We start from the raw sequence: 55653 nt of genomic DNA on the forward strand, positions 1-55653 counted from the left end.
GCATAAGTCAGCGTGGGCGCCCCCGGAACCACACCGGCCCAGCCACCAAACCGCCGCCTCCACAAACACCTCAGAACGCCCGCCAGACACACGGGGCGAACCGTCATGCCCGGGGCATGCACTTGACACGACCTATAGCCAGCTAGGGCCGGCGGGACCGCTGCCCCCTAAAGGTGGCCCGGGCGCCGGGCACCGGATGCCCCGCCGTGGGCTACCGGGCCGGCGACAGCCGGTAGCCCACGCCGCGGACGGTCTGGAGCCAGCGCGGCTGCACCGGGTCCTCGCCGAGTTTCCTCCGGAGGTTGCCGATATGCACCTCGACAGCGCGTTCGTCGGATTCGCTGATGTAGGCATCCGCCCGGTAATAATCGCCCCGGACCACGCGCACCAGCTCGGTCTTGGACCGCACGGCGCCGGCGCCCTTCAGGAGCGCCTGGAGGAGGTCGAACTCGCTGCGGGTCAGGCTGACCGCCACGCCGTCGACACTCACCGACCGGGTCTCGGGGTTCAGGTCCAAGCCGTTGTGGTGCAACACCGGACTCGGGGACGCTGCCGGGGCGGCAGCGGCCCCGGGATCCGTCCCGGATATTTCCGCGGCGCGGAGGTCCTGCCGGGGCCGGCGCATCATGGCGCCCACACGGGCGCGCAACTCCCGGGGCCGGAAAGGCTTCGCCAGGAAGTCATCAGCACCGGTATGAAACGCCGTCAGCGTATCCAGTTCGTCGGTCCGCGCCGTCAGCATGACCACGTACGCGTCGCTGAACTGCCGGATCCGGCGCAGCACCTCGAACCCGTCGATATCGGGAAGCCCGACATCCAGGGTGACCACGCTTGCCTCCCGTGCCCTGACGACGTCGACCCCTTCACGCCCGCCGGCCGCCGAATGGACTTCGAACCCTGCCTGGCTCAATACGGCTTCGACAAGGTTCCGAACATCTTCGTCGTCTTCTACTACGACGGCGACTCCCAAGTCGGTCATGGCCCCCCTCATGTGTCACGCTACGCTGCCGTTCGCGGATGCGGCGGCAGCAATGATCCCGCCGGCCCCCACCGGCAATGTCAGAATACCCACCCTAGGGGGCAAATTCGCGGCGGCCCGGTAACAGAAATGGCAAAACTTCGATTTATGTCAAATTTGCGTGACACAAGGTGTAAAACTGGAGCAACGGGAAGGGGGCACGGCGTCTTTGCTTAGACAGCGGCTGATCCGCGGTGTGGATCGATACGGCAAGGCTTTGCGGCCGCGCGGGCGGGTCCTCGTGTGCCAGTTGCCGCTGGCCGTGATGCTGGTCGGAATCGTCCTTGCTGCCCCGGCCGCCTGGCCCGGCCTTCCGGACAGCATCCTGTGCCGGTACGCCTTTGGCCTGCAGGCCGCGCTCCTTGCGGCCTGCGTACTGGTCCCCTGGCAGCGTTTTGGGCCGTTGGCGCCGCTCGTCATCCCCGTCCTGGACCTGGTCGCGATTGGGCTGCTCCGGGACGGCACCACCGCCGGGCTGCCGGATCCCGGTGTGCTCTCCGTCCTGCCCGTGGTGTGGATTTCGGCGTCCAGGCTCTCCGCCCCCGCGAGCCTTTCACTGAGCTTCTCGGTGCCCCTGCTGGCCGCCCTGCCCTGGCTCCTGGCGGACCGGTCGGCGCCGCTTGCAGCCCGCACGGCCGAAGCCTTGCTGGTGCCCCTGATGATGTTCGCGGTCTCCCTGGCCATGCGTTTCGCGCGGGCGCGCCTGCGGCACGAGCAGTGGCGCATCAAGTCCAAGGAAGCCGAGCTGGAGGTCCTGCTCGCGGACAGCAGGGAGCGCGAACGGCTCCTGAACACCATTCTTGACACCGTCGACGTCGGGATCGTGGCAGTGGACGCCAACGGCCGCCGGCTGCTGACGAACACGTGGCAGGCCGAACTGGAGGAATCCGCGGCCGCGGCGCCCCGGCTGACGGCCGAACCGGGGGGGCAAGTACGGCCGGAGGAAGAGGGCCAGCTCCTGCTGACCGGGCAGGACCGAAGCACCCCGCTGCCGCTGGAGCGCCGTCCCATCCGCCGGGCGCTGGCCGGCGAGTCCTTTGCCGACTACCTTGTCTGCTTCGGTGAGACGGAGGCCAGCCGCGTGGTCTCGACGGGAGCCCGGCCCCTGAAGGACGACGCCGGCGACTTCCGCGGCGCCGTGGTGGTCTTCAACGAGGTCACCGGTCTGGTGGACGCCCTGGCTGCGAAGGACGAGGTCGTTTCCACCGTCTCCCACGAATTCCGCACGCCGCTGACGTCCATCATCGGCAACCTGGACCTGGTGCTCGCCGACACCGAGGGCCTGGACAGCCCGGTGGTCCGCCGCGTCGAAGTGGCGCAGCGCAACGCGGAGCGGCTGCTGGCCCTGGTCTCGGACCTTCTCATGTCCGCCAGCGCCGCCGTCCACCTCCATCCCCGCCGGACCGACCTGGCCGGGCTCGTGGAGGCGAGCCTGGGCTCGGCCCAGGCCCACGCCCAGGCGTCCCGTGTCTGCCTCGCCATGGACGTCCGGGGGCCGCTCTGGGCCCACGTGGACCCGCTCCGGATCAGCCAGGCCCTGGACAACCTCGTTTCCAACGCGATCAAGTACTCACCGGACGGCGGATCGGTGCGGGTCTCCGCCAGCGCCGGCGACGGCCTGGTCCGCCTGCATGTCGCGGACACCGGGATGGGCATGACCGCCGCCGACGCCGGGCGGGTCTTCACCCGTTTCTTCCGCAGCCCGGCCGTCCGGGACGGATCGATTCCGGGCGCCGGCCTGGGGCTGTCCATTACCAAGGCCATCGTGGAGGGGCACGGCGGCTCCATCTCGTGCCGCACCAGTCCGGGAAACGGCAGCACCTTCACCCTCGAGCTGCCCGCGTAGTCGCAGTTTAGGCCCGCAGGGCCCGGGTCAGTTCGGCGCGGGCCAGCATGCCGCCGTCAGTCGGGTAGGCCACTTCCTCGAGCACCAGCGGGTGCGGGGCTGCCAGCACGGAGCGGGCGTCGCGCTGCCGGGCGAGGAGCCGCTCGTAAAGCCATTCCGGGGCCTCTTCGCCCTCCCCCACGTACAGCGCCGAGCCCACCAGGGACCGGACCATGTTGTGGCAGAACGCGTCGGCCTGGACGGTGGCGACAATGACCCCGTCGGTGCCGCGCGCGAATTCGAAGCGCTGCAGCTCCCGGATGGTCGTGGCGCCCTCGCGGGGCTTGCAGTATGAGCGGAAATCCTGCAGGCCCAGCAGCGGTGCGGCGCCCTCGTTGAGCAGCCCGACATCCAGCGGAGCCTTGTGCCACAGGGTCGAGGCGCGTCCCAGCGGGTCCCACAGCGCGGGGCCGTCCGCGATCCGGTAGGAATAGCGGCGCCAGAGGGCGGAGAACCGGGCATCGAAGCCCTCGGGCGCCACGCTCACCCGGTGCACCTCGATGGCCCCGCTGAGGTCGCCCAGCCCCCGGCTCAGGGCGCCGCGGATGCGGCGGAGCAGGGCGACGGCGGGGTCCAGTTCGGCGCCCCGGTTCAGGCCCAGCCACTCCGCCTCGCTGAGGTCCACGTGGACCACCTGGCCGCGGGCGTGCACCCCGGCGTCGGTACGCCCGGCGACCGTGACCCGGACGGGGCGGCGGATCAGCAGCGCGAGGGCCTCCTCCAGGACGCCCTGGACGGTGCGCAGGCCCGGCTGCACGGCCCACCCGCTGAACGGGCCGCCGTCGTACGCCACATCAAGCCTGATACGCAAAAACCCGCCGCCCCCCATGACGGGGGCAGCGGGTTTGAGCTCGTTCATAGACTTAAGTCTATAAGAAAGATTTAGCGAATTACTTCGCGTCCTTCTTGGACTCAGCGGCTGCTTCCTCAGCGGCCGGAGCCTCTTCGGCAGCGGCTTCGGTCTCAGCGACCTCAGCCTCTTCGGTCTCAGCAGCCTCTTCGGTCTCGGCAACCGGAGCTGCTTCGGCCTTCTCGGCGTCCTTCTTGTCTGCGTCCTTCTTGTCAGCGTCGCGCTGGGCAGCAGAGGTAGCCTCGGCTACAACGGCCTGCTTCGCGGAAACCGGCTCGAGAACCAGTTCGATGACAGCCATGGGAGCGTTGTCGCCCTTGCGGTTGCCGATCTTGGTGATGCGGGTGTAGCCGCCATCGCGGTTCTCCACTGCCTGTGCAATGTCGGTGAACAGCTCGTGGACGACGCCCTTGTTGCTGATCAGGCCGAGTACACGACGGCGGGATGCGAGGTCGCCACGCTTGGCGAAAGTCACCAGGCGCTCGGCGTACGGCTTCAGGCGCTTGGCCTTGGTCACCGTGGTGGTGATCCGCTTGTGCTCGAAAAGTGCGGCGGACAGGTTCGCGAGCATAAGACGCTCGTGAGCCGCTCCGCCTCCGAGGCGCGGACCCTTAGCGGGGGTAGGCATTATAGTTTCTCCTCATATGGAAGCCGTTGGGCTGCGCACGCCAGGGTGCGTCCAGCCAGCCGGCCAAGATCTGTTGGTTAGAGCTCGTCGTCGCTGAACGCGGCGTCGTCCTCTTCGATGGCTGCGGCACGCGCTGCGAGATCGAAACCGGGAGGGGAGTCCTTGAGGGACAGGCCCAGTTCGACCAGCTTGGCCTTGACCTCATCGATGGACTTCGCGCCGAAGTTGCGGATGTCCATGAGGTCAGCCTCGGAGCGGGCAACGAGTTCACCCACGGTGTGGATGCCCTCACGCTTGAGGCAGTTGTAGGAACGGACCGTCAGGTCCAGATCCTCGATCGGCAGTGCCATGTCGGCTGCCAGGGCAGCGTCCGTCGGCGACGGACCGATCTCGATACCTTCAGCTGCGGTGTTCAGCTCGCGGGCCAGACCGAACAGTTCCACCAGGGTGGTACCTGCCGAAGCAACGGCGTCGCGCGGGGCGATTGCCTGCTTGGTCTCGACGTCGACAATGAGCTTGTCGAAGTCAGTGCGCTGCTCAACACGGGTAGCTTCCACGCGGAAAGTAACCTTCAGGACCGGCGAGTAGATCGAGTCGACCGGGATGCGGCCGATCTCGGAGTCGCCGGACTTGTTCTGAGCTGCCGAAACGTAGCCGCGACCGCGCTCGATGGTCAGTTCGAGTTCGAACTTGCCCTTCGAGTTCAGCGTGGCAATGTGCAGATCCGGGTTGTGGAATTCGACGCCGGCCGGCGGAGCGATGTCCGCGGCGGTGACGACTCCCGGGCCCTGCTTGCGCAGGTAAGCAACAACCGGCTCGTCGTGCTCGGAGGAAACCGACAGGTTCTTGATGTTCAGGATGATCTCGGTGACATCTTCCTTGACACCCGGAACCGTGGTGAACTCGTGCAGCACGCCATCGATCCGGATGCTCGTTACAGAGGCACCGGGGATGGAGGAGAGCAGGGTACGGCGGAGGGAGTTTCCGAGGGTGTAACCAAAGCCCGGCTCCAGCGGTTCGATGATGAACCGTGAGCGGTTTTCGGAGACGACCTCTTCGGAGAGGGTGGGGCGCTGTGCAATGAGCACTTAGGTTTCCTTTCGGCGAGCATCCGCTATATGACGCAACACAGGTGGTGGAAAGATCGGTCTGAAGACTTAACGCGGCCGGGCCTGCCCGGACCGGTGAGGGTCCGGGCAAGCTCCTGGCGCTGGAAAGCCTTAGACGCGGCGGCGCTTCGGCGGACGGCAGCCGTTGTGGGCGCTGGGGGTGACGTCCTGGATGGAGCCAACCTCGAGGCCAGCGGCCTGCAGCGAGCGGATGGCGGTTTCGCGTCCGGAACCCGGTCCCTTGACGAACACGTCAACCTTGCGCATGCCGTGCTCCTGTGCACGCTTTGCGGCGGCTTCGGCGGCCATCTGGGCAGCGAACGGGGTGGACTTACGCGAGCCCTTGAAGCCAACCTCACCGGACGAAGCCCAGGAGATGACAGCACCGTTCGGGTCCGTGATGGACACGATGGTGTTGTTAAAGGTGCTCTTGATGTGCGCCTGGCCAAGCGCGATATTCTTCTTGTCCTTCTTACGCGGCTTGCGAACCGCGCCACGAGTCTTCGGGGGCATTTTTTCTCCTACAGAAAGTTATCGGGGGAAGCCGAGTTAATCCCTCAGGGATTAACGGGCCTTCTTCTTGCCGGCGACGGTACGCTTCGGACCCTTGCGGGTACGGGCGTTGGTCTTCGTACGCTGACCGCGTACGGGCAGGCCCTTGCGGTGACGCAGGCCTTCGTAGCTGCCGATTTCAACCTTGCGGCGGATATCAGCGGCCACTTCGCGGCGAAGGTCACCCTCAACCTTGTAGTTGCCTTCAATGTAGTCACGCAGCTCAACCAGCTGTGCGTCCGTCAGGTCCTTGACCCGAACGTCAGCGCTGATGCCGGTAGCAGCCAGGGTTTCGTGTGCACGGGTCTTGCCCACGCCGTAGATGTAAGTAAGCGCAATTTCCAGCCGCTTTTCGCGGGGAATGTCTACGCCAGCGAGACGAGCCATATTGGCAGTACTCCTTGTATAAACCGGAGGTCGTAGGCAGTACACCCGCACTTACAGTGCGGCCCCAGCCTCCGACCGGGGGTTAGCTGTCCGGGCTCAATACGTCCCAGTTCAGCTTGTGCTGCCTTTATTTACTTGCGTGGGTTAGCAACCCAGGGTTTCCCGTGAAGGAAATTAGCCCTGGCGCTGCTTGTGGCGCGGGTTCTCGCAGATCACCATGACCCGGCCATTACGGCGGATCACTTTGCACTTTTCGCAGATCTGCTTGACGCTCGGCTTGACCTTCATGGCGTTCCTTTGCGTGTTGCAGTTGGTCAGCTGGACCGGCCCTCGGCTGTCGCCCTGGCCGCCCAGTGTTTACTTGTAGCGGTAGACGATACGACCACGTGTCAGGTCGTAAGGGCTCAGCTCCACCACTACGCGGTCCTCGGGGAGGATCCTGATGTAGTGCTGGCGCATCTTTCCAGAGATGTGTGCCAGAACGATGTGCTTGTTGGTGAGCTCAACGCGAAACATCGCGTTGGGCAGCGCCTCGGTCACAACGCCCTCGATCTCAATGACCCCGTCCTTCTTGGCCATACCCTCCGCTAACTGTTGTTGCCGCAGCCTCCCGGTTTGCACCGGTCATGACCGCGGACGTTTTTGATTGATTGGTTGGTGCCACCCGACCCCAAAAGGGCACAACGGGGCAGACAACCAACAGACAACACTACGCCATCACGGCCCGATTGTTAAATCCAAAGTTAAATCCGCCCATCGTAGCGCACTCAGCGTCCGTACGCACCTAGCGTCCCGGCCGCCGTCGTTACTGCTTCCGCCCGCGAGATCCCGTCGAGGATGGCCAGCCGGACGACGTCGGCGGCCGCGCTCTGCAGGGTAATGAGGCTGATCTGCCGGGCCGTCGGGGTGCTGCGGTCAAGCGCGACGGCGCCCGTCGCCAGGGCGAACACGGTGTCGCCGTCGGCGAGGGTGTGGGTTGGATTCAGAGCCCGGGCCAGTCCGGCGTGCGCCGCGGAGGCAGTGCGTTTGCAGTCCGCCTTGTCCAGGACAGCGTCCGTGGCGACGACGACGAGTGTCGTGTTGGGGGGCGGGGGCTCCTTTGCATCCGGATCCGTGCCGCCGTTGCCGGCTTCCGCCTCACCTTCCGAGCCAGCGGCCGAAACCCTCGGCGTGCTCGCTCGTTCCTCGCTTAGACGCACGCTGCCGGGTTCCGTCCACTGGCTCGATGTGCCAAATGGAAGTCCCAGCGCGTTGACTACCGCCAGGGCCGCTACAACGACCCCATTGTCTAAAGTGAGGGAGGCTGTGCCCACTCCCCCTTTGTACTGTCCCCGGCCGATTGCTGCTCCTGTGCCGGCGCCGACGTTGCCGCGCTCGACGTCGTGCCCTTCCGGCTGCCCGGCGGCGGCGGCCGTCGCCGCGTAGCCCATCGCCTCGCCGGGGCGGGCGGAGAAATCGCCGCCGCGGCCCAGGTCGAAGATCGCGGCCGCCGGCACTATCGGCACAAGCCCGCCGGGGACCGGGAAGCCGCGGCCGTTCTCCTCGCACCAGCGCTGGGCGCCGTGCGCCGCGGCGAGGCCAAAGGCGCTCCCCCCGGTCAGGACCACGGCGTCCACGGTTTGGGACAGCGTGGTGGGATCCAGCGCGTCAGTCTCGTGCGTCGCGGGCCCGCCGCCCCGGACGTCGACCGAGCCCACTGTGCCAGGCGGCGGGAGGACCACCGTGACCCCACTCAGCCAGCCGTCGCCTGACTTCTGGACATGGCCTACCCGGATCCCGGCGACGTCGGTGATGGCTCCCGTTGCTCCCATGGCTCCATTGTGCGCCCCGGCTGAGCTGCGACACGCAAAATCCCTGGCGCCGCCGGTATTCCGTCGCCAGGGATTTTGCGCGTCGCCAGAAAACTTGCGTGTCGCCGCGTGCTTCGGGCTTAGGGGATCGGGACGGGCACGACGCCGAGCGGCGCCAGTTTCGCCGCTCCCCCGTCCGGTGCCGAGAGGACCCAGATCCCCTTCTCGTGCACGGCGACCGAGTGCTCCCACTGGCAGGAGCGCTTGCCGTCCGTGGTGACAACGGTCCAGTCGTCGTCGAGGATTGCGGTGTCGATGCTGCCGCGGACCAGCATGGGCTCGATTGCGAGGCACAGCCCCGGGCGGATCTTCGGCCCGCGATGGCCGGTGCGGTAGTTCAGCACGTCCGGCGCCATGTGCATCTCGGAGCCGATTCCGTGGCCCACATAGTCCTCCAGGATGCCCAGCGGTTTGCCCGGCACGGAGGAGACGTAGTCGTCCACCGCGTTGCCGATATCGCCCACGAATTTTCCGGTGGCCAGGGCTGCGATGCCACGCCACATGGCTTCCTCGGTAACCTCGGAGAGGCGAACGTCCTCGGGATCGGCGGTGCCGACAACCACGGTCCGCGCCGAATCGGAGTGCCAGCCGTCCACGATCGCGCCGCCATCGATCGAGATGATGTCGCCGTCCTGGAGCACCCGGCCGCCGGGGATGCCGTGCACCACCTCTTCGTTCACCGAGGTGCAGATCGTGGCCGGGAACCCGTGGTAGCCGAGGAAGTTGGACTTGGCGCCGGCGTCCTGGAGCACGGCGGCGAAGACCTCGTCCAGCCGGGCCGTGGTGACGCCGGGGGCCGCGGCGGCCACTGCCGCATCCAGTGCCCGGCTCAGGACCAGCCCGGCCTCGTGCATCGTGCGCATCTGGGCGTTGGTCTTGTATTCAATGCGTGCCTGGCCGAATGCCATCGCTACCTCAGTGTTTTCTCTCGCGGTCCGGGCGCGCTAGAACCCGGGCCTCCACCATGGGTCATCAACCCAAGTCTTCAAGCTCTATTCTCCCGCACCGGCTCAGCGGTTCGGAACCGGCCGCTGCGGGGCCGCCCACGCCGAAGGGCGCGTCCCGTACACGGTGGTACGGAACGCGCCCTTCGGGAGTGCGTCAGTCGCACTGCAAGCGTGGATCAGTGGGTGTGGATCAGGCGGCCTGGGCCGACTTGATCGCTTCCATGACGCGCTCGGTGACTTCGTCGATGCCGCCGATGCCGTCCACCTGGGTCAGGATGCCGCGCTCGGCATACTTGGCCACCACGGGTTCGGTCTGCTCGTGGTACAGGTCCAGCCGGTGACGGATAACGCCTTCGTTGTCGTCGCTGCGGCCAGTTTCCTTGGCACGGCCCAGGAGGCGGGTGACCAGCTCCTCGTCGTCAGCGGTGAGCTGGAGCACGACGTCGAGCTTCTGGTCGGCGCCGGCGAGGATGTCTTCGAGGTAGTCCACCTGCGCGGTCGTGCGCGGGTACCCGTCGAGCAGGAAGCCTGCCTCCACGTCGTCCTCGCTGAGGCGGTCGCGCACCATTTTGTTGGTGACGCTGTCCGGGACGAAGTCGCCGGCGTCCATGTACTTCTTGGCTTCGACGCCGAGCGGAGTCTCACCCTTGACGTTGGCGCGGAAGATGTCTCCGGTGGAGATCGCAACGACGCCGAGGCGTTCGGAAATGCGTTCCGCCTGCGTTCCCTTGCCGGACCCGGGAGGTCCGATAATCAACATTCTCGTCATCGCAAAAGCCCTTCGTAGTGACGTTGCTGTAGTTGCGCATCAATCTGCTTCACGGTCTCCAGACCGACGCCCACCATGATCAGGATCGAGGTGCCGCCGAACGGGAAGTTCTGGTTCGCGTTGATCAGGACCAGTGCAACCAGCGGGATCAGTGCCACGAAGCCAAGGTAGAAGGCGCCGGGCAGGGTGATCCGGGATAGGACGTACTGAAGATAGTCCGCGGTCGGTTTGCCGGCGCGGATGCCCGGAATGAAGCCACCGTACTTCTTCATGTTGTCCGAGACCTCTTCAGGGTTGAAAGTAATCGCAACATAGAAGTAGGTGAAAAACACAATCATGGCGAAATACAGTGCCATATAGATCGGGTGGTCGCCCTTGGTCAGGTTGTTGTTGATCCACTCAACCCAGGGCTGCACCGGCTCGCCGGCCTTGGGCTGGTTGAACTGTGAGATCAGCCCCGGCAGGTACAGCATGGACGAGGCGAAGATGACGGGCACGACGCCGGCCATGTTCACCTTGATGGGGATGTAGGTGCTCGTTCCGCCGACCGTGCGGCGGCCGATCATCCGCTTGGCGTACTGCACCGGGATCCGGCGCTGGGACTGCTCCACGAAGACCACGAGGGCCACGGTGAGCAGGCCGATGATCAGGACCAGGAAGAAGGTGCCGGGGCCCTGGGCCTTCCAGATCGCACCGAGCGAGCCGGGGAAGCCCGCGGCGATGGACGTGAAGATGAGCAGGGACATGCCGTTGCCGACGCCCTTCTCCGTCACGAGCTCGCCCATCCACATGATCAGGCCGGTGCCGGCCGTGAGCGTGATGATAATCAGGACCGTCGTGACAATGCTGTCGTCCGGGATGATGGGCAGCTGGCAGTTAGGCAACAGCTGGCCGGAGCGTGCCAGCGACACCAGTGTCGTGGCATTGAGCAGGCCGAGTGCGATCGTGAGGTAACGGGTGTACTGGGTCAGCTTGGACTGGCCCGAGGCGCCCTCTTCGTAGAGCTGCTGGAAGCGGGGAATGACCACCCGGAGCAGCTGGACGATGATACTGGCGGTGATGTACGGCATGATGCCGAGGGCAAAGATGGACACCTGCAGCAATGCACCGCCGCTGAACAGGTTGACGAGCTGGTAGATCCCGCCCGAGGTCTGACCGTTCTGCAAGCATTGCTGGACATTCTGGTAGCTCACACCAGGCGAGGGGATGAAGGCACCCAAGCGGAAGATTGTGATGATTCCCAGCGTGAACAACAACTTGCGTCGCAGATCAGGCGTGCGAAAGGCCCGGCCAAATGCGCTAAGCAAGCGTCCTCCTGAGTAATAAGTAAAGTCGTGTGAGACAGGTCAAATAAACCCAACAACCGAGTCTAACGGGTGGATGCGCCCGGCGAACAATCGGCGGGGCCTGGAAAATGAAAAAAACTCCCGGCACCGGGGGCGTGAGCCCCTGGTACCGGGAGTTTCAACAACGGGCAATTGCCCCGCCGCCTCGTTAGAGGGCGGTGGTGCTTCCGCCTGCTGCAGCAATCTTGTCAGCAGCGCTGGCCGAGAATGCGTGGACGGTGACGTCAACCTTGACGGTGATGTCGCCGGTGCCCAGCACCTTGACGGGCTGGTTCTTGCGAACGGCACCCTTTTCGACCAGGTTCTCCACGGTGACAGCGCCACCTTCCGGGAACAGCTCGTTGAGCTTGTCCAGGTTTACAACCTGGTACTCAACCCGGAACGGGTTCTTGAAGCCGCGCAGCTTCGGCAGGCGCATGTGCAGCGGCAGCTGGCCGCCGGCAAAGCCAGCCTTGATCTGGTAGCGGGCCTTCGTACCCTTGGTACCGCGGCCAGCGGTCTTACCCTTGGAACCTTCACCACGACCAACACGGGTCTTGGCGGTCTTGGCACCCGGGGCGGGACGCAGGTGGTGAACCTTCAGTGCGTTCTGCTTCTCAGCGGCGCCCTGTGCCTTTTCGGCGGTGTTCTTCTCTGCCATTTACTTCGCCTCCTCTACCTTTACCAGGTGCGGAACCGTGTTGAGCATCCCGACGGTCACGGCGTCGGCGGTGCGGACAACGGTGTGTCCGATCCGCTTCAGGCCGAGGGACCGCAGGGTGTCGCGCTGGTTCTGCTTGCCGCCAATGGCGGACTTGATCTGAGTGATCTCCAACTTTGCGTCGGAGACAAGCACGTTCTTAGCCATGACTCAGACACCTGCCTTCTGGTTCAGGAGCGCCTTGACCATTGCCGGCGGAGCGATCTCGTCGAGCGGGAGGCCGCGGCGTGCTGCCACTGCTGCCGGCTCTTCGAGGCGCTTCAGCGCGTCAACGGTCGCGTGAACGATGTTGATGGCGTTGGAAGAACCGAGCGACTTGGAGAGGATGTCGTGGATGCCCACGCACTCCAGTACTGCACGGACCGGGCCACCGGCGATAACACCGGTACCGGCGGAAGCCGGGCGCAGCATGACGACGCCTGCGGCGGCCTCACCCTGAACGCGGTGCGGGATGGTGCTGCCGATGCGGGGAACGCGGAAGAAGGACTTCTTGGCCTCTTCAACGCCCTTCGCGATAGCGGCAGGAACTTCCTTTGCCTTGCCGTAGCCAACGCCGACCATGCCGTTGCCGTCACCGACGACGACGAGGGCGGTGAAGCTGAAGCGACGACCACCCTTGACGACCTTGGAAACGCGGTTGATGGTTACGACGCGCTCTACGAACTGGCTCTTCTCGGCCTCGCGGCCGCCGTCACGGCCACCACGGCCGCCACGGTCGCCACGGCCCTGGCCGCGGTCGCCACGCTCGCCACGACGAGCGCCACCACGGCGGTCGTCAGTGGTAGCAGGCGCAGCGGTCTCAGTTGCCGGAGCAGCTACAGCTTCAGTCACCTGAATGTCCTTTTCGTTATTTTCGGTCACAGTGCCAGCCCACCTTCACGTGCGCCGTCAGCGACGGCGGCGATCCGGCCGTGGTACTTGTTACCACCGCGGTCGAAGACAACTGCTTCGATACCGGCAGCCTTGGCACGCTCGGCGACCAGTTCGCCAACGCGCTTGGCCTTGGCGGTCTTGTCACCGTCGAATGCACGAAGGTCGGCTTCCAGTGTGGAGGCGCTTGCCACGGTCAGGCCCTTGGTGTCATCGACAACCTGGACGAATACGTGACGTGCGGAACGGTTGACGACCAGACGCGGGCGTACAGCCGTACCGGAGATGCGCTTGCGGATACGAAGCTGGCGGCGGCTGCGCTGGGCAGACTTGCTCTTGTTCGTACGCTTCTTGTTAATTGCGATCGCCATGGTTACTTACCAGCCTTTCCGACCTTGCGGCGGATGACTTCGCCTGCGTAACGGATGCCCTTGCCCTTGTAGGGGTCCGGCTTCCGCAGCTTGCGAATGTTGGCAGCAACCTCGCCGACCTGCTGCTTGGAGATACCTGAAACAGAGAGCTTGGTCGGGGTCTCAACTGCAAAGGTGATGCCGTTCGGTGCCGAGACGTTAACCGGGTGGCTGTAGCCCAGAGCGAACTCAAGGTCAGAACCCTTGGCCTGGACGCGGTAACCGGTACCGACAATCTCAAGCTTCTTCTCGTAGCCTGCGGTGACACCCTGGATCATGTTGGCGATCAGGGTGCGGGTCAGGCCGTGCAGCGAACGTGAGGCGCGCTCGTCGTTCGGGCGGGCGACAGTCAGGGTGCCATCTTCCAGGGAAACCTCGATCGGGCTGGCCACAGTGTGGCTCAGCTCGCCTTTGGAACCCTTGACGCTGACGACAGAGCCGTCAACCTTGACCTCAACGCCGGCAGGAACGGTGATGGGGAGACGTCCAATACGTGACATTATTCTCTTCCTTTCCCGTTACCAGACGTAAGCGAGGACTTCGCCGCCCACGCCCTTCTTGCCGGCCTGCTTGTCAGTCAAGAGGCCGGAAGAGGTGGACAGGATTGCGACACCCAGGCCACCGAGCACGTGCGGCAGGTTGGTGGACTTTGCGTAAACGCGCAGTCCCGGCTTGGAAATACGACGAACGCCAGCGATTGAACGCTCGCGGTTCGGACCGAACTTGAGCTCGAGGGTCAGCTTCTTGCCAACCTCAGCGTCTTCTTCTTTCCAGGAGGCGATGTAACCTTCAGCCTTCAGGATGTCGGCAACGCGTGCCTTGAGCTTGCTGTACGGCATGGTCACGGAGTCGTGGTATGCCGAGTTAGCGTTGCGCAGACGCGTAAGCATGTCTGCGACGGGATCTGTCATTGTCATGTGGGCTCTTGCCCTTCCTCATAACGGTTTCCGCCGTGCCGATTGTCCCGAACAGAATTCGGAAAAGAGCGCGGGCGGACCTTTTACGTAGCTAGATTAGTCTTCGGTCTTGAACGGGAAGCCAAGCGCCTTCAGCAGCGCGCGGCCTTCGTCGTCGGTCTTGGCAGTGGTCACGACGGTGATGTCCATACCGCGAACGCGGTCAATGGAATCCTGGTCGATCTCGTGGAACATAACCTGCTCGGTCAGACCGAAGGTGTAGTTGCCGTTGCCATCGAACTGCTTGCCGCTGAGGCCACGGAAGTCGCGGATACGCGGCAGGGCCAGCGTGACCAGACGGTCCAGGAATTCCCACATGCGGTCCCCACGCAGAGTTGCGTGTGCACCGATCGGCATGCCTTCGCGCAGCTTGAACTGTGCGATCGACTTGCGGGCCTTGGTTACCTGCGGCTTCTGGCCGGTGATCAGGGTCAGATCGCGGACAGCGCCGTCGATCAGCTTGGAGTCCTTAGCGGCATCTCCAACACCCATGTTCACAACGACCTTCACCAGGCGGGGAACCTGGTTGACGTTCTGGTACTTGAATTCCTCAGTCAGCGTGTTCTTGATGGAATCGGCGTACTTGGTCTTCAGACGAGGAACGATCTTGCTTGCCGGAGTCTCGAGAGTCTCAGTCATTAGATGTCCTTCCCTGAGCTCTTGGCCACGCGGACGCGCACTTCACGCTTCACGCCATCGCGCTCAACGGTCTCGGTGCGGAAACCGACGCGGGTGGGCTTCTTGGTGGACGGGTCAACCAGAGCCACGTTGGAGATGTGGATCGAAGCCTCGACGACCTCGATGCCACCGGTCTTGGTGCCGCGCTGCGACTGACCGACCTTGGTGTGCTTGGTTACGCGGTTGATGCCTTCAACCAACACTCGGTTGGTCTCCGGGTAGACGCGCAGAACCTTGCCCTGCTTACCCTTGTCGCCGCCGCGCTCAGCCTTGGCGCCAGTGATGACCTGAACGAGGTCACCCTTTTTGATCTTAGCCATGGACTAGAGCACCTCCGGAGCCAGAGAAACGATCTTCATGAACTTCTTGTCGCGAAGTTCACGACCAACCGGTCCGAAGATACGGGTACCGCGGGGGTCACCGTCGTTCTTCAGGATGACGGCTGCGTTCTCGTCAAACTTGATGTAGGAACCATCCGCACGGCGGCGTTCCTTCTTGGTACGGACGATGACAGCCTTGACGACGTCGCCCTTCTTTACGTTGCCGCCCGGAATTGCGTCCTTGACGGTAGCGACGATTACGTCGCCAATGCCTGCGTAGCGACGGCCAGATCCACCGAGAACGCGAATGGTAAGGATTTCCTTAGCACCCGTGTTGTCGGCGACCTTGAGTCGCGACTCCTGCTGAATCACTATTTACTCCTTGCGTCGCGCTGGTTCTCAGACCGAAAATCTTCCTACGGAATGAGCCTTGCGGAACGGTTGATCGGGGTGTCTCTTGACCTGCCTGGATTTTGCCAGACCAGGCCTAAACGCCCGTGCCAAAAACATTTGCTTCCCAGGCGGTTCCCGACGAGTCGGGGCGCAAGGGGGCACTATGCCGTGGCACGATTGTTTACGAGGTTGATGACGGCGCGCAAAAGGCGCCATACAAACTCAAAATCTTAGCACGTTTTGGGCGTATCCCCATATCACAGCCATGGCGCCTGCACACCCCCGGCCCGCGCAGCTGCCGACGCCCGGCAAACGGCTGCGGCCGGGCGCAGGCGGCAGGCTGCGGCTGCTGCCGGCAACGCGGAAGCCCCCGCTCCCCCAAAGGGGAACGAGGGCTTCTGCTCTATCACCAGGCACCAGGTGCAGGTGTTACTTGGCCTTCTCGAGGATCTCGACCAGACGCCACCGCTTGGTAGCGGAGAGCGGGCGGGTCTCGGCGAGGAGCACGAGGTCGCCGATGCCGGCGCTGTTCTCTTCGTCGTGAGCCTTGATCTTGGCGTTGCGGCGGATGACCTTGCCGTAGAGGGCGTGCTTCACGCGGTCTTCGACCTGGACAGTGATGGTCTTTTCCATCTTGTCCGAGACGACGTAGCCGCGCTTCGTCTTACGGTAACCGCGCTCGTCAGCCTTGGCTGCGTCGGAAACAGTTTCCGTCACGTTCTCGTCCTTTTCACTCACTTGGCATCCTCCTCGGATTCAACCGTTTCAGCCTTTTCGGCCTTCTTGGTTGCAGCCTTCTTGGACTTCTTCTCTTCCTTGGCTTCCACAACCGGCGCGGCAACCTCGGCACGAATGCCGAGCTCGCGCTCACGGAGAACGGTGTAGATGCGGGCGATGTCCTTCTTTACCGCGCGCAGACGACCGTGGTTCTCCAGCTGACCGGTGGCGGACTGGAAACGCAGGTTGAACAGCTCTTCCTTGGCCTTGCGGAGTTCTTCAACGAGACGCTCGTTGTCGAAACCGTCCAGCTGTGCGGATGCAAGTTCCTTGGATCCTACTGCCATTTCTACTCACCACCTTCGCGACGCACAATGCGTGCCTTCAACGGCAGCTTGTGGATTGCCAGGCGCAGGGCCTCGCGAGCTACCTCTTCACTGACACCGGAGAGTTCGAAGAGAACCCGGCCCGGCTTGACGTTTGAGACCCACCATTCCGGAGAACCCTTACCGGAACCCATGCGGGTTTCGGCCGGCTTCTTCGTCAGCGGACGGTCCGGGTAAATGTTGATCCAGACCTTTCCGCCACGCTTGATGTGGCGGGTCATCGCGATACGGGCAGATTCGATCTGACGGTTCGTGACGTAGGCCGGGCTCAGCGCCTGGATGCCCCACTCACCGAAGGAGACCTGGGTGCCGCCCGTAGCAGCGCCGGAACGACCCGGGTGGTGCTGCTTACGGTGCTTGACTCGACGTGGGATAAGCATTTAAGCCTGTCCTCCTTCTACTGCCGGTGCAGCTGCTGCTTCGACAGCCGGAGCTTCGGCGGCAGGTGCTGCCTCAGCTGCGGGGCGGTCGGGACGACGGCGGCGGTCACCACGGTCGGCGCCACCCGGGCGGCCCGGGCGGTCGCCGGCACGGCCACGGGACGGAGCAGCAGCTGCCTGCTGAGCCAGTTCCTTGGCAGTGACGTCGCCCTTGTAGATCCAGACCTTCACGCCGATACGGCCGAAGGTGGTCTTGGCCTCGTAGAAGCCGTAGTCGATGTTCGCACGCAGGGTGTGCAGGGGCACACGGCCTTCGCGGTAGAACTCCGAGCGGGACATTTCTGCGCCGCCCAGTCGACCCGAGCAAGCGATCCGGATGCCCTTGGCACCGGCACGCTGTGCGGACTGCATGGCCTTCTTCATCGCACGGCGGAAAGCCACGCGGGAAGTCAGCTGCTCAGCAACGCCCTGGGCAACAAGCTGGGCTTCCATCTCGGGGTTCCTGACCTCAAGGATGTTCAGCTGTACCTGCTTGCCCGTGAGCTTCTCAAGCTCGCCGCGGATGCGGTCTGCTTCAGCGCCGCGGCGGCCGATGACGATGCCCGGACGTGCCGTGTGGATATCCACACGGACACGGTCGCGGGTGCGCTCGATTTCGACCTTGGCGATACCGGCGCGCTCCATGCCAGTGGACATGAGCTGGCGGATACGGATGTCTTCGCGAACGAAGTCCTTGTACCGCTGGCCGGCCTTGGTGCTGTCAGCAAACCAGTGCGATACGTGATCGGTGGTGATGCCGAGTCGGAACCCGTGCGGGTTAACTTTCTGTCCCACTTAGCGAGCCTCCTCTTTCTCCGGGGTAGCGACTACCACGGTGATGTGGCTCGTGCGCTTCTTGATCTGAAATGCACGACCCTGGGCTCGCGGCTGGAACCGCTTCATGGTCGGGCCTTCATCAACAAACGCTTCGCTGATGATGAGGTCACCTTCGTCAAACGCCACGCCGTCGCGGTCCGCGAGGACCCGGGCGTTGGAGATTGCCGACTGAACTACCTTGAATACCGGCTCCGAAGCTGCCTGGGGGGCAAACTTCAGAATTGCCAGAGCCTCATTCGCTTGCTTACCACGAACAAGGTTGACGACGCGCCGGGCCTTCATAGGCGTTACGCGGATGTGACGCGCAATTGCCTTGGCTTCCATTGCTTTCCTTCTCTCGTCTTTGACGTAAGTGCAGGCGCCTAGCGGCGCTTGCCCTTACGGTCGTCCTTGACATGGCCGCGGAATGTCCGCGTGGGAGCGAATTCGCCGAGCTTGTGCCCGACCATCGACTCAGTGACAAACACGGGGATGTGCTTGCGTCCGTCGTGTACGGCGATCGTGTGGCCGAGCATGTCGGGGACGATCATCGAACGGCGGGACCAGGTCTTGATGACGTTCTTGGTGCCCTTTTCGTTTTCCCTGGCTACCTTTACAAAGAGGTGCTGGTCAACGAAAGGACCTTTTTTCAGGCTGCGTGGCATGTGTCCAGGCTCCTATCGCTTGTTCTTGCCAGTACGACGGCGACGAACAATAAGCTTGTCGCTCTCTTTGTTGGGACGGCGGGTGCGGCCTTCGCGCTTACCGTTCGGGTTGACGGGGTGACGTCCACCGGACGTCTTACCCTCGCCACCACCGTGGGGGTGGTCAACCGGGTTCATGGCGACACCACGGACGGTCGGGCGAACGCCCTTCCACCGCATACGGCCGGCCTTGCCCCAGTTGATGTTCGACTGCTCGGCGTTGCCGACCTCGCCGACGGTTGCGCGGCAGCGCACGTCAACGTTGCGGATTTCGCCGGAAGGCAGACGCAGCTGGGCGAAACGGCCTTCCTTTGCAACGAGCTGGATCGATGCGCCGGCGGAGCGGCCCATCTTGGCGCCGCCACCCGGACGCAGTTCGACTGCGTGGATTACGGTACCGACCGGGATGTTGCGCAGCGGAAGGTTGTTGCCGGGCTTGATGTCAGCGTCGGCGCCGGCCTCTACGAAGTCGCCCTGGGACAGCTTGTTCGGGGCGATGATGTAACGCTTGGTGCCATCAACGTAGTGCAGGAGGGCGATCCGAGCCGTGCGGTTCGGGTCGTACTCGATTTCGGCAACGCGGGCGTTGACGCCGTCCTTGTCGTGGCGACGGAAGTCGATCAGACGGTACTGGCGTTTGTGTCCACCACCCTTGTGACGGGTCGTGATCTTACCGGAGTTGTTACGGCCACCCTTTTTCGGGAGGGGACGTACCAACGACTTTTCCGGCGTCGACCGCGTGATTTCAGTGAAGTCCGCTACGCTCGAGCCACGACGGCCCGGGGTAGTCGGCTTGTATTTACGGATTCCCATAATTTATTTCCTCGTTAAAGTGGTCTCCGCTATGAAAGCGGACCGCCGAAGATGTCGATAGTGCCTTCTTTGAGGCTCACAATGGCACGCTTGGTGTTCTTGCGGGTACCCCAGCCGAATTTGGTGCGCTTGCGCTTACCGGCACGGTTGATGGTGTTGATCGATTCGACCTTGACGGAGAAAATCTTCTCCACGGCCAGCTTGATCTCGGTCTTGTTCGAGCGGGGGTCCACCAGGAAGGTGTACTTGCCCTCATCGATCAGGCCGTAGCTCTTTTCCGAGACGACGGGTGCAAGCACGACGTCGCGCGGGTCTTTGATGGTGGCTGCACTCACTTGGCATCCTCCTCGTTCTTTGCAACCTTGTCAGCAACGAATGCTTCGTAGGCAGCCTTGGTGAAGACTACGTCGTCGGAAACGAGAACGTCGTAGGTGTTCAGCTGGTCTGCGTACAGAACGTGAACTTCCTCGAGGTTGCGCACGGACAGTGCAGCAACATCGTTGGCGCGCTCAATGACAACGAGCAGGTTCTTGCGCTCGGAAACTCCGCGCAGGGTTGCCAGTGCTTCCTTGGAGGACGGCTTGGAGCCGGCAACCAGGTCAGCAACGACGTGGACGCGGCCGTTGCGGGCGCGGTCCGAGAGTGCGCCGCGCAGTGCAGCAGCAATCATCTTCTTGGGGGTGCGCTGGCTGTAGTCACGCGGCGTGGGGCCGTGGACAACGCCACCACCGGTCATGTGAGGAGCACGGATGGAACCCTGACGGGCGCGGCCGGTGCCCTTCTGCTTGAACGGCTTGCGACCTGCACCGGAAACCTCGGCGCGGGTCTTGGTCTTGTGGGTACCCTGGCGAGCAGCAGCGAGCTGGGCAACGACGACCTGGTGCAGCAGCGGCACGTTGGTCTGTACGTCGAAGATCTCTGCAGGCAGGTCAACCTTGACAGTGCTAGTCATTGAACTAGGCTCCCTTCACGGCGGTGCGTACGAGTACGACCTGGCCGCGGGCGCCGGGGACGGCGCCCTTGATCAGGAGCAGCGACTTCTCGACGTCAACCGCGTGGACCGTGAGGTTCAGCGTGGTGTGACGAACGGCGCCCATGCGGCCGGCCATTTTCATGCCCTTGAAGACGCGGCTCGGGGTGGATGCGCCACCGATTGAACCGGGCTTACGGTGGTTCTTGTGGGCACCGTGGGAAGCTCCAACGCCGTGGAAGCCGTGACGCTTCATAACACCGGCGAAGCCCTTACCCTTGGTGGTGCCAACGACGTCGATCTTCTGGCCGGCTTCGAAGAGCTCTACGGAGAGCTCCTGGCCCAGCTCGTAAGAGTCAGCATCTGCAGTGCGCAGTTCTACGACGTGGCGGCGAGGCGTGACGCCTGCCTTTTCAAAGTGACCAGCCAGCGGCTTGGTGACCTTGCGGGGATCGATCTGGCCGTAGCCGATCTGAACGGCGACATAGCCATCAGTTTCTGCGTTGCGCAGCTGCGTGATGACGTTCGAGTCAGCCTGGACCACAGTGACGGGGATGAGCTTGTTGTTCTCGTCCCAGACCTGGGTCATGCCGAGCTTCGTGCCCAGCAGGCCCTTTACGTTACGGGTTGCGGTCATAGTCTCTCAGCACCTCCCTACAGCTTGATTTCGATGTTCACGTCGGCCGGCAGGTCGAGACGCATGAGCGAATCAACAGCCTTGGGCGTGGGATCGATGATGTCGATAAGACGCTTGTGCGTGCGCATTTCAAAGTGCTCGCGGCTGTCCTTGTACTTGTGCGGAGAGCGGATAACGCAGTAAACGTTCTTCTCCGTCGGCAGCGGCACGGGGCCAACTACAGTTGCGCCTGCGCGCGTGACCGTCTCAACGATCTTCCGTGCTGAAACGTCAATGACCTCGTGGTCATATGACTTCAGCCGGATGCGGATTTTTTGTCCCGCCATGTCGCCTGACTCTCTTTCAGTCTGTGCTTCCCCTGATTAGGGCTGCCCTGTTCACTTACTAGTTGTATGGCTGCCGAAGCATTTGAAGTCGTGACTACCACCCGCCGCACAAGCTGAATCCGGAAGGATCCGGGTTCCTCAACCTGCCGACGCAACCGACCCCCGCGGTCGGGCGTGTCGCGTGTTTTCACACGTACTCGTCCGCAATTCCATGGGGAGTGGGTTATGTTTGGTCTCTCACTTGGACCCTGGCACCCGGCATTATCCGGATCGGGACGCGAAAGAGCGCTTGAACAACTCATCTAGTATGCCGGAATATTCGGGCAGAAGCGAATCAGCCCACTGCAGCACTGCAATCGCCGTAGTGCATTCGCAGCAGTGCAATCCCTGCACTGCAATCGCGGTAGTGCAATCCCTGCCGGAGGGCCATTGTCCTGAATCGCCGTCGAATGGATGATAGGGGCATGACCGTGCAGGACTCTGTAGCAGTTCAGGCCCTCGCCGCGCGCCTGAGCCCGGGGTTCACCCTGGGTGTTTCCTCCGCGGCTTTCCAGATCGAGGGGAGCCTCGCCGCCGGCGGCCGCGGACCCTCGGGCTGGGACGCCTTTGCCGAAAAGCCCGGCAACATCCTGCACGGGCACTCCCCCGCCGTCGCCTGCGACCACTATAACCGCGCCGAGGAAGACATCGAACTGATGCGCGATCTCGGGATCGATTCCTATCGCTTCTCGATCTCGTGGCCGCGGGTCCAGCCCGAGGGCAGCGGCCGCTTCAATGCGGCTGGCCTGGACTTCTACGACCGCCTGATCGACCGGCTCCTCGCTGCCGGCATCTCCCCCATGGCCACCCTCTACCACTGGGATACGCCGCTGCCCCTCGAGCACCGGGGCGGCTGGATGGACCGTTCGACGGCGGAGCGGTTCGCCGAGTACAGCGCGGCCGCAGGCAAGCGGTTCGGCGACCGCGTGGCTCAGTGGGTGACGCTGAACGAGCCCGCCTCGGTTACCCTGAACGGCTACGCCCTGGGCGTCCATGCGCCCGGCCGCGGCCTGCTCTTCGATGCCCTGCCGTCGGTGCGGCATCAGCTCCTGGGGCACGGGCTGGCGGTTCAGGCGTTGCGCGCGGAGGGTGTCGCCGGCGGCGTCGGCGTCACGAACCTGCATTCCCCCGTCCGGCCTGCTTCCGGTTCGCCAACGGACAGGCTGCTGGCCAGGGTGTTCGACTTCGTGCTGAACCGGCTCTACGCTGACCCGATCCTCCTGGGCCGCTTTCCCCGGCTGCCGCTGATCGCCCGGCCGTGGTTCCGTTCAATGCGGAGCATCAGCGACGCCGACCTGGCCACGATCCACCAGCCGCTGGATTTCTATGGCCTGAACTATTACTACCCCGTCAAGGTGGCCACGGGGCGCGGCGTCGACAGCCCTTCGGCAACCGCGGAGGCGATGCTCAAAGTTCCGTTCCACATGGCCGCGTTCCCGGAGTACGAGCGCACGGGATTCGGCTGGCCGGTCGCTCCGGACCACCTGGGGATCCTGCTCCGGGAGCTGAAGGACCGGTACGGGGCCTCGCTGCCGCCGCTCTACATCACCGAGAGCGGGGCGAGCTTCCCCGAACCGGACCACGTCACCGGTCCCATCCCCGACGCCGGACGGATCAGCTACCTCGCCACGCACCTCAGCCAGGCGGTGGAGGCCACCTCCCCCGGGGGCGTGGCCCACGACGTCGACCTGCTCGGCTACTACGTCTGGACGCTGATGGACAACTTCGAATGGGCGGCCGGCTACTCGCAGCGCTTCGGCCTGGTGCACGTCGATTTCACGAGCCTCAAGCGCACGCCGAAAGACTCGTACTACTGGTACCAGGCCCTCGCGCGGGCACGCCGGGCCTGAGTCCCGCCCGGGCGCTGCTACTGGTTGCGGTTTGACCGGTTGATGCGCTTGGCGCGCTCGATTTCCTGGCGGAAATGCTTCTTCGCCCAAAAGAACGCGACGACGACGGTTGCGGCGATCAGCAGAAAAATAAACCAGCCCATGGTGAGCTCCCTTCCTTTCCTGCAAAGGTATCAGGAACTTAAAAGGAACAGCCCCGCTGCAAGTGCAGCGGGGCTGTTCCCGATCCTCTGGTCAGCTGCCGGACGGCGGGCCAATCAGGGGCAAAGCATCAGATCGGCAAGTAATTACTTGATGATCTTGGTGACGCGTCCTGAACCAACGGTGCGGCCGCCTTCGCGGATAGCGAAGCCGAGGCCCTCTTCCATTGCGATCGGCTGGATGAGCGCAACGGTCATCTCAGTGTTGTCGCCGGGCATAACCATTTCCGTGCCTTCCGGCAGGGTGATAACGCCGGTTACGTCCGTGGTGCGGAAGTAGAACTGCGGGCGGTAGTTGGAGTAGAACGGGTTGTGACGTCCGCCTTCGTCCTTGGAGAGGATGTAGACGTTAGCCTCGAAGTCGGTGTGCGGGGTGATGGAACCCGGCTTGACGACAACCTGGCCACGCTCGACATCGTCGCGCTTCAGACCGCGGAGCAGGAGGCCACAGTTCTCGCCGGCCCATGCTTCGTCGAGCTGCTTGTGGAACATCTCGATACCGGTAACCGTGGTCTTCTGGACCGGGCGGATGCCGACGATCTCGACCTCGGAGTTGATGGCGAGGGTTCCACGCTCGGCGCGGCCCGTAACAACGGTGCCACGGCCGGTGATCGTGAAGACATCTTCGATCGGCATCAGGAAGGGCTTGTCACGGTCACGTACGGGGTCCGGAACGGACTCGTCGACAGCTGCCATGAGGTCCTCAACGGACTTGACCCAGACGGGGTCGCCTTCGAGGGCCTTCAGGCCGGAAACGCGAACAACCGGAGCCTCGTCGCCATCGAAGCCCTGCGAGCTGAGCAGCTCGCGAACTTCCATTTCAACGAGGTCGAGGAGCTCTTCGTCGTCAACCATGTCAGCCTTGTTCAGCGCGACCAGCAGGTAGGGAACGCCAACCTGGCGGGCGAGCAGAACGTGCTCGCGGGTCTGAGCCATCGGGCCGTCAGTGGCGGCAACCACGAGGATTGCACCGTCCATCTGAGCAGCGCCGGTGATCATGTTCTTGATGTAGTCAGCGTGACCCGGAGCGTCTACGTGTGCGTAGTGGCGCTTCTCGGTCTGGTACTCAACGTGGGAGATGTTGATGGTAATGCCGCGCTGACGCTCTTCGGGAGCAGAGTCAATCGACGCGAAGTCACGCTTCTCGTTGAGAGTCGGGTACTTGTCGTACAGCACCTTGGAAATGGCGGCCGTCAGCGTCGTCTTACCGTGGTCAACGTGACCAATGGTACCGATGTTAACGTGCGGCTTAGTCCGCTCGAACTTTGCCTTTGCCACAGGTTCCTCCTAGAACGTTTTCAAATGACTTACCCTTCGGCCGCGCTTGTCGCGGCAGAAACTCCAGTAAGTCTACTTGGGGGGCTTTGGATTGATGAAATTGCAGATTCAGGTACTAATGCTAGTGCCTAGAGCCTGTTCGTGCAGGCGGCCGGACTCCGGCCTGGCCGGACTACAGCTGACCGGAGTCCGGCCACTTGCACCAGATGTATCTCCGCTGGCGGAGACGCACCCGAGTTTTTTGTTGCTGCGAGGCGTCCTAGGGACTACTCGCCGCGGTTCTTCTGGATGATCTCGTCGGCAACTGCCTTCGGGACCTCGGCGTAGCTGTTGAACGTCATGGAGTACACAGCGCGGCCCTGGGTCTTCGAGCGCAGGTCACCGATGTAGCCGAACATGCCGGACAGCGGGACGTGTGCGCGAATAACCTTGACGCCCTGGGCATCTTCCATGGACTGCATCTGGCCACGGCGGGAGTTGAGGTCACCGATAACTTCACCCATGTATTCCTCAGGGGTGCGGACCTCGACATCCATCAGCGGTTCGAGCAGGACAGGGTTCGCCTTGCGTGCGGCTTCCTTGAAAGCCATACGGCCGGCGATCTTGAACGCCATTTCCGAGGAGTCAACATCGTGGTAAGCGCCGTCAATCAGCGTCGCCTTGATGCCGACAACCGGGTAACCGGCCAGGACGCCGTCGTTAAGCGCATCCTGGATGCCGGCGTCGACCGACGGGATGTACTCGCGCGGAACGCGGCCACCAGTGACCTTGTTCTCGAACTCGTACAGCTCGCCACCCGAGGTGTCCAGCGGCTCGATCGCGATCTGGATCTTTGCGAACTGGCCGGAACCACCGGTCTGCTTCTTGTGCGTGTAGTCGTGACGCTCTACAGCACGCTTGATGGTTTCGCGGTAAGCAACCTGCGGCTTGCCAACGTTTGCCTCGACCTTGAATTCGCGGCGCATGCGGTCCACCAGGATGTCCAGGTGGAGCTCGCCCATGCCGGCGATGATGGTCTGGCCAGTGTCCTCGTTGAGGGAGACCTGGAAGGTCGGATCCTCAGCGGAGAGCTTCTGGATGGCCGTGGAGAGCTTCTCCTGGTCACCCTTCGTGTTCGGCTCGATCGCAACCGAGATCACGGGCTCCGGGAAGCTCATGGACTCGAGGACAATCTGGTTGGCCGGATCGCACAGGGTGTCGCCCGTGGTGGTGTCCTTGAGGCCGATCGCTGCGTAGATGTGGCCGGCGGTAGCGCCCTCGACGGGCATTTCCTTGTTGGCGTGCATCTGGAACAGCTTGCCGATGCGCTCCTTCTTGCCCTTGGTGGAGTTGACCACCTGCGAGCCTGCTTCCACGTGACCGGAGTACACGCGGATGAAGGTGAGCTGGCCGAAGAAGGGGTGCGCGGCGATCTTGAAGGCCAGTGCGGAGAAGGGCTCTTCAGAGGAGGGCTTACGGGTAAGCTCCTTCTCTTCGTCGCGGGGATCGTGACCGATCATCGGCGGGACGTCGAGCGGGTTCGGCAGGTAGTCCACCACAGCGTCGAGCATCGGCTGGACGCCGCGGTTCTTGAATGCAGAACCACAGAACACCGGGTACAGCTCAGAGTTGATCGTCATCTTGCGGATGCCGGCCTTGAGCTCATCGATGCTGATCTCTTCGCCCTCGAGGTACTTCTCCATGAGTTCCTCGGAGGCCTCGGCAACCGTCTCAACGAGAGTTGCGCGGTACTCTTCGGCCTTCGCCTGGAGGTCAGCCGGGATCTCGCGGATCTCGTACTTCGCACCCATGGTGACGTCACCCTTGGCGTCGCCGGGCCAGACCAGCGCACGCATGTAAAGGAGGTCGACGACGCCGATGAAGTCGTTCTCGGCGCCGATCGGCAGCTGCATGACGAGCGGCTTGGCACCGAGGCGGCTGATGATGGTGTCGACGGTGAAGTAGAAGTCAGCGCCGAGCTTGTCCATCTTGTTGACGAAGCAGATGCGCGGAACGTTGTACTTGTCAGCCTGGCGCCAAACAGTCTCGGACTGCGGCTCCACGCCTTCCTTGCCGTCGAACACGGCGACTGCGCCGTCGAGGACGCGCAGGGAGCGCTCAACCTCGACCGTGAAGTCTACGTGGCCGGGGGTGTCGATGATGTTGATCTGGTTGTTTTCCCAGAAGCAGGTCACGGCGGCAGACGTGATGGTGATGCCGCGTTCCTTTTCCTGTTCCATCCAGTCAGTCGTCGAAGCGCCGTCGTGCGTTTCGCCGATCTTGTGGTTCACACCTGTGTAGAACAGGATGCGCTCGGTAGTAGTGGTCTTGCCGGCATCGATGTGGGCCATGATGCCGATATTGCGGACCTTGCTAAGGTCGGTAAGCACGTCCTGTGCCACGGTGTCTCCCTTTCGGATGGACTGCACGTTCGCCGCCGGCTCAGTCGAGCCGGCGGCGTCCGGGAAGTATTACCAGCGGTAGTGTGCGAAGGCCTTGTTGGACTCGGCCATCTTGTGGGTGTCTTCGCGACGCTTCACAGCGGCACCGAGACCGTTCGAGGCATCCAGAATTTCGTTCTGGAGGCGCTCGGTCATGGTCTTTTCGCGGCGGGCCTTGGAGTAGCCAACCAGCCAGCGGAGGGCGAGGGCCGTGGAACGGCCCGGCTTGACCTCAACGGGAACCTGGTAGGTGGCGCCACCAACACGGCGGGAGCGGACCTCAAGCGAAGGCTTGACGTTCTCCATGGCCTTCTTGAGGGCTGCAACGGGGTCGCCGCCGGACTTGGCGCGAGCACCCTCGAGGGCACCGTAAACGATGCGCTCTGCGGTGGACTTCTTGCCGTCAACCAGCACCTTGTTGATGAGCTGGGTGACCAGCGGGGAGCCGTAAACGGGATCTAGAACTAGCGGCCGCTTGGGGGCCGGACCCTTGCGAGGCATATTACTTCTTCTCCATCTTTGCGCCGTAGCGGCTGCGAGCCTGCTTACGGTTCTTGACACCCTGGGTATCGAGGGCGCCACGGACGATCTTGTAGCGGACACCCGGAAGGTCCTTCACGCGGCCGCCGCGGACGAGCACAATGGAGTGCTCCTGCAGGTTGTGGCCTACACCGGGGATGTATGCGGTGACTTCAATGCCGCCGTTGAGGCGCACGCGAGCAACCTTACGCAGAGCCGAGTTCGGCTTCTTCGGGGTCGTCGTGTAAACGCGGGTGCAAACACCGCGGCGCATCGGGCTGCCGTTAAGCGCGGGAGCCTTGGTCTTTTTGACCTTAGGCGTGCGGCCCTTGCGGACCAGCTGGTTAATCGTAGGCACTCTCGTGTTCTCCGTTTTATCCGGAGCGGCCGTTGGCGGCCGCTCTCTTGTCGCTGCGCCTCGCCGCCCGAGCTTTGAAGTTCTCTCCAGAGCAGCTGAGGCGAAGCCTTAATAGTCGGACCGCACGCCGGGGTCCAGGGACTTTCGACCCGAACTGCCCCTAGGCATGCGAAAATGTGGCATACGTTGCACAAGAACCCTGCAAACCGGAAACGTCGTCCTGGTTGAACCTTTCGGCTGCAACCGGCGCACTCATCCACTGCCACAATAACAATTAGTCTCAAGTCTAACACGGACAGGTCCCAGCCCTTAATCGGCGGGGAATCCGGCCGCCCCAACCCCCGTCGATTGCTCCGTTACCGCCCTTCTGTGGCCTCAAAAGGGCGGTAGCGGAGCAATCGATCGTTGAACGGGGTCAAACGGAAGGGCCCCGCCCCCGCTCCGCTGAAATGCAGAGTGGTGACGGGGCCCCACGTCGAGCTAGCGGTTAGCGGAAGTCGCTGCCGAGATCGTAGTCATCCAGCGGGATGGCGTGGAACTCGGGAGCTCCGTCGCCGCCCAGGCTGTCGTAGGAGAAGTCACTGAATGCGCTGGGGCCGGTGAACAGGTTGGCCTTTGCTTCTTCAGTGGGTTCCACCGTGACCTCGGTGTAGCGCGGGAGACCCGTGCCGGCCGGGATGAGCTTACCGATGATGACGTTTTCCTTGAGGCCGAGCAGCGGATCGCTCTTGCCTTCCATGGCCGCCTGCGTCAGGACGCGGGTGGTCTCCTGGAAGGAAGCTGCGGACAGCCAGGACTCGGTCGCCAGGGACGCCTTGGTGATGCCCATGAGCTCGGGACGGCCGGATGCCGGCGTCTTGCCCTCGGACACAACGCGGCGGTTGGCCTCTTCGAAACGGCTGCGTTCGGCGAGCTCGCCGGGCAGCAGATCCGATTCGCCGGACTCGATGACCGTGACGCGGCGCAGCATCTGGCGGACGATAACCTCGACGTGCTTGTCGTGGATACCGATGCCCTGGCTGCGGTACACGCCCTGGACTTCGTCCACCAGGAACTTCTGCGCGGCACGGGGACCCATGATGCGCAGCACCTGCTTGGGATCGACCGGGCCGTTGATGAGCTTCTGGCCAACGCTGACGTGATCGCCGTCTTCGATGAGAAGACGTGAACGGCGCAGCACCGGGTAGGCGATCTCTTCAGATCCGTCATCCGGGGTGATGACCAGGCGCATCTGGCGCTCGGACTCTTCGATGGTGATGCGGCCGGCTGCTTCAGCAATCGGTGCGACACCCTTCGGAGTACGGGCTTCGAAGAGCTCCTGGATACGGGGCAGACCCTGGGTGATGTCGTCGCCGCCGCTGGCGGAAACAGCACCACCGGTGTGGAACGTACGCATGGTCAGCTGGGTACCCGGCTCACCGATGGACTGCGCGGCAATGATGCCCACGGCCTCACCGATGTCGACGGTCTTGCCAGTGGCCAGCGAACGGCCGTAGCACAGGGCGCAGGTGCCGACGCTGGACTCACAGGTGAGTACGGAGCGGACCTTGACCTCGGTGATGCCGGCTGCGAACAGTTCGGCAATGACGACGTCACCGCAGTCGGTGCCGGCAGCTGCCAGGACCTTGCCCTTGGAGTCGACGACGTCGACGGCCAGGGTGCGGGCGTAGGCGCTGTTCTCGACGTTCTCGTCCAGGACGAGGACGCCGTTGGCGTCGGCTACCGCGATGGCGGTCATCAGGCCGCGCTCGGTACCGCAGTCCTCCTCGCGGACAATGACGTCCTGCGAAACGTCCACCAGACGACGGGTCAGGTAACCCGAGTTGGCGGTACGCAGGGCGGTGTCGGCCAGACCCTTACGGGCACCGTGCGTGGCGATGAAGTATTCCAGCACCGAGAGGCCCTCACGGTAGGAGGACTTGATCGGACGCGGGATGATTTCACCCTTAGGGTTGGCCACCAGGCCACGGATACCCGCGATCTGACGGACCTGCATCCAGTTACCACGGGCACCGGAGGACACCATGCGGTTGATGGTGTTCATCGGGGACAGGCTGTCACGCATCGCCTGGGCGATTTCGTTCGTTGCCTTGTTCCAGATCTCGATCAGTTCCTGGCGACGCTCGTCGTCGTCGATCAGGCCCTTGTCGTACTGGCCCTGGATCTTGGCGGCCATGGTCTCGTAACCGGCAAGGATCCGCGGCTTGTCCGTGGGCACCTCGATGTCGGAGATGGCAACGGTCACGCCGGACCGGGTGGCCCAGTAGAAACCGGCATCCTTCAGGTTGTCCAGCGTTGCCGCCGTGGTCACCTTCGGGTAGCGCTCGGCGAGGTCGTTGACGATCCGGGACAGCTCGCCCTTGTCGGCAACATCCTCAACCCACGGGTAATCCGCGGGCAGCGTCTGGTTGAAGATGACCTGGCCGAGGGAGGTCTCGACCAACGCGGTCTGACCGGGCTCCCAGCCCTCCGGGGCTTCCCAGCCGGCGTAGGGCACGAAGCCCTCGAGGCGGATCTTGACCTTGGAGTTCAGGTGCAGCTCGTGGAGGTCGTAGGCCATGATGGCTTCCGCGACCGAGGAGAAGATCCGGCCTTCGCCAGCTGAACCGACACGCTTGGTGGTCAGGTGGTAGAGACCGATGATCATATCCTGCGACGGCAGGGTCACCGGGCGGCCGTCAGACGGCTTCAGGATGTTGTTCGAGGAGAGCATCAGGATGCGGGCCTCGGCCTGGGCTTCGGGGCTCAGCGGCAGGTGGACTGCCATCTGGTCGCCGTCGAAGTCGGCGTTGAAGGCGCCACAAACCAGCGGGTGCAGCTGGATTGCCTTGCCTTCAACAAGCTGCGGCTCGAACGCCTGGATGCCGAGACGGTGCAGGGTAGGTGCACGGTTCAGCAGCACGGGGTGCTCGGTGATGATCTCTTCGAGGACGTCCCAGACCTGCGGACGGTAACGCTCCACCATGCGCTTGGCCGACTTGATGTTCTGGGCGTGGTTGAGGTCAACCAGGCGCTTCATCACGAACGGCTTGAAGAGCTCCAGGGCCATCTGCTTGGGCAGACCACACTGGTGCAGCTTCAGCTGCGGGCCGACGACAATGACCGAACGGCCGGAGTAGTCGACGCGCTTGCCGAGGAGGTTCTGGCGGAAACGGCCCTGCTTGCCCTTGAGCATGTCGCTCAGGGACTTCAGCGGACGGTTGCCCGGTCCGGTGACCGGACGGCCGCGGCGGCCGTTGTCGAAGAGGCTGTCAACAGCTTCCTGAAGCATGCGCTTCTCGTTGTTGACGATGATCTCCGGAGCACCGAGGTCAAGCAGGCGCTTGAGGCGGTTGTTGCGGTTGATCACGCGGCGGTAGAGGTCGTTGAGGTCGGAGGTCGCGAAGCGGCCACCGTCCAGCTGGACCATCGGGCGCAGTTCCGGCGGGATCACCGGGACGGCGTCCAGCACCATGCCGAGCGGGCTGTTGTTGGTCGTCAGGAACGCGTTGACCACCTTGAGCCGCTTCAGGGCGCGGGTCTTGCGCTGGCCCTTGCCGTTGGCGATGATGTCGCGCAGCATGTCCGACTCGGCCTGCATGTCGAAGTTCTCAAGACGCTTCTTGATGGCCTCGGCACCCATGGAGCCTTCGAAATACATGCCGTAGCGGTCGCGCAGTTCGCGGTACAGGCCTTCGTCACCTTCGAGGTCTGCGACCTTGAGGTTCTTGAAGCGGTCCCAGACCTGCTCGAGGCGCTCGATTTCGGCGTCGGCACGCTTGCGGACGTTCGCCATTTGGCGGTCAGCTGAGTCGCGGGCCTTCTTCTTGTCGGCAGCCTTCGCGCCTTCGCCTTCGAGACGGGCAAGCTCGTTCTCAAGGTCGCGGGCGATCGTGGCGATGTCGGAGTCGCGGTTGTCGATCAGCTGCTTCTTCTCGATGTCGTGCTCAACCTGGAGGTTGGGCAGTTCTTCGTGGCGGCTGTCGGCGTCGACGCTCGTGATCATGTAGGCGGCGAAGTAAATGACCTTTTCGAGGTCCTTCGGTGCCAGGTCAAGGAGGTAGCCCAGACGGGAGGGAACACCCTTGAAGTACCAGATGTGCGTGACCGGGGCGGCGAGCTCGATGTGGCCCATGCGCTCACGGCGGACCTTCGCACGGGTGACCTCAACGCCACACCGCTCGCAGATGATGCCCTTGAAGCGCACGCGCTTGTACTTACCGCAGTAGCATTCCCAGTCGCGKGACGGGCCGAAGATCTTCTCGCAGAAGAGTCCGTCCTTCTCGGGCTTGAGCGTGCGGTAGTTGATGGTTTCCGGCTTCTTAACCTCGCCGTACGACCAGCCACGGATGTCTTCCGCGGTGGCGAGGCCGATCTGCATGAGGCCGAAGGAGGATTCGCTGGACATATGGTCCCTGTTCTCTCTTGTTCTCTAAATTCTGAAGTCTTGGGTTACGGGAAGAGGCCGAGAGGCACGACGGCGGGTAACCACCCGCCGTCGGGCTCTCTGCTAGACCTCTTCTACGGAACTGGGCTCTGCACGAGACAGATCGATGCCCAGTTCTTCCGCAGCCGTGAAGACTGCGTCATCAGAGTCACGCATTTCAATTGTGGTTCCGTCCGTGGAAAGCACTTCCACGTTCAGGCACAGCGACTGCATTTCCTTGATCAAGACCTTGAAGGACTCAGGAACGCCCGGCTCGGGGATGTTCTCGCCCTTGACGATGGCTTCGTAGACCTTCACACGACCGTGGATATCATCCGACTTGATCGTCAGCAGTTCCTGGAGCGTGTACGCGGCGCCGTAAGCCTCGAGCGCCCACACTTCCATTTCACCGAAGCGCTGGCCACCGAACTGTGCCTTACCACCCAGCGGCTGCTGCGTGATCATGGAGTACGGGCCGGTGGAGCGCGCGTGGATCTTGTCGTCCACCAGGTGGTGGAGCTTCAGGATGTACATGTAGCCGACCGAGATCGGATCCGGGAACGGCTCGCCGGAGCGGCCGTCGAACAGACGGGTCTTGCCGGAGGAGTTGATCAGGCGGTCGCCGTCGCGGGTGACGTTGGTGGAATCGAGCAGGCCCGTGATTTCTTCTTCACGCGCACCGTCGAAGACCGGCGTCGCCACAGTGGTCTGGCCACTCTCGCGCGGCAGGTTCGGCAGCTGCTTGACCCACTCGGGCTCGCCCTCGATCTTCCAGCCGGTCTTGGCAACCCAGCCGAGGTGCGTTTCCAGCACCTGGCCGACGTTCATGCGGCCCGGAACACCCAGCGGGTTCAGGACGATATCAACGGGGGTGCCGTCGGCAAGGAAGGGCATGTCCTCGATCGGAAGGATCTTGGAGATGACACCCTTGTTGCCGTGGCGGCCGGCGAGCTTGTCGCCGTCGGTGATCTTGCGCTTGGCAGCGACGTACACGCGCACCAGCTGGTTGACGCCCGGGGGCAGCTCGTCGTCGTTGTCGCGGTCGAAGACGCGGACACCGATCACGGTGCCGGACTCGCCGTGCGGCACCTTCAGGGAGGTGTCGCGCACTTCGCGGGACTTCTCACCAAAGATGGCGCGCAGCAGGCGCTCTTCCGGGGTCAGTTCGGTCTCGCCCTTGGGGGTGACCTTACCGACCAGGATGTCGCCGGCCTCAACCTCGGCACCGATGTGGATGATGCCGCGCTCGTCCAGGCCTGCCAGGACTTCCTCAGACACGTTGGGGATGTCACGGGTGATTTCCTCGGCACCAAGCTTGGTGTCGCGGGCATCGATCTCGTGCTCCTCGATGTGGATGGAGGACAGGACGTCCTCGGCCACGATGCGCTGGGACAGGATGATGGCATCCTCGAAGTTGTGGCCTTCCCATGACATGAATGCCACGAGCAGGTTCTTACCGAGGGCGAGCTCGCCCTGGTCCGTTGCCGGGCCGTCAGCGATGATGCCGCCGACTTCCAGGCGCTGGCCTTCGTTCACCAGGACACGGTGGTTGTAGCAGTTGCCCTGGTTGGAGCGGGCGAACTTGTTGATGCGGTAGTTGGTTTCCGTACCGTCGTCGTTGAGCATGATGACCAGCTCAGCGGAGACCTCGGTGACCACACCGGCCTTCTTCGCGATGACAACGTCACCGGCGTCGACGGCTGCGGCACGCTCCATGCCGGTACCGACGAACGGTGCCTCGGAACGGACCAGCGGCACGGCCTGGCGCTGCATGTTGGCACCCATGAGTGCACGGTTGGCATCGTCATGCTCGAGGAACGGGATCAGGGCGGTAGCCACGGACACCATCTGGCGCGGGGAAACGTCCATGAACTCGACGTCGGCGGCGGGAACCAGCACGGGCTCGCCTCCACCACCGCGGGCACGGACCAGGACGGTCTCTTCCGCGAAGCGCTTGTTCTCGTCCAGCGGTGCGTTGGCCTGTGCGATCAGGACCTCGGCTTCGTCGTCGGCCGTGAGGTACTTGACCTCATCGGAGACGACACCCTCGGCGACAAGGCGGTACGGGGTTTCGATGAAACCGAACGGGTTGATGCGTCCGTAGGAAGCCAGCGAACCGATCAGACCAATGTTCGGGCCTTCAGGAGTTTCGATGGGGCACATACGTCCGTAGTGGGACGGGTGCACGTCACGAACTTCCATGCCGGCACGGTCACGGGACAGACCACCCGGGCCAAGCGCGGACAGGCGGCGCTTGTGGGTCAGACCCGAGAGCGGGTTGTTCTGGTCCATGAACTGGGACAGCTGGGAAGTTCCGAAGAACTCCTTGATGGCTGCCACGACGGGACGGATGTTGATCAGGGTCTGCGGCGTGATGGCCTCGACGTCCTGGGTCGTCATGCGTTCGCGGACAACGCGCTCCATGCGGGACAGGCCGGTGCGGACCTGGTTCTCGATGAGCTCGCCGACGGCGCGGATGCGGCGGTTGCCGAAGTGGTCGATGTCATCGATCTCGACGCGGAGCTCGTGGTCCTGGCCGTCGCGCTTGCCCATGAGGGTCTTCTCACCGGCGTGCAGCGCAACCAGGAACTTGATCATGGCCACGATGTCTTCAACGTGCAGGACCGAAGCTTCCTTGTCGCCAAGGGAGCGGTCGATGCCAAGCTTGCGGTTGATCTTGTAACGGCCGACCTTGGCCAGATCGTAGCGCTTGGAGTTGAAGTACAGGTTGTCCAGCAGGGACTGGGCAGCCTCAACCGTGGGCGGCTCGCCCGGTCGCAGCTTCCGGTAGATGTCCAGCAACGCGTCTTCGCGGGTCTCGGTGGCGTCCTTCTCCAGCGTGGCGCGCATGGAGTCGTACTGGCCGAATTCCTCGAGGATCTGGCCTTCGGTCCAGCCGAGGGCCTTCAGCAGCACGGTGACGGACTGCTTGCGCTTGCGGTCAAGACGGACGCCGACCTGGTCGCGCTTGTCGATTTCGAGCTCGAACCAGGCGCCGCGGGAGGGGATGATCTTCGCGGTGAAGATGTCCTTGTCGCTGGTCTTGTCGGCGGTGCGCTCAAAGTAGGCGCCCGGCGAGCGGACCAGCTGGGAGACGACGACACGCTCGGTGCCGTTGACGACGAAGGTGCCCTTCTCGGTCATCAGCGGGAAGTCACCCATGAACACGGTCTGCTGCTTGATTTCGCCCGTGTTGTTGTTCATGAACTCGGCCTTGACGTACAGCGGAGCCGAGTACGTTGCGTCCCGGTCCTTGCACTCAGCCATGGTGTATTTGGGGTCAGCGAACTCCGGCTCGGAGAAGCTCAGGGACATGGTGCCCTGGAAGTCTTCGATCGGGGAGATCTCTTCAAAGATGTCGGACAGACCCGAGGAGGTGGCGACACTGAGGTCGCCTTCTTCGACGGCCTTCGCAACGCGCGCCTGCCAGCGTTCGTTTCCGACCAGCCAGTCAAAGCTGTCGGTTTGCAGGGCGAGCAGATTCGGAACATCAAGGGGTTCGTGAATCTTTGCGAATGAGAGCCGGCGGGTTGCACCGTCGGTGCTGTCGGCATTGATAGCGGTAGCGTTGTTTACATTAGAGGTGCTCGAGGCGACCAAGAGGGATCCTTCCACAGACCTTCAGGCGTTGTCAGATCTCCCCCGTTATGCACTCTGCAGAATGACTCCGCAGCGCTACCAGTCCGGTTCCGCTATATGACCCGGGACCCGCGCTGTCCATGGCTGGTGCACGTGGTAGACGGCACATTGATGGAACAGCTGTCAGGCTAAGCCCACCGCTATATGAAGGCTGAAGGTAAACAGGGAAGACGCAAATATCTACGATACGGCAAAGCAACCTACTTGTCTACCCCACTTCCGGCGGGATTGCAAGCACGAACTTTCGGCGGAATTTTCCCGCCCTCTGCGCTGAGTCATCCGCAACGTCGCGCCGGGCGGCGCCCGTGGCGAGCGGGGCAGCAGCCGAGACAGCAGCCGAGACCATGCCGAATGGATAGGTGACGGGGCTCACGATAACGTAGATATAAGTCGAAAGTAGATCGGAAGAAAACACCATGAGCAATCCTGCAGACAACAACGATGTTGTCATTCTCGCCGCCGCCCGCACCCCCCAGGGGCGCCTGAACGGGCAGCTGGCCAGCTTCACCGCCGTCGAGCTCGGCACCCACGCCATCCGCGCGGCCCTGGCCGCCAGCGGCGTCAGGGCCGACCAGGTGGACAGCGTGATCATCGGCCAGGTCCTGCAGGCCGGAGCGGGCCAAAACCCTGCGCGCCAGAGCGCCATCGGCGCCGGCATCGGCTGGAACGTGCCGACGGTGACCATCAACAAGGTCTGCCTCTCCGGCCTCACCGCAGTGATCGACGCCGCCCGGATGATCCGCAGCGGGGACGCCACGGTGGTGGTCGCCGGCGGCCAGGAGTCCATGACCCGCGCACCGCACGTGCTGCCCGGTTCCCGGCAGGGCTGGGCCTACGGCACGGTCCAGGCACTCGACGTGGCCGCGCACGACGGCCTCACCGACGCCTTCGACGGGCAGTCCATGGGACTGTCGACCGAGAGCAAGAACCTGACCCTCGGCATCGACCGGGCCTCCCAGGACGAGGTGGCGGCCCAGTCGCACCAGCGTGCCGCCCGGGCCGCGAAGGACGGCGTCTTCGACGGCGAGATCGCCGCGATGAGCGTCAAGCAGCGCAAGGGCGATCCGATCGCCGTCACCTCCGACGAAGGCATCCGGCCGGACACGACCGTCGAATCTCTGGCCGGCCTGCGCGCGGCTTTCGTCACCGACGGAACCATCACCGCCGGCAACTCCTCTCCCCTGTCCGACGGCGCTGCGGCCCTGGTGCTGAGCAGCCGGAAGTTTGCCGAGGACAACGGCCTCGAATACCTCGCGGTGGTCGGCAAGCCGGGCCAGGTCGCCGGGCCGGACAACTCGCTCCATTCCCAGCCGTCGAACGCCATCAAGAACGCCCTGGACAAGGCCGGATGGTCCGCCGCGGACCTCGATTTCATCGAAATCAACGAGGCTTTCGGTTCCGTCGCGGTGCAGTCCCTGAAGGACCTCAACTATCCGCTGGAGCAGTGCAACATCCATGGCGGGGCCATCGCCCTGGGCCACCCGATCGGGGCCTCCGGGGCCCGGCTGGCCCTGCACGCGGCCCACGAGCTCAAGCGCCGGGGAACCGGCAAGGCGGCCGTGTCCCTGTGCGGCGGCGGCGGCCAGGGCGAGGCGCTGCTGCTGTACCGCGACTAAGGCCGGCAACCGGCGGCCAGGCGGACCGGGAACAGCCGGCGGCCCGGGCGGACCGGGAACACCCGGCGGCCAGGCGGACCGGGAACAGCCATCAGGAGTCAGGAAGGTTTGACGCGATGCCAGAGCAGAAAACGGCCAGCGGCCGCGAGCGGTTCCTTGCCGACGCCGCGGCGCGCGGGCTGCACGTCGAGATCGTCGAGCGCCTCGCCGCCCGCAGCCTTGAGGAGGCGGCCGGCATCCTCGGGATCCGGCCTGCGGATATCGTGAAGTCGCTCGTGGTCAAGCACAAGGACGGCAGTTTCTTGTTCGCCCTGGTCCCCGGCGACCGGCAGATTTCCTGGCCCAAGCTGCGGGCGCTGCTGGGCGTCAACAAGCTCTCGCTGCCGGCGGCGGATACCGCCTTCGAGGCCACCGGGTACGAGCGCGGGACCATCACACCGCTCGGCAGCATCCGCCCCTGGCCGGTCTACGCCGACCAGACCATCACGGGACGGCGGATCTCCATGGGCGCCGGGGAGCATGGCTACAGCGCGTTCGTGGACGCGGACGCCCTGACGGCGGCGCTGGGCGCCGTCGTCGCCGACATCACCGAACCCAACTAGCCCGCCCGGGTTAAAAGCAACGCGGGGTCACTTCCGGCCCATCCGGACGGTCGGGATGGGCGCTAAGTGACCCCGCGTTGTTTTGGAGGAGGGTCAGGCGGTGACTGTCAGCGGCGCCCCGTTGACGGTGAGCCGCCAGTTGGCCTGGTTGAACACGGCGACGTCCAGGGTGCCGCGGTCCACTACGTAGTCGATGATGCGCTGCCGGATCTCCTGCTGGCTGTTCGAGAGTACCGGCGCGCTCTTCACGGCCGGGAAGTTGCCGCCGCCGCTCTGCCGGTAGTTGTTGATGGCCAGGGCGAATTCCTGCCCGGTCCGCAACGCCTGGCCGCCGTAGCTGAGGTTGGCGATCCGGTCCCCCACCGGCCGGGCAAGGTCGATCTCGTAGTTCAGCGGCGCGTCGAGTCCGTAAACGACGTCGTAGTTATAGTCGGGCGTGCCGTTCGGGGCCACGGCCGTCACGGCGTTGGTGACGTCCTGGGCCCTGGCCGTGGTGGCCGCCACCGGCTTGAAGTACTGCGCGGACCACTCCAGGTAGGCCTTGACCTGCGCTCCGGTGACCTTGATGGCGAGCAGCGTGTTGTCGAAGATGTACAGCCCCGCGACATCGCGGATGGTCAGCGGTCCGGCTTTGACGTCGACGGCACGGGAGAAGGCCGCCGCAATGGACAGGACGGGCAGCCCCGCCGCCGGACCGTTGGCGAGCTCGGCCTTGATGGTGCTGGCCTGGACGTAATTGATGGCGTCAATCGCGGCGGAGTCCTCCCAGCAGGCGGTGGCCGTGCTCAGCGGCGCCGTCGAGGTCCCGATAACCTCGTTGACGTAGCTCACCGTGGCGTCGTGCCCTGCCTCGACGGCCCGGACGACGGCGGGATCGGCGTCGGCGGTCTTGGCGTCCAGTAGGTGCGAATGCGCCGCGGTGACGGTCCACCGCCCCTTGTCCCTGGCGAGCTCGAGGTCCATGACGGAGACGCGCATGCCCCACTTGAGCGGCTCGGTCAGTAGCACTTGCCTGCCCGTCTCCTTGTTCGTGACGAAGCGCTCGGGGATCTCCAGGTGGGCGTGCCCGACCAGGATGGCGTCGATGCCCGGGACTTCCTCGGCAAGCTGGGTGGATGCGTTCTCGGGGAAGGGCAAGGCGTCGCCATAGGAGGATCCGGGGGTTGCCCCCGAATGGCTCGTGACGATCACGACGTCGGCCCCGGCCGCCTTGACTTGCGGGATGACAGTCCGGGCCTCTTCGACGATGCCGTTGAAGTCGAGCTTGCCCTGGACGTTGTCGCGGTCCCAGAGCGCGCAGCCCGGCGTCACAAAGCCGACCAGCCCGACCGTCAGCCAGCCGCTGCCGGTCTTGATCCGCTTCAGGACGTAGGGGGTGAAGGCGCGCCCGCCCGACACGGCGTCGTGGACGTTGGCGCCCAGCAGGGGGAAGTCCAGTTGCCGCTCCCAGGCGCGCAGGAGTCCAATGCCGTAGTTGAACTCGTGGTTGCCCAGCCCCACGGCGTCGTAGCCGACCGCGTTCATGGCCAACGCCATGGGGTGTTTCACGGTTGCCGAGGCGGGGTTGATCTTGGCGAAGTAGTAGGCCAGGGGCGTGCCCTGGATGGTGTCCCCGGCGTCGATGGTCAGCGTGTTGGCCGCGCCGCGTTCGGCCCGCATGGCGTTGATCAGCGTCGCGGCCTGGGCGATTCCGATCTTGTTCCCGGCGGCATCGGCATAGGGCGCGTTCTTGAAGTAGTCCCAGTTGAAGACGTTGTTGTGCAGGTCCGTGGTGCCGAGCACCGTCAGGGTGAACGGCTTCTTTGTGCTTGCCTGGCCGGGGGCGGCCTGTGCCGCCGGGGCTCCGGCCAGCGCAGCGGCGGCTGCTCCGCCGCCCACGAGGGCTGCCGCGAGCATGGCGCGGCGGGAAGGGGAAGTGTTTGGGTCCGTCATTGTGGGTGAACTCCTGGACGTTGGGGGCCGGTGGGCACAAATCCAAAGTCTAGGGTCGCGCCGTCAAGTGCGACAGGGGTATCAGAAAAACTTTGCCGAATCCTTGGTTACAGTTCACCGGCGGCTGTTTCCGGAGCGGCCACTTCGCTGTCCGGCCGCAGAACGCAGGAAACCCCGCCCACTGAGTGGACGGGGTTTCCTTCGAGCAGTGCGGACCGCGATTGATCCGGACGGCGAGAGTTACTTGAGGGTAACGCGGGCGCCAGCTTCTTCGAGCTGAGCCTTTGCCTTCTCGGCAGCTTCCTTGGTGGCGCCTTCGAGAACAGCCTTGGGAGCGCTGTCAACCAGGTCCTTGGCTTCCTTGAGGCCCAGGGAGGTGATGGCGCGAACTTCCTTGATCACTGCGATCTTCTTGTCGCCAGCAGCTTCGAGGATGACGTCGAAGTCAGTCTTCTCTTCAGCTTCTTCTGCAGCAGCGGCGGGGCCGGCAACGGCAACAGCAGCAGCAGTAACTTCGAAGGTCTCTTCGAAGAGCTTGACGAACTCGGAGAGCTCGATGATGGTCAGTTCCTTGAAAGCTTCAATGAGCTCTTCGTTGGTGAGCTTCGCCATGGTGTGGCGTCCTTCCTATAGTGGTGCCCGGCGGGCCTGAGGCTCGCTGTCGCACCGGAGTCTTATGGAGAAGAGGACTAGTTCTCTTCGGGGGCTGCGGCTTCGGCCGGTGCTTCGGCCTCGGCTGCTGCATCTGCTGCGGGGGCTTCTTCAGCGGCGGGTGCTTCGGCTGCTGCCGGGGCACCGTTCTCTTCTTCAAGCTTGAGGCGCAGTGCGTCGATGATGCGTACAGCGGCGGCAGCAGGAGCCTTGAGGATCCCTGCAACCTTGGCGAGCTGCAGCTCACGGGACTCGAGTGCTGCCAGGGCAGCAACTTCGCTGGCGTTCAGTGCCTTGCCCTCGAAGTAACCGGTCTTGATAACCAGCTGCTTGTTGGCTTTGGCAAAATCCGTCAGGCTCTTGGCAGCGGCAACTGCGTCACCCTTGATGAACGCGATTGCAGTGGGGCCGGCGAGCTGACCGTCGAATGCTTCGACGCCAGCTTCCTTGGCTGCAATGGCGGTCAGGGTGTTCTTGACGACCGAGAACTTGGTTTCCTGGCCGAGAGAGACACGCAGCTGCTTGAGCTGTGCAACGGTGAGCCCGCGGTATTCGGTCAGGACAGCGGCGTTCGATTCCTTGAAATCGTTAGTGATCTCAGCTACTGCTGAAACCTTGCTAGGCGTTGCCATAACCCTCCTTCCGGGGATAGTGCCGGTATGTCCGGGTCCCCGCTCAAAAGAGCTAAAACTAAAAAACGCCCCGCGCAGATGCACGGGGCTTGTCTCGACGCGGTCCATGACCGCGGAGCTTTGCTTCGTTCACCTGCGCCGGCCGCCCTATGTTCAGGGTCCTTCGTCCGGAAATCCACTGCGCTCTCCCGGCGCGACTGCAGAAGTGAGTCTTGCTTGGGAGAGTGGATTTCCAACAACCGACGGTCTTTGGTCCTCCAAGCTTACGGGACTCGGCGCGTGTGTTCCAAATCGGGTCCGGCGGACAGGGGTCTCGGTGGGGTTGCGGTGGGGTCACGGTGGACTCACGGTGAACTTCGGCCCGCGGCCTCAGCTGACGGCCGGTCCGAAGTTGGGGAGTTCTTTTTGCCAGAGACCCGTCACGCCCGCCGTCGTGAAGCCGAGCTGCTGGTTGACCTTCAGGAGGTAGCGGTTCTCCGGAGCGTTCCACGTGTACAGGACACGGGCGTCCGGAAACTGTTCGCTGAGCCGCTCCATGTTGGCGACCTTGATCAGCAGCCCGAGCTTGTTGCCGCGGTGTTCCTGCAGCACCACGGTGTCGTCCTGGAAGACGACGTCAGGGCGCAGTGCCAGGACACTGATGGTGGTCAGGCCCACGAGGGTCCCGCTGGCGATGTGCTCGACGGCGGTGACCACCGTCCGGCGGCCCTGGGCAATCGTGACTTCCTCCGCTTCCCGGAGGATGCCGCCGTCGAACACCATTTCCTGGGCATCCGGCCCCGGCACTTCGTCCTCGCCTGCCTGGTTTTCCAGGGCGGCGACGGCCTCGAGCCACTGGTCAGGACACCGGTCCGTCCAGTGGTGCAGACGGTAGCGGCCGGCATTGGCTTCCTCGGCCTCGGCCTCAAGGTCGGCGACGAGTTTGGTGTCCAGCGGCAACGCGCAGGAGCTGAACTGTTCGATGTGCTGCAGGGTGTAGCCGGTGTGGCGGGCAAATTCCACGTCACGGCTGCCCAACGGGACGAACCCGACACCGCTGCCGGGCACGAGCTGTTCGGCCTCAGGGTCCGTCAGGGTTGATCCCGGGTGGTTGGTGTCGATCAGGATCGTGTGGCGGCCCTCGTCCCGGGCGAAATGTTCGGCGGCCTCCAGCAGCTGCCTCCCGACGCCCTGGCGCCGGAATTCGGGCAGGATGTCGAGCGTAAATTCGGCGAGATCGAGGTTGTCCACGAGCGGCAGGGCGATGTCCGCCGTCCCGACAATCACGCCGTCGATCTTGGCGACGAGGATCACCTGGCGTTCGTAGGGGTCCGCCATCTCAAGAAGCTTTTCCTGCGGCGCGTAGGCGAGGTCGTCGGTGCCCCAGGTCTGCATCCGGACCCTGCGCCCCACCTCGATGGCGGCGAGAAAGTCGGCGGCATCGGGCGCGTCAAGGGAATCGGGGATCCACAGCTGCTCAATCCGTACATCGTTTGCCATAGAGGGCATCTTCCCAGCCGTTGTGCCACCCACCCTCGGTACTGCCCGGCTCAAGCCGGGCTTTCAACCGCCAGCATATGCCGGTTTGGGCCGCTGTTCCATTGGTGACGCCCGGCAGTTTCCGCTCCAGTCGGTGCCCGGCAGTTTCTGCCCCATTCGGCACCCGGTCAGTTCCGGATCGCATTGCCGGCGGCTGCGCCCGCGGCGGCAGCGGTCCGCTGCCACTCGCCGTCGTAGCCCGCCGGCTTGAAACCCAGCGCGATGTTGATGCCGAGCATGTGATCGTTTTCGGCCGCGTTATAGGTCAGGACGCGCCGGACTGCGGGGTACGCCTCCCGCAGCAGGCGCAAGTTGCGGATCTTGATGAGGATGCCAAGCCGGTGGCCGCGGTGGCCCACCGCGACCAGGGTGTCGTCCTGGTTGGCCAGCCATGGCTTGTCGGCTGTCGTCTGCAGGACGGTATAGGCGGCCAGTTCACCGCTGGACCGGTGCCGTGCCGCCACCACGAGGGAGGACTGGCCGGCCCGCCGCCAGGTGTCCTCGACGTGGCGGACCCGGGCGACGTCCCAGATTTCCGGTTCGTAGCTCAGCGCTCCGGAGGGGGCGTCGGTGCTCATCCGGGACATCAGCACCGCGAGCTGGGCGGCATGTTCCTCCGGGCAGGAATCGGTCCAGTGCAGCAGTTCGTAGTCCGCCGCGCGGGCCAGGGCGTCCCGTTCCAGGGCATCGAGGTCCGCAGCGGGCGGGACGTCGAGCGCACTAAACCGTTCGACCTGTTCCAGGCGGTAGCCGGCTTTTCCGGCGAAACGGACTCCCGGCGCGCCGGCGGGCAGCGCCCCGGTCCCCGTGGCGGGTTTGATGAGGGTGGGGCCATCAACGTCGAAATCGGCCGGGTGCTCCGTGAAGGTCTGCAGGATTGTCCGCCCGTCGGCGGTGGCCAGCGCCTCGGCGTGCTCCAGCAGTGCCCGGCCGATCCCCGCCCGGCGAAAGCATCCAGGACGCCCACGTGCAGCAGCGCACTGCCCAGGTTCTCCTGCAGTTCGCAGCGGACCCAGGAGTTGGCCGCCATGCGCCCGTCGACGCGGACGAAGAAGAGCCGCAGCCGGGTGTACGCAGTGTCCCGCCAGTACTGCAGGCGGGCCGCCGCGGACGATGCCCGGTCCAGGTTGCCCCAGGTCTGCAGGATGAGCTCATCGCAGAGGTCCATGAATTCGAGGAACTCCGCCGTATCAGCGGCATCGGGGTCAGCGGGATCAAGGCTGGCGGGCAGGGAGAGTTCCTCGATGAGGTACGACGGCGTAGTCACCGGGACAGCCTAACCGGCAAGTCCGGCGGCTCCAAGGGTCCCCGGCGCAGGACGGCGAAAGGCCGCCCCGCAGTTGCGGGACGGCCTTTCGCTGGAACCGGCGACGCCAGCGTTGCTGGCGGTTCCGAGGATCCGTGGATCCAGTGAGGACTAGACCTCGGTCAGGACCTTGGTGACGTTGGGGTCAACCGAGATGCCCGGGCCGAACGTGGTGGCCACGGTGGCCTTCTGGATGTAGCGGCCCTTGGAAGCGGACGGCTTGAGGCGAAGAACCTCTTCCAGTGCGGCTGCGTAGTTCTCGGCCAGCTTGATGGCGTCGAACGAAACCTTGCCGATGATGAAGTGCAGGTTCGAGTGCTTGTCGACGCGGAAGTCGATCTTGCCGCCCTTGATGTCGTTGACGGCCTTGGCGACGTCAGCGGTCACGGTGCCGGTCTTCGGGTTCGGCATCAGGTTACGCGGACCCAGGACCTTACCGAGGCGGCCAACCTTGCCCATGAGGTCAGGGGTGGCGACGGCGGCGTCGAAGTCGGTCCAGCCGCCGGCGATCTTTTCGATCAGGTCATCGGAACCAACGAAGTCGGCGCCGGCTGCGATTGCAGCCTCAGCCTTGTCGCCCGTTGCGAAGACGAGGACGCGGGCGACCTTACCGGTGCCGTGCGGCAGGTTGACGGTGCCGCGGACCATCTGGTCGGCCTTACGCGGGTCAACGCCGAGGCGGAAAGCGACCTCAACGGTGGCGTCGAACTTGGACGGGTTGGTGTCCTTGGCGAGCGTCACTGCCTCGAACGGCGCGTAGAACTTCTCCGCGTCGATCTTGGCCGCGGCTGCCTCATATGCTTTGCTGCGCTTTGCCATGCTGCTTATTTCTCCTTGTGCAGTTGTGGTCTGCGGACCGCGCTGGGCCCTGCCACAGGCGGCATTCCGGCTGGTGTATCCGTTCCGGAATTCCGCTTTTCATTGTTTAGGTGGTGCCGGCTGGCCGGCGGTGCTGACGGCGTCGTGACCGGTTTCCCGATCCCGGCGCATCAGCGGTGGGGAATTAACCCTCGACGGTGATACCCATGGAGCGGGCGGTGCCGGCGATGATCTTCGCTGCGCCTTCGAGGCTGGTGGCGTTGAGGTCTTCCATCTTGGTGGTGGCGATCTCGTTGACCTGGGCCTGGGTCAGCTTGGCAACCTTGACGGTGTGCGGGGTAGCCGAACCCTTGGCGACGCCTGCAGCCTTCTTGATGAGCTCTGCAGCCGGCGGGGTCTTGGTGATGAACGTGAAGGAACGGTCTTCGTAGACCGTGATCTCCACGGGGATAACGTTGCCGCGCTGGGCTTCCGTCGCAGCGTTGTACGCCTTGCAGAATTCCATGATGTTGACACCGTGCTGGCCAAGCGCAGGACCGATCGGCGGGGCCGGGTTAGCGGCACCTGCCTGGATCTGCAGCTTGATGAGGCCGGTGACCTTCTTCTTGGGAGCCAATGTAGGTCCTTCTCTCAAATACGTCCTGGGGCACAGGAGCGTGCCTCAGGTTGGTGGCCGCCATGGCGAGGCGGCCGGCCGCCCCGTGGCTGCTAAGCGGGCAGTCCGGGGCGAATTCTTGTAGTCCAGCTGGATCTTACGGTTCAGCTAGATCTTGCTGACCTGGTTGAACGCCAAGGTGACCGGAGTCTCGCGTTCGAAGATGGACACCAGCACCACGAGGGTCTGGGAATCGATCTTGATCTCGGAGATCGTGGCGGGGAGGGTCTCGAACGGGCCTTCCTTGACGATGACCGACTCGCCAACCTCGAAGTCGACGTCGACCTGGGCGGCGGCGTGCTTGACCGGCTTGCCCTTCTCGGCCTGCTCTTCTTCGAAGACCGGCGCGAGCATGGAGAAGACCTCATCGAGGCGCAGCGGGACCGGGTTGTGGGCGTTGCCCACGAAGCCGGTGACACCGGGGGTGTGGCGGACGGCGCCCCAGGAAGCGTCCGTCAGGTCCATGCGGACCAGGACGTAGCCGGGGATGCGGACGCGGTTGATGACCTTGCGCTGAGCGTTCTTGATCTCAACGACTTCCTCCATCGGAACCTGGATTTCGAAGATGTAATCTTCCATGTCCAGGGTCTGGATGCGGGTCTCAAGGTTGGCCTTGACGCGGTTCTCGTAGCCTGCGTAGGAGTGGATGACGTACCAGTCACCCTCCTGGCGGCGCAGCTTGGCCTTGAACTCGTCGGCGGGGTCGACCTCGGCCTTGGCGGCCGCCGCTGCCAGCACGTCGGCGTCGTCAGCGTCAGTCTCATCAGCGTCGGTGTCGTCAGCGTCGCCTGCTTCTGCGTCGTCTGCCGCTTCTTCCGTGGCTACGGCCTCGTCAGTGACGTCGGATTCGGGCGCAGCAGGCACAGCCTCGGATTCTTCCGCGGCTTCCACCGCGGCGTCCTGGCTCTTATCCAGCTCAGTCTCAGTTACCTCGAGCTCCTGCTCAGACACTTGGTCTCCTGCTTCCTCATTGCCTAACATGCCTATTTAAATGACTCAATTCCGCACACCCCGCGGAATCTCCGGTTTCCCGGGGAATCCACGCAGTCTGCGGACCGGTCGCCTTAGCTGTCCGTGGGGGCGCTGCCGCCGAAGACCCAGCTGACCGCGGTCCCAAAGGCCAGGTCCAGCAAGGTGACGATCACCATCATGATGGTCACGAACACCAGTACCACGAGTGTGTAGTTGATCAGTTCTTTGCGGGTCGGTGCGACGACCTTCTTCAGCTCGCCAATGACCTGGCGGATGAAGATCGCGATACGAGCGAAGAAGCCGGGCTTGGCGGCATTCTTGGCGGGGCGGCCTTTGGAGCTGCTGGCAGCTGTTTCGGTCACCTGGTCCTCACTCATCCTCGCAATGATCGGATACCCGGCTCTGAACTGAACCATGGTTGCTGCGCTGGTTCCGGATGATCCGGAACAGCATGCGCAGGGCAGACAGGACTCGAACCTGCAACCTGCGGTTTTGGAGACCGCTGCGCTACCAATTGCGCCACTACCCTTCGGGGAGAAAATTCGCTCCGGCCGACGCGTCCCACAGGCTTCCCTGAGGCGCAGGCCATCATCGTGTTTTCAACACCGGAGAACCAGTCTACGCAACAACTGCGCCTACGTCGAACCGGCCCTCTTCCGGACCCCTGCGTGCCTGCGAAAACCAACTGACAGCCGCCAGTCACATTCGGGTTCAGGCACCCCGGGGGATCCGCTGAACAGCATAGAGTAGATTTCGTCGAATCCCATATCCAGCCTTCCAGCTGCCAGCGAAGAACGGACCCGCCCATGTCTGCTGCCCGCATTTCCCAGCGCATTTCCGCCATAGCCGAATCCGCCACTCTGGCCGTCGATGCCAAGGCGAAGGCGCTGAAGGCAGCCGGCCGGCCGGTCATCGGCTTCGGTGCCGGGGAACCCGATTTCCCGACCCCCGGCTATATTGTGCAGGCCGCCATCGAGGCCGCCAGCCAGCCGAAATACCACCGTTACTCCCCCGCCGGCGGGCTTCCCGAGCTGAAGCAGGCCATCGCGGACAAGACCTTCCGGGATTCCGGGTACCAGGCGGCGGCGTCCCAGGTGCTGGTGACCAACGGCGGCAAGCAGGCCGTCTACAACACCTTCGCCACCCTGCTGGATCCGGGCGACGAGGTCATTGTTCCCACCCCGTTCTGGACCACCTACCCGGAGGCCATCCGGCTGGCCGGCGGCGAGCCGGTGGAGGTCTTCGCGGGCCCGGAGCAGGGCTACCTGGTCACCGTGGACCAGCTGGAAGCGGCCCTGACCGAGCGCACCAAGATCCTGCTCTTCGTTTCCCCTTCCAACCCCACCGGCGCCGTGTACTCGCCGGAGCAGGTCAGGGAGATCGGCCAGTGGGCAGCGTCCAAGGGCCTCTGGGTTGTCACTGACGAGATCTACGAGCACCTGACCTACGACGGTGTGCCGTTCACCTCGATCGCCACCGCAGTTCCCGAGCTGGGCGACAAGGTGGTCATCCTCAACGGCGTCGCCAAGACCTATGCCATGACCGGCTGGCGTGTGGGCTGGATGATCGGGCCCGCGGACGTCATCAAGGCCGCCACCAACCTGCAGTCGCACGCGACGTCGAACGTCTCCAACATTCCCCAGGTCGCCGCCCTCGCGGCAGTGTCCGGGCCGCTGACCGCCGTCGATGAGATGAAGGTGGCCTTTGACCGCCGCCGCAAGGCGATCGTCGCCGGCCTGAACGCAATTGACGGCGTTGACTGCCCGACGCCGAAGGGCGCCTTCTACGTGTACGCGGACGTCCGGGCGCTGCTGGGGAAGGAGTTCCCGTCCGCGAACGGTCCGGTGCGGCCGGCCACCTCTGCCGAACTCGCGGCGCTGATCCTGGACGAGGTCGAAGTGGCCGTGGTTCCCGGCGAGGCGTTCGGCCCGTCCGGCTACCTGCGCCTGTCCTATGCACTCGGCGACGACGACCTGGCCACGGGCGTCGGCCGCCTGCAGGACTTCCTCGGCAAGGCCAAGTAGCCCACCCCCAGACCCCCGATGCGCTATCACGTAGGGTCCTTATCGCCGCGGCATAAGGACCCTAAGTGATAGCGCATCCTTGGGTTAAAGCAGGCGGCGCTCGGCGGCCCAGCGGGTCAGCTCGTGGCGGCTGGAGAGCTGAAGCTTGCGCAGCACGGCCGAGACGTGGGTTTCAACGGTCTTGATCGAGATGAACAGTTCCTTGGCCACCTCCTTGTAGCTGTAGCCGCGGGCGATAAGGCGCATCACTTCGAGCTCCCGTGCCGAGAGCTTGTCCAGCTCGTCGTCGGCGATGTCCGCGGGGGCCGTGCCGAACGCGTCCAGGACGAAGCCCGCGAGCCGGGGTGAGAAGACGGCGTCGCCGGCGGCCACGCGGCGGACGGCGCCGCTGATCTCCGCGCCGGAAATTGTCTTGGTGACATAGCCGCGTGCGCCGGCCCGGATCACGGACACCACATCTTCCGCCGCGTCGGAGACGCTCAGGGCCAGGAACCGCGTGGCGCCCAGCAGCGGCGCCGAGCCGGCCAGGACCTCGCGTCCGCCGCCACCCCGGCCGCCCGGAAGGTGGACGTCAAGCAGCACGACGTCGGGGCGCTGGACTGCGATGACGGCGATTGCCTCCTCCACGGTTCCGGCCTCCCCCGCGACGACGATGTCCGGGTCCAGGTCCGCCTTCAACCCGGAGCGGAAGATGGCGTGGTCGTCCACGATCACCACCCGGACCGGTGCAGGATTTCCCGGTGTAGGGCTTCCTGGCGCAGGGTTTCCTGATGCTGGGCTGGTCACGGTTTGGCCTCTCCGTTGGCGTTGTTGGCAGCGGCAGGTGCGGCGGCGGTGACGGGCAGCCGGAGCCGCACCTCGGTACCGTCCGGGCTGCTGATGATGGCGGCGGTGCCGCCGTGGCGGTTCATCCGGCCGATGATCGATTCCCGGACGCCGAGCCGGTCCGGGGGAACGGAATCCGTATCGAAGCCCGGGCCCCGGTCCTTGACGAAAACTTCCGCGGCGGCGTCGGTGACTTCCAGGTACACGGACACGGCGCCGCCGCCGTGCCGGGCGGCGTTCAGCATGGCCTCGCGGGATGCCTGGACGAGGGCCTCGTGGCGTTGGGTCATGACGCAGTCGCCCACACTGACCACCTCGACCGCGTGTCCCAGGGCGTCTTCAACCTCTGCGGCGGCGGCCTTGATGCTGTCGGACAGCTGGCCGGATTCCCTGTCGGCGTCCCGGTACAGCCAGCCCCGCAGTTCGCGCTCCTGCGCGCGGGCCAGCCTGATGACATCGTGCTCGTTGCCGGCTCGGCGCTGGATCAGGGCGAGGGTCTGCAGCACGGAGTCATGGAGGTGGGCCGCGATTTCGGCACGCTCGGTGGCGCGGACCCGGCCCGCGCGCTCGGTTTCCAGGTCGCGCCAGAACTTCAGCCCCCATGGCAGCAGCACCAGGGCCACGCCGCCCAGCACGGCCACCGAGGCCAGGAGGGCGAGCCAGGTCTGCTCCCAGGACCCCGAGCCGGAAACCATAACCAGCACTCCGGCCACGACGAGGGCGAGCCCGGCCGCGAGGCGGGCCCAGCCGCCGGCCTGGTCCGCCTTGGTCTTGTCCACGAGCCCTGCCCGGCGGGTCTCGTCCAGTTGCATCCAGGCGATCGCGGCTCCGCCCAGGATGGCCGCGACCGGGATCAGGGTGCCCAGCGGCACGTCGACACCCAGGAGCCGTGCGATCAGAATCCCGGCGGCCAGCAGCAGGCCCGCGCCCAGCAGGATCTCCTTGCCGAAGGGCATGCCGGAGAATTTGGTCCGCCAGGGCCCCGTCGGCCATGTTGCGGGCGTGCCACGGGGGTCAGGGGCTCCCGGCGCGTCGGGCGCATCGGGCCTCTTTGCGACGTCGGGGGTCTCCGGGAAGCTCACTGCCGGAGCGATGGGCGACGCAGGGCGGCGGGCGTTGCGCCGGGCGCTTTCATCCGCCGTGGGGACCATGATCCAGAGCCAGGCGTAGAAGGCCACACCGGCCCCGCCAGCGAGCGCAGCCACCGCCATGCCGATCCTGACCATCCGCACCGGCCAGCCCAGGTGGTTGGCGAGGCCCGCGCACACGCCGGCAATCACGCGATCGCTGCTGCGGACCAGCGGCGGGCGGGCGGGCGCGGTTGTCATGCATCAATCCAAGCATGGATCGGGGTTCCCCGGACGCGTTTGAGGGCCCAACCCGGGGGCCACTCAGGGACCGTTCAGGGTGTTCCCCAGTAGAGCCCGGCCCCGGGAACGGGAAGGATCGAAGTATGAACCCGCACACTCCGCACCCCGATGAAGGCACGGCCTCCGCAGACCGGCCGGCCACGGATCGATCCCACCCGGAACTTCCAGAACCGGAACTTCCAGAACCGGAACTTCCAAACCTGGAACGTCCAAACCTGGAACGTCCCGCCACGGAACTCCCGGACCCAGAGCTTCCAGGCAGGGGCCAGCCCGCTCCGGCCTTCGCCGGGCCGGGCGGCGCGCCGCCGGAGCCACCGCCGCTTTACCCGCCCGGGGACCCGAATGGACCGTTGCCCGGCCGGCAAACCCAGAATTTCTTCGACTGGATCCGCAGCCAGGGCATCTACCGCGGACGCGACCGCTGGATCGGAGGCGTGGCCAGTGGCATAGCCCACCGGCTCGGCGTCGACCCGCTGATTATCCGCGGTGTCCTGATCGTCCTGACCGTCTTCGCCGGAGTTGGCGTGCTCGCCTACGGCCTGGCCTGGGCGTTGCTGCCTGAGCCTGACGGCCGCATTCACGTCCAGGAGGCCGCCGCAGGCCGGTGGACGGCCGGCATGACCGGTGCCCTCATCACCTCGGTCATCGGTTTCCCCAGCCTGGGCACCGGGGTCTGGGGCTGGGACCGCTTCGGCTTCGGCGCCTTCGTCTGGACCGTCTTCTGGGTGGGCGGCGCCATCTACCTCGTCTACTACCTGACCCAACGCAACAAGATTCGGAACGGAGCCACTCCCATGTCATCGCGTTACGACTCCGGCAGCCCGGCCGGCGGCGCGGCTTTTGCGGTCAACCCCCGCACCGACGCCGGGCCGCAATCCGCAGGCAGCTTCCCGCAGGGCGGCGGCCAGGCATATGGCCACCCGCCTGGCAGCTCTCAAGCCACCGGCGCCGGCCCGGACTGGGGTCCGCCTCCGCCGTCGGGACCCATTGCGTCCGGCCCCATCCTGTCCGGCCCCGTTCCCCCGGGCGGCTATGGCCCGGGGTCCGGCGCCACACCGCCCCCTCCGGCCGCGCGCAACCTTGGCCCGGGCACTCCGGCGGTCGCCATCACCGTCGGCTCCGCCCTCCTGGTGGGCGGCGGCATCAAGGCCCTCGACGCCGCCAACGTGATCGATCTCGGCGATGCCGGCAATGCGCTGGTCTGGGCCTTCGGCGCGGCCATCCTGGGTCTCGGGATCCTCGTCGCAGGGCTGCGGGGCCGGACCTCCGGGATCCTGGGCTTCTTCGCGGTCGTGGCCCTGCTGATCGGCGCGATCTTCAGCGTGGTCCCGCACGGGGACCGGTTCCGGTTCCAGAACGCCGATTGGACGCCCGCGAGCATTGAACAGGCCCAAGGCGGCTTCGAGATCACCGGGGGCGCAGGAACCGCGGACCTTACCAAGTTGGCGCTGAATCCGCCCCTGGGCTCCGACGTCGTAGTTCCGATCGACGCGACGGCCAGCAACCTCACCGTCGTCATCCCCACCACTGTCCCGGTGCACGTCCAGGCGGACATGACCATGGGCAACCTCCACGACGGCAACCAGGACCGCGGCGGCATCACGAAGCAGCAAAGCGACTACAACGCCTCGAAGCCGGGCGCCCGGCTGGTCCTGGAGATCTCCGGCACCGTCAGCAACGTGACCATCAAGGAAGGCAACTGACATGAGCATCTATGACGACTCGCGGCCGGCCGACGCCGGGCAGGACCCGGAAGCCGCGTCCCCCGCCCGGGTGGGCACAGTGGTCTGGGGACTGACAGTGGTGGCACTGGCCGCGCTGATCATCATTTCCGGGCTCGGCCTCATGGCCCTGAACGGCACCTATGTGCTGATCGGCCTGATGATCGGGGCCGGGGCCGCCCTGGTCGTGGGCGGCCTGGTCTCGGCACGCAGGCGTGACAATAAGTCGACTACAGGGAAGTCTTGACCCATGGATAAATTCTTCGACACCATCCGGGGCCTCGGCCTGAAACGCGGTCCGCAGCGCTGGGTTGGCGGCGTCTGCGGCGGGATTGCCGCCAAACTGAACGTTGATGTGGCCTATGTCCGGATCGCCTACCTGCTCCTGAGCCTGCTCCCCGGGCCGGCGTTCGTGTTCTACGTCGCGGCCTGGCTCCTCCTCCCGGACCAGCGCAACGCAATCGTCCTCGAACGCTTCCTCTCGAAGCGTTCCTCCCGGCCCTGACGACCGTGACGGGCCATCCGTCACTGGCCGACCGTCAGTGGCCGTCTCGGCCCGGCGGCAGCCGGCACCCGGCAGCTGCGCCGCACCACGCAAAGGTGCCCCCSCCCCCCCGGGGGGGGCACCTTTTGTAACCGTTTGTGTCCTGCCCCACACCCGCCACTAGACTCTAGGGTGAGCTCAGCGTGGCGCTCTGCCTGTACCCCTTCAAACCAGGATTTGAGCCAAGACATGAAAATTGGAATCCTCACCAGCGGCGGAGACTGCCCCGGCCTGAACGCCGTCATCCGTGGCGCCGTCCTCAAAGGAATCGCAGTCCACGGCCAGCAGTTCGTAGGATTCAAGGATGGCTGGCGCGGCGTCGTAGAAGGCGACATCGTGGAGATTCCCCGCACCATGGTCCGCGGCATCGCCAAGCAGGGCGGCACCATCCTCGGCACGTCCCGCACCAACCCGTTCGAGAACGGCGGCGGCCCCGAGGTCATCAAAGCCAACATGGACCGGCTCGGGATCGACGCCATCATCGCCATCGGCGGCGAGGGCACCCTGGCCGCCGCGAAGCGGCTCACGGACGCCGGCCTCAAGATCGTGGGCGTGCCCAAGACGGTGGACAACGATCTCGATGCCACGGACTACACCTTCGGCTTCGACACGGCCGTGGAAATCGCCACCGAGGCAATCGACCGGTTGCGCACCACCGGAGAGTCCCACCACCGCTGCATGATTGCCGAAGTCATGGGACGGCATGTGGGCTGGATCGCCCTGCACGCCGGCATGGCCTCGGGCGCCCACGCCATCCTGATCCCGGAGCAGAAGGCCTCCATGGAACAGATCGCCGAGTGGGTCGTCTCCGCCCACGACCGTGGCCGTGCCCCGCTGCTCGTCGTCGCCGAGGGGTTCGTGCCCGAGGGCCAGGAATCCCCGCACTCGGAGCGCGGCCTCGACACCTTTGGCCGCCCCCGCCTCGGCGGCATCGCCGAAATGCTGGCGCCCGAGCTCGAGGCACGCACCGGCATCGAGACCCGCGCGACGGTCCTTGGCCACATCCAGCGCGGTGGCGTCCCGACGGCGTTCGACCGCGTCCTGGCCACCCGCCTGGGCATGGCCGCCATCGATTCGGTGGTGGAGAAGCGCTGGGGCACCATGGTCTCGCTGCACGGCACGGATATTGTGCACGTCGGTTTCGACGCCGCACTCGGCAACCTCAAGTCCGTTCCGCAGAGCCGTTACGACGAGGCCGCCGTCCTCTTCGGCTAGGCTGGCCGCCGGCGGAGGTCCGGATCAGGCCCGGCCCCGCAGGCAGGATTGCGGACGGTCGGCCCGTGCGGCCGGAAGCCCGGCCGCGGTGGGTAGGGTTGATTCATGACTCTTGAGCCCGGTTCCGCCGAAATTGTCCAGCTCGCATGGGCGCGCCGCTTGGGGTTCGACGACGGCGCCTTCGCGGCCGCCGCCGGCGTGCGGCTCACGAGGGCGGACGAGGCAGCCCGGTCCCTGCAGTTCGTCCGCCTGTTCGGCAACTCTGCCCTGGTGGGCCCGCAATGGGCGCTGGACGCCGCCGACGGTCTCTCCGACGAGGAACTGGCCCAGCACGTGACCCTGCTGACCATCACCCGCGGGCACGGGGGCCACGGGCTCGGCGCCGCCGCACTCTTCTTCGCCGACGACCTCCCCCTGCAGCAGCCCTCCGGGGAACTGACGGTCTCGCACGGGAACCCGGAGGCGATCGAGCTGGAGACGTTCTGCCCGCCCGACGACGTCAACGAGGTGGGCCTCGCCGACCTTGAACACCGCTTCACCGTCCTGCATCTGGAAGACGGGCGCCGGACACCGGTGGCCTGCGGGGCGTATGCCGAATGGGAAGGGCTCCTGGCCCACATGGGCGTGCTGGTCGCGCCCGAGTGGCGCCGCCACGGCCTGGGCAAGGTGGCCGCCTCGATAGCCGCCCACGAGGCCCTCGCCGCCGGCCTGACGCTGCAGTGGCGTTCAGAAGTCAGCAACAAGGGGTCGCTGGCGCTGGCCCGGAGCCTGGGATTCTCCGCGGGCGGCATCCAGACCAGCGTGCTGCTGGGCTGATCCGGATGCCGCCAGGCTAGCCGCGTTCCGCGGCGGCCTTGTCCGCGTCTGCTGTGGCCGTGTCTGCTGTGGGCGTTCCCGCAGCCGCGGCAGCGTCGGGTTCGCCCCAACCCTGGACCGGCTTGGGCTTGGCGAAGAAGAGCGCCACGGCTGCGCCGAGCAGGATGACCGCCGCCGGCAGCAGGATGGATTGGCCCATCGCCGTCGAGAACCCTTCCTGGAGCTCCGCGGGCAGGGCACCGCCGAAGCCCATCGGGCTGGCGTCTGCGCC

General features: G+C 64.7%; 63 protein-coding genes and 1 tRNA gene (1 of these 64 only partly in view). 10 read left to right on the plus strand and 54 right to left on the minus strand.

Annotated elements, in window-relative coordinates:
- Positions 1-211 precede the first annotated feature (211 nt).
- Entirely contained in the window at positions 212-979 is a 768-nt protein-coding gene (locus tag AC1DXI_RS07795; protein ID WP_476938127.1) for a response regulator transcription factor, read from the minus strand.
- 235 nt (positions 980-1214) lie between these two features.
- On the opposite strand from AC1DXI_RS07795, the gene AC1DXI_RS07800 reads away from it, so the two are divergent.
- Complete coding sequence (locus AC1DXI_RS07800) at positions 1215-2864, plus strand: sensor histidine kinase (protein WP_476938128.1); 1650 nt, start codon at positions 1215-1217, stop codon at positions 2862-2864.
- Positions 2865-2871: 7 nt separating this feature from the next.
- Here the strand turns inward: AC1DXI_RS07800 and AC1DXI_RS07805 are convergent, their stop codons facing one another.
- From AC1DXI_RS07805 to rpsJ, 31 genes are all read right to left on the minus strand, one after another.
- Complete coding sequence (locus tag AC1DXI_RS07805) at positions 2872-3762, minus strand: tRNA pseudouridine synthase A (protein ID WP_476938129.1); 891 nt, start codon at positions 3760-3762, stop codon at positions 2872-2874.
- Between the two features lie 31 nt (positions 3763-3793).
- Positions 3794-4381 carry a 50S ribosomal protein L17 gene (gene rplQ / locus AC1DXI_RS07810; protein WP_476938130.1) on the minus strand — a complete coding sequence of 196 codons (588 nt, stop codon included), beginning with the start codon at positions 4379-4381 and terminating at the stop codon, positions 3794-3796.
- 77 nt (positions 4382-4458) lie between these two features.
- Positions 4459-5469: a DNA-directed RNA polymerase subunit alpha gene (locus tag AC1DXI_RS07815; protein ID WP_018773683.1), complete on the minus strand. Its 1011-nt coding sequence runs from the start codon at positions 5467-5469 to the stop codon at positions 4459-4461.
- A gap of 132 nt (positions 5470-5601) precedes the next feature.
- On the minus strand, positions 5602-6003 hold the full coding sequence (rpsK, locus tag AC1DXI_RS07820; protein WP_018773682.1) for a 30S ribosomal protein S11: 402 nt from the start codon (positions 6001-6003) through the stop codon (positions 5602-5604).
- A 51-nt stretch (positions 6004-6054) separates the two neighbouring features.
- Entirely contained in the window at positions 6055-6429 is a 375-nt protein-coding gene (gene rpsM, locus AC1DXI_RS07825; RefSeq protein WP_003803743.1) for a 30S ribosomal protein S13, read from the minus strand.
- Positions 6430-6603: 174 nt separating this feature from the next.
- Positions 6604-6717, minus strand: coding sequence for a 50S ribosomal protein L36 (gene rpmJ, locus AC1DXI_RS07830; protein ID WP_009358722.1), 114 nt, complete (start codon positions 6715-6717; stop codon positions 6604-6606).
- Positions 6718-6786: 69 nt separating this feature from the next.
- Positions 6787-7008, minus strand: a complete 222-nt coding sequence (gene infA, locus AC1DXI_RS07835) for a translation initiation factor IF-1 (protein ID WP_009358723.1) — start codon at positions 7006-7008, stop codon at positions 6787-6789.
- A 188-nt stretch (positions 7009-7196) separates the two neighbouring features.
- The gene (locus AC1DXI_RS07840) at positions 7197-8240 is read right to left on the minus strand and encodes a P1 family peptidase (RefSeq protein ID WP_476938131.1); all 1044 of its coding nucleotides are present in this window, start codon (positions 8238-8240) and stop codon (positions 7197-7199) included.
- Between the two features lie 119 nt (positions 8241-8359).
- Positions 8360-9187 carry a type I methionyl aminopeptidase gene (map, locus tag AC1DXI_RS07845; RefSeq protein ID WP_018773680.1) on the minus strand — a complete coding sequence of 276 codons (828 nt, stop codon included), beginning with the start codon at positions 9185-9187 and terminating at the stop codon, positions 8360-8362.
- A gap of 229 nt (positions 9188-9416) precedes the next feature.
- Entirely contained in the window at positions 9417-9986 is a 570-nt protein-coding gene (locus AC1DXI_RS07850) for an adenylate kinase (RefSeq protein ID WP_018773679.1), read from the minus strand.
- A gap of 5 nt (positions 9987-9991) precedes the next feature.
- On the minus strand, positions 9992-11302 hold the full coding sequence (gene secY, locus AC1DXI_RS07855; protein ID WP_476938132.1) for a preprotein translocase subunit SecY: 1311 nt from the start codon (positions 11300-11302) through the stop codon (positions 9992-9994).
- A 187-nt stretch (positions 11303-11489) separates the two neighbouring features.
- Positions 11490-11981, minus strand: a complete 492-nt coding sequence (gene rplO / locus AC1DXI_RS07860) for a 50S ribosomal protein L15 (protein ID WP_018773677.1) — start codon at positions 11979-11981, stop codon at positions 11490-11492.
- A complete protein-coding gene (gene rpmD / locus AC1DXI_RS07865) occupies positions 11982-12188 on the minus strand; it encodes a 50S ribosomal protein L30 (RefSeq protein ID WP_018773676.1) in 207 nt (68 codons plus the stop codon).
- 3 nt (positions 12189-12191) lie between these two features.
- On the minus strand, positions 12192-12872 hold the full coding sequence (gene rpsE / locus AC1DXI_RS07870) for a 30S ribosomal protein S5 (protein WP_173403037.1): 681 nt from the start codon (positions 12870-12872) through the stop codon (positions 12192-12194).
- 26 nt (positions 12873-12898) lie between these two features.
- Positions 12899-13282 carry a 50S ribosomal protein L18 gene (gene rplR / locus AC1DXI_RS07875; protein ID WP_018773674.1) on the minus strand — a complete coding sequence of 128 codons (384 nt, stop codon included), beginning with the start codon at positions 13280-13282 and terminating at the stop codon, positions 12899-12901.
- A 2-nt stretch (positions 13283-13284) separates the two neighbouring features.
- A complete protein-coding gene (gene rplF / locus AC1DXI_RS07880) occupies positions 13285-13821 on the minus strand; it encodes a 50S ribosomal protein L6 (RefSeq protein ID WP_011692797.1) in 537 nt (178 codons plus the stop codon).
- 18 nt (positions 13822-13839) lie between these two features.
- The gene (gene rpsH, locus AC1DXI_RS07885; protein WP_018773673.1) at positions 13840-14238 is read right to left on the minus strand and encodes a 30S ribosomal protein S8; all 399 of its coding nucleotides are present in this window, start codon (positions 14236-14238) and stop codon (positions 13840-13842) included.
- A 96-nt stretch (positions 14239-14334) separates the two neighbouring features.
- Positions 14335-14916, minus strand: coding sequence for a 50S ribosomal protein L5 (gene rplE / locus AC1DXI_RS07890; protein WP_018773672.1), 582 nt, complete (start codon positions 14914-14916; stop codon positions 14335-14337).
- On the minus strand, positions 14916-15275 hold the full coding sequence (gene rplX / locus AC1DXI_RS07895; RefSeq protein ID WP_018773671.1) for a 50S ribosomal protein L24: 360 nt from the start codon (positions 15273-15275) through the stop codon (positions 14916-14918). Before rplX ends, rplE begins: the two co-directional genes overlap by 1 nt.
- A 3-nt stretch (positions 15276-15278) precedes the next feature.
- Entirely contained in the window at positions 15279-15647 is a 369-nt protein-coding gene (gene rplN / locus AC1DXI_RS07900) for a 50S ribosomal protein L14 (RefSeq protein WP_003803789.1), read from the minus strand.
- A gap of 450 nt (positions 15648-16097) precedes the next feature.
- A complete protein-coding gene (gene rpsQ / locus AC1DXI_RS07905) occupies positions 16098-16406 on the minus strand; it encodes a 30S ribosomal protein S17 (RefSeq protein ID WP_018773670.1) in 309 nt (102 codons plus the stop codon).
- Positions 16403-16732 carry a 50S ribosomal protein L29 gene (gene rpmC / locus AC1DXI_RS07910; protein ID WP_018773669.1) on the minus strand — a complete coding sequence of 110 codons (330 nt, stop codon included), beginning with the start codon at positions 16730-16732 and terminating at the stop codon, positions 16403-16405. The genes rpsQ and rpmC overlap by 4 nt, the downstream gene beginning before the upstream one ends.
- A 2-nt stretch (positions 16733-16734) precedes the next feature.
- Positions 16735-17151: a 50S ribosomal protein L16 gene (gene rplP, locus AC1DXI_RS07915; protein WP_018773668.1), complete on the minus strand. Its 417-nt coding sequence runs from the start codon at positions 17149-17151 to the stop codon at positions 16735-16737.
- The gene (rpsC, locus tag AC1DXI_RS07920) at positions 17152-17985 is read right to left on the minus strand and encodes a 30S ribosomal protein S3 (protein WP_476938133.1); all 834 of its coding nucleotides are present in this window, start codon (positions 17983-17985) and stop codon (positions 17152-17154) included.
- The gene (rplV, locus tag AC1DXI_RS07925; RefSeq protein WP_003803798.1) at positions 17986-18351 is read right to left on the minus strand and encodes a 50S ribosomal protein L22; all 366 of its coding nucleotides are present in this window, start codon (positions 18349-18351) and stop codon (positions 17986-17988) included.
- 38 nt (positions 18352-18389) lie between these two features.
- A complete protein-coding gene (gene rpsS / locus AC1DXI_RS07930) occupies positions 18390-18671 on the minus strand; it encodes a 30S ribosomal protein S19 (protein WP_018773666.1) in 282 nt (93 codons plus the stop codon).
- 12 nt (positions 18672-18683) lie between these two features.
- A complete protein-coding gene (gene rplB, locus AC1DXI_RS07935; RefSeq protein ID WP_026266473.1) occupies positions 18684-19523 on the minus strand; it encodes a 50S ribosomal protein L2 in 840 nt (279 codons plus the stop codon).
- A gap of 29 nt (positions 19524-19552) precedes the next feature.
- On the minus strand, positions 19553-19858 hold the full coding sequence (gene rplW, locus AC1DXI_RS07940) for a 50S ribosomal protein L23 (protein ID WP_018773664.1): 306 nt from the start codon (positions 19856-19858) through the stop codon (positions 19553-19555).
- Positions 19855-20475: a 50S ribosomal protein L4 gene (rplD, locus tag AC1DXI_RS07945; RefSeq protein WP_026537568.1), complete on the minus strand. Its 621-nt coding sequence runs from the start codon at positions 20473-20475 to the stop codon at positions 19855-19857. Before rplD ends, rplW begins: the two co-directional genes overlap by 4 nt.
- Before the next feature lie 4 nt (positions 20476-20479).
- On the minus strand, positions 20480-21130 hold the full coding sequence (rplC, locus tag AC1DXI_RS07950) for a 50S ribosomal protein L3 (RefSeq protein WP_003803812.1): 651 nt from the start codon (positions 21128-21130) through the stop codon (positions 20480-20482).
- 17 nt (positions 21131-21147) lie between these two features.
- Entirely contained in the window at positions 21148-21456 is a 309-nt protein-coding gene (gene rpsJ, locus AC1DXI_RS07955; protein WP_003803825.1) for a 30S ribosomal protein S10, read from the minus strand.
- Positions 21457-21920: 464 nt separating this feature from the next.
- Between rpsJ and AC1DXI_RS07960 the strand changes: the two genes are divergently transcribed.
- Positions 21921-23345 carry a GH1 family beta-glucosidase gene (locus AC1DXI_RS07960; RefSeq protein WP_476938134.1) on the plus strand — a complete coding sequence of 475 codons (1425 nt, stop codon included), beginning with the start codon at positions 21921-21923 and terminating at the stop codon, positions 23343-23345.
- A 17-nt stretch (positions 23346-23362) separates the two neighbouring features.
- Here the strand turns inward: AC1DXI_RS07960 and AC1DXI_RS07965 are convergent, their stop codons facing one another.
- From AC1DXI_RS07965 to AC1DXI_RS08000, 8 genes are all read right to left on the minus strand, one after another.
- Positions 23363-23488 carry a hypothetical protein gene (locus AC1DXI_RS07965; RefSeq protein ID WP_476938135.1) on the minus strand — a complete coding sequence of 42 codons (126 nt, stop codon included), beginning with the start codon at positions 23486-23488 and terminating at the stop codon, positions 23363-23365.
- Between the two features lie 144 nt (positions 23489-23632).
- Complete coding sequence (tuf, locus tag AC1DXI_RS07970; protein WP_018773660.1) at positions 23633-24823, minus strand: elongation factor Tu; 1191 nt, start codon at positions 24821-24823, stop codon at positions 23633-23635.
- Between the two features lie 266 nt (positions 24824-25089).
- Complete coding sequence (fusA, locus tag AC1DXI_RS07975) at positions 25090-27204, minus strand: elongation factor G (RefSeq protein ID WP_018773659.1); 2115 nt, start codon at positions 27202-27204, stop codon at positions 25090-25092.
- Positions 27205-27273: 69 nt separating this feature from the next.
- Positions 27274-27744, minus strand: coding sequence for a 30S ribosomal protein S7 (rpsG, locus tag AC1DXI_RS07980; RefSeq protein ID WP_011692813.1), 471 nt, complete (start codon positions 27742-27744; stop codon positions 27274-27276).
- 1 nt (position 27745) lies between these two features.
- The gene (rpsL, locus tag AC1DXI_RS07985; protein WP_018773658.1) at positions 27746-28120 is read right to left on the minus strand and encodes a 30S ribosomal protein S12; all 375 of its coding nucleotides are present in this window, start codon (positions 28118-28120) and stop codon (positions 27746-27748) included.
- Positions 28121-28607: 487 nt separating this feature from the next.
- The gene (locus AC1DXI_RS07990) at positions 28608-32507 is read right to left on the minus strand and encodes a DNA-directed RNA polymerase subunit beta' (RefSeq protein WP_476938136.1); all 3900 of its coding nucleotides are present in this window, start codon (positions 32505-32507) and stop codon (positions 28608-28610) included.
- 102 nt (positions 32508-32609) lie between these two features.
- Entirely contained in the window at positions 32610-36125 is a 3516-nt protein-coding gene (gene rpoB / locus AC1DXI_RS07995; RefSeq protein ID WP_018773656.1) for a DNA-directed RNA polymerase subunit beta, read from the minus strand.
- A gap of 247 nt (positions 36126-36372) precedes the next feature.
- Complete coding sequence (locus tag AC1DXI_RS08000; RefSeq protein ID WP_476938137.1) at positions 36373-36582, minus strand: hypothetical protein; 210 nt, start codon at positions 36580-36582, stop codon at positions 36373-36375.
- On the opposite strand from AC1DXI_RS08000, the gene AC1DXI_RS08005 reads away from it, so the two are divergent.
- Positions 36581-37780: an acetyl-CoA C-acetyltransferase gene (locus AC1DXI_RS08005; protein WP_476938138.1), complete on the plus strand. Its 1200-nt coding sequence runs from the start codon at positions 36581-36583 to the stop codon at positions 37778-37780. The genes AC1DXI_RS08000 and AC1DXI_RS08005 overlap by 2 nt on opposite strands.
- Before the next feature lie 116 nt (positions 37781-37896).
- Entirely contained in the window at positions 37897-38382 is a 486-nt protein-coding gene (locus AC1DXI_RS08010; RefSeq protein ID WP_476938139.1) for an aminoacyl-tRNA deacylase, read from the plus strand.
- A 93-nt stretch (positions 38383-38475) separates the two neighbouring features.
- Here the strand turns inward: AC1DXI_RS08010 and AC1DXI_RS08015 are convergent, their stop codons facing one another.
- The 11 genes from AC1DXI_RS08015 to AC1DXI_RS08065 all read right to left on the minus strand — a co-directional run bounded on the left by AC1DXI_RS08015 (position 38476) and on the right by AC1DXI_RS08065 (position 47396).
- Complete coding sequence (locus AC1DXI_RS08015) at positions 38476-40314, minus strand: bifunctional metallophosphatase/5'-nucleotidase (protein WP_476938140.1); 1839 nt, start codon at positions 40312-40314, stop codon at positions 38476-38478.
- A 240-nt stretch (positions 40315-40554) separates the two neighbouring features.
- Positions 40555-40926, minus strand: a complete 372-nt coding sequence (rplL, locus tag AC1DXI_RS08020) for a 50S ribosomal protein L7/L12 (RefSeq protein WP_028276543.1) — start codon at positions 40924-40926, stop codon at positions 40555-40557.
- 77 nt (positions 40927-41003) lie between these two features.
- Positions 41004-41597: a 50S ribosomal protein L10 gene (gene rplJ / locus AC1DXI_RS08025; RefSeq protein ID WP_028276542.1), complete on the minus strand. Its 594-nt coding sequence runs from the start codon at positions 41595-41597 to the stop codon at positions 41004-41006.
- Between the two features lie 369 nt (positions 41598-41966).
- Positions 41967-43076 (minus strand): GNAT family N-acetyltransferase, encoded by a 1110-nt coding sequence (locus AC1DXI_RS08030; RefSeq protein WP_018773650.1) that lies wholly within the window; start codon positions 43074-43076, stop codon positions 41967-41969.
- A gap of 167 nt (positions 43077-43243) precedes the next feature.
- On the minus strand, positions 43244-43693 hold the full coding sequence (locus AC1DXI_RS08035; protein WP_476938141.1) for a hypothetical protein: 450 nt from the start codon (positions 43691-43693) through the stop codon (positions 43244-43246).
- A gap of 8 nt (positions 43694-43701) precedes the next feature.
- Positions 43702-44382, minus strand: coding sequence for a hypothetical protein (locus AC1DXI_RS08040; RefSeq protein WP_476938142.1), 681 nt, complete (start codon positions 44380-44382; stop codon positions 43702-43704).
- Positions 44383-44532: 150 nt separating this feature from the next.
- Positions 44533-45240 (minus strand): 50S ribosomal protein L1, encoded by a 708-nt coding sequence (rplA, locus tag AC1DXI_RS08045; RefSeq protein ID WP_018773648.1) that lies wholly within the window; start codon positions 45238-45240, stop codon positions 44533-44535.
- A 184-nt stretch (positions 45241-45424) separates the two neighbouring features.
- Complete coding sequence (rplK, locus tag AC1DXI_RS08050) at positions 45425-45856, minus strand: 50S ribosomal protein L11 (RefSeq protein WP_018773647.1); 432 nt, start codon at positions 45854-45856, stop codon at positions 45425-45427.
- 147 nt (positions 45857-46003) lie between these two features.
- Positions 46004-46846, minus strand: coding sequence for a transcription termination/antitermination protein NusG (gene nusG, locus AC1DXI_RS08055; protein ID WP_476938143.1), 843 nt, complete (start codon positions 46844-46846; stop codon positions 46004-46006).
- A 113-nt stretch (positions 46847-46959) separates the two neighbouring features.
- On the minus strand, positions 46960-47244 hold the full coding sequence (gene secE, locus AC1DXI_RS08060; protein ID WP_026266472.1) for a preprotein translocase subunit SecE: 285 nt from the start codon (positions 47242-47244) through the stop codon (positions 46960-46962).
- A 79-nt stretch (positions 47245-47323) separates the two neighbouring features.
- Positions 47324-47396: transfer RNA gene (locus AC1DXI_RS08065), tRNA-Trp, on the minus strand.
- Between the two features lie 277 nt (positions 47397-47673).
- On the opposite strand from AC1DXI_RS08065, the gene AC1DXI_RS08070 reads away from it, so the two are divergent.
- A complete protein-coding gene (locus AC1DXI_RS08070; RefSeq protein WP_476938144.1) occupies positions 47674-48891 on the plus strand; it encodes a pyridoxal phosphate-dependent aminotransferase in 1218 nt (405 codons plus the stop codon).
- Between the two features lie 84 nt (positions 48892-48975).
- Here the strand turns inward: AC1DXI_RS08070 and AC1DXI_RS08075 are convergent, their stop codons facing one another.
- On the minus strand, positions 48976-49608 hold the full coding sequence (locus AC1DXI_RS08075) for a LuxR C-terminal-related transcriptional regulator (RefSeq protein ID WP_476938330.1): 633 nt from the start codon (positions 49606-49608) through the stop codon (positions 48976-48978).
- 65 nt (positions 49609-49673) lie between these two features.
- Entirely contained in the window at positions 49674-51044 is a 1371-nt protein-coding gene (locus AC1DXI_RS08080) for an ATP-binding protein (RefSeq protein ID WP_476938145.1), read from the minus strand.
- 125 nt (positions 51045-51169) lie between these two features.
- Here AC1DXI_RS08080 and AC1DXI_RS08085 point away from each other — a divergent pair, with 125 nt between their 5' ends.
- From AC1DXI_RS08085 to AC1DXI_RS08105, 5 genes are all read left to right on the plus strand, one after another.
- Complete coding sequence (locus AC1DXI_RS08085) at positions 51170-52789, plus strand: PspC domain-containing protein (protein WP_476938146.1); 1620 nt, start codon at positions 51170-51172, stop codon at positions 52787-52789.
- Position 52790: 1 nt separating this feature from the next.
- Entirely contained in the window at positions 52791-53054 is a 264-nt protein-coding gene (locus AC1DXI_RS08090) for a hypothetical protein (RefSeq protein WP_476938147.1), read from the plus strand.
- Positions 53055-53057: 3 nt separating this feature from the next.
- A complete protein-coding gene (locus AC1DXI_RS08095; RefSeq protein WP_476938148.1) occupies positions 53058-53312 on the plus strand; it encodes a PspC domain-containing protein in 255 nt (84 codons plus the stop codon).
- A 228-nt stretch (positions 53313-53540) separates the two neighbouring features.
- Positions 53541-54566, plus strand: coding sequence for a 6-phosphofructokinase (locus AC1DXI_RS08100; RefSeq protein ID WP_018773638.1), 1026 nt, complete (start codon positions 53541-53543; stop codon positions 54564-54566).
- A gap of 105 nt (positions 54567-54671) precedes the next feature.
- A complete protein-coding gene (locus AC1DXI_RS08105) occupies positions 54672-55382 on the plus strand; it encodes a GNAT family N-acetyltransferase (RefSeq protein WP_476938149.1) in 711 nt (236 codons plus the stop codon).
- A 16-nt stretch (positions 55383-55398) separates the two neighbouring features.
- Here the strand turns inward: AC1DXI_RS08105 and AC1DXI_RS08110 are convergent, their stop codons facing one another.
- Positions 55399-55653, minus strand: the final stretch of a protein-coding gene (locus AC1DXI_RS08110) for an MFS transporter (protein ID WP_476938150.1). It continues 1296 nt past the right edge of the window; 255 of the gene's 1551 nt are visible here — the last part of the coding sequence; its start codon lies beyond the right edge, outside the window — the gene reads right to left on this strand; its stop codon occupies positions 55399-55401.

It is taken from the genome of Arthrobacter sp. P1_H7 (assembly GCF_056405215.1).

Coding starts and splice junctions, on each gene's coding strand:
- AC1DXI_RS07795 (WP_476938127.1), bottom strand. CDS start 979: ATGACCGACTTGGGAGTCGCCGTCGTAGTAGAAGACGACGAAGATGTT.
- AC1DXI_RS07805 (WP_476938129.1), bottom strand. CDS start 3,762: ATGAACGAGCTCAAACCCGCTGCCCCCGTCATGGGGGGCGGCGGGTTT.
- rplQ (WP_476938130.1), bottom strand. CDS start 4,381: ATGCCTACCCCCGCTAAGGGTCCGCGCCTCGGAGGCGGAGCGGCTCAC.
- rpsK (WP_018773682.1), bottom strand. CDS start 6,003: ATGCCCCCGAAGACTCGTGGCGCGGTTCGCAAGCCGCGTAAGAAGGAC.
- rpsM (WP_003803743.1), bottom strand. CDS start 6,429: ATGGCTCGTCTCGCTGGCGTAGACATTCCCCGCGAAAAGCGGCTGGAA.
- rpmJ (WP_009358722.1), bottom strand. CDS start 6,717: ATGAAGGTCAAGCCGAGCGTCAAGCAGATCTGCGAAAAGTGCAAAGTG.
- infA (WP_009358723.1), bottom strand. CDS start 7,008: ATGGCCAAGAAGGACGGGGTCATTGAGATCGAGGGCGTTGTGACCGAG.
- AC1DXI_RS07840 (WP_476938131.1), bottom strand. CDS start 8,240: ATGGGAGCAACGGGAGCCATCACCGACGTCGCCGGGATCCGGGTAGGC.
- map (WP_018773680.1), bottom strand. CDS start 9,187: ATGGCATTCGGCCAGGCACGCATTGAATACAAGACCAACGCCCAGATG.
- AC1DXI_RS07850 (WP_018773679.1), bottom strand. CDS start 9,986: ATGTTGATTATCGGACCTCCCGGGTCCGGCAAGGGAACGCAGGCGGAA.
- rplO (WP_018773677.1), bottom strand. CDS start 11,981: ATGGCAGAGAAGAACACCGCCGAAAAGGCACAGGGCGCCGCTGAGAAG.
- rpmD (WP_018773676.1), bottom strand. CDS start 12,188: ATGGCTAAGAACGTGCTTGTCTCCGACGCAAAGTTGGAGATCACTCAG.
- rplR (WP_018773674.1), bottom strand. CDS start 13,282: ATGGCGATCGCAATTAACAAGAAGCGTACGAACAAGAGCAAGTCTGCC.
- rplF (WP_011692797.1), bottom strand. CDS start 13,821: ATGTCACGTATTGGACGTCTCCCCATCACCGTTCCTGCCGGCGTTGAG.
- rpsH (WP_018773673.1), bottom strand. CDS start 14,238: ATGACAATGACAGATCCCGTCGCAGACATGCTTACGCGTCTGCGCAAC.
- rplE (WP_018773672.1), bottom strand. CDS start 14,916: ATGACTGAGACTCTCGAGACTCCGGCAAGCAAGATCGTTCCTCGTCTG.
- rplX (WP_018773671.1), bottom strand. CDS start 15,275: ATGGCTAAGATCAAAAAGGGTGACCTCGTTCAGGTCATCACTGGCGCC.
- rpmC (WP_018773669.1), bottom strand. CDS start 16,732: ATGGCAGTAGGATCCAAGGAACTTGCATCCGCACAGCTGGACGGTTTC.
- rplP (WP_018773668.1), bottom strand. CDS start 17,151: ATGCTTATCCCACGTCGAGTCAAGCACCGTAAGCAGCACCACCCGGGT.
- rplV (WP_003803798.1), bottom strand. CDS start 18,351: ATGGAAGCCAAGGCAATTGCGCGTCACATCCGCGTAACGCCTATGAAG.
- rpsS (WP_018773666.1), bottom strand. CDS start 18,671: ATGCCACGCAGCCTGAAAAAAGGTCCTTTCGTTGACCAGCACCTCTTT.
- rplB (WP_026266473.1), bottom strand. CDS start 19,523: ATGGGAATCCGTAAATACAAGCCGACTACCCCGGGCCGTCGTGGCTCG.
- rplD (WP_026537568.1), bottom strand. CDS start 20,475: ATGACTAGCACTGTCAAGGTTGACCTGCCTGCAGAGATCTTCGACGTA.
- rplC (WP_003803812.1), bottom strand. CDS start 21,130: ATGACCGCAACCCGTAACGTAAAGGGCCTGCTGGGCACGAAGCTCGGC.
- rpsJ (WP_003803825.1), bottom strand. CDS start 21,456: ATGGCGGGACAAAAAATCCGCATCCGGCTGAAGTCATATGACCACGAG.
- AC1DXI_RS07960 (WP_476938134.1), top strand. CDS start 21,921: ATGACCGTGCAGGACTCTGTAGCAGTTCAGGCCCTCGCCGCGCGCCTG.
- AC1DXI_RS07965 (WP_476938135.1), bottom strand. CDS start 23,488: ATGGGCTGGTTTATTTTTCTGCTGATCGCCGCAACCGTCGTCGTCGCG.
- rpsG (WP_011692813.1), bottom strand. CDS start 27,744: ATGCCTCGCAAGGGTCCGGCCCCCAAGCGGCCGCTAGTTCTAGATCCC.
- AC1DXI_RS08005 (WP_476938138.1), top strand. CDS start 36,581: ATGAGCAATCCTGCAGACAACAACGATGTTGTCATTCTCGCCGCCGCC.
- AC1DXI_RS08000 (WP_476938137.1), bottom strand. CDS start 36,582: ATGGTGTTTTCTTCCGATCTACTTTCGACTTATATCTACGTTATCGTG.
- AC1DXI_RS08010 (WP_476938139.1), top strand. CDS start 37,897: ATGCCAGAGCAGAAAACGGCCAGCGGCCGCGAGCGGTTCCTTGCCGAC.
- AC1DXI_RS08015 (WP_476938140.1), bottom strand. CDS start 40,314: ATGACGGACCCAAACACTTCCCCTTCCCGCCGCGCCATGCTCGCGGCA.
- rplL (WP_028276543.1), bottom strand. CDS start 40,926: ATGGCGAAGCTCACCAACGAAGAGCTCATTGAAGCTTTCAAGGAACTG.
- rplJ (WP_028276542.1), bottom strand. CDS start 41,597: ATGGCAACGCCTAGCAAGGTTTCAGCAGTAGCTGAGATCACTAACGAT.
- AC1DXI_RS08030 (WP_018773650.1), bottom strand. CDS start 43,076: ATGGCAAACGATGTACGGATTGAGCAGCTGTGGATCCCCGATTCCCTT.
- AC1DXI_RS08035 (WP_476938141.1), bottom strand. CDS start 43,693: ATGAGCACCGACGCCCCCTCCGGAGCGCTGAGCTACGAACCGGAAATC.
- rplA (WP_018773648.1), bottom strand. CDS start 45,240: ATGGCAAAGCGCAGCAAAGCATATGAGGCAGCCGCGGCCAAGATCGAC.
- secE (WP_026266472.1), bottom strand. CDS start 47,244: ATGAGTGAGGACCAGGTGACCGAAACAGCTGCCAGCAGCTCCAAAGGC.
- AC1DXI_RS08070 (WP_476938144.1), top strand. CDS start 47,674: ATGTCTGCTGCCCGCATTTCCCAGCGCATTTCCGCCATAGCCGAATCC.
- AC1DXI_RS08080 (WP_476938145.1), bottom strand. CDS start 51,044: ATGACAACCGCGCCCGCCCGCCCGCCGCTGGTCCGCAGCAGCGATCGC.
- AC1DXI_RS08085 (WP_476938146.1), top strand. CDS start 51,170: ATGAACCCGCACACTCCGCACCCCGATGAAGGCACGGCCTCCGCAGAC.
- AC1DXI_RS08090 (WP_476938147.1), top strand. CDS start 52,791: ATGAGCATCTATGACGACTCGCGGCCGGCCGACGCCGGGCAGGACCCG.
- AC1DXI_RS08095 (WP_476938148.1), top strand. CDS start 53,058: ATGGATAAATTCTTCGACACCATCCGGGGCCTCGGCCTGAAACGCGGT.
- AC1DXI_RS08100 (WP_018773638.1), top strand. CDS start 53,541: ATGAAAATTGGAATCCTCACCAGCGGCGGAGACTGCCCCGGCCTGAAC.
- AC1DXI_RS08105 (WP_476938149.1), top strand. CDS start 54,672: ATGACTCTTGAGCCCGGTTCCGCCGAAATTGTCCAGCTCGCATGGGCG.